The organism is Sutcliffiella rhizosphaerae (genome assembly GCF_917563925.1).
GTDB classification, from domain to species: Bacteria; Bacillota; Bacilli; order Bacillales; family Bacillaceae_I; genus Sutcliffiella_A; species Sutcliffiella_A rhizosphaerae.
This window is the reverse complement of the sequence record NZ_CAKJTJ010000007.1, coordinates 114,526-170,774: the sequence shown is the minus strand read 5'-3', so window position 1 is coordinate 170,774 and position 56,249 is coordinate 114,526. Positions and strand designations below refer to the sequence as shown.

Below are 56,249 nucleotides of genomic sequence, written 5' to 3'. Positions count from 1 at the left end.
AAGGGATGTCGCCATCACCATGATTGGTGAAGGAAAAACGACAGTCTGTGGATTTGCAGGGGAAGCGGTAATAAAAAATGGAAAAATGGTGGAACGATTAACGGAAGACGAAACGTTGCTTTACAATATATTTAATAAAGAAAGCTCGCACGGAAAAATTGAAGTATTAAATAATGCTACTGTTATGATCCTTAATAATTCCATGAATTATAATAGCCGCATGGAAAATGACATCCCGTTATTTGAAACGGTTATTGACCTTCAATTCGTTTTGTTAGAAACAAGAGGAGACCCCTCCAAAAAGATTATTAAAGAAAATCTTGAAGTGCTTTTAACAGAAAGGTAAGATAACATGTTTTCTAAACTTCAAGAAAGTGGAGCAGATATTTTAGGTTTAGGTCAATATTTTAGAAAAAGACTATCTAGACAAGAATGGAGAAAATGGCGTACAGATTTCTATCCTATACTCAAATATAAACAACAAGTCGTTGTTCATATTCAAAATGAAGGAAATCTGAAAATGATGGAGAATTGATCTGCGTAAGTTGAATAAATAACTATCTCTAATGGAAAATCTATTCCTTTTTTCATTAGAGATAGTATTAGATGATTTATCCCGCCACTGTCTCATTTGTATCAGCCTCTTTTTGTTTCAATCTCTCTAAGTAAACATTCGTTTTATACGAGCAATAGAAAAACGCTGCTGCAATAAGAAACCCAAAGACCCAACCATTGATTTTCATGAAAAATAGGATTCTATCATAGCCTCCAACACCATAAATATTTATTAAAAATTGTTTTAACCCTGCCCCCACAAAGCTTCGAAGTGCAAAGATGATTGTTAAAAGGTAAAAGGCGGGCAAAATCTCTTTTTGCTTGTACAAATTTAAACTATCATCCCGTTTGTATCCTTGTAGAAAAGCAATATCTGCCCCAAAATAAAGCGCAAGTGGTCTTCTAAAAAGTATGGTTCCTAGAAAAAAGCAGCCAAACAACACCGATACATATACCGAATTTTGTAACATAGCAAAGGCATTTCCAGATAGGATGTCAACCATTGTGCTAATTAACAGTGTTCCTAAAATAAACATACCTGTTACATTAAATTGCTTTTCTACAACAAAACGTACAATGGTATAAATAAAACCAGGGACAGTCGATAATAAAATGGCATAATAATCACCTAAAGGTTCTTGCCCAAACTTCCATATTACATAAGGTAGTGCTAAATAAAAGAGCAAATCACATACAACAGTTTTACTTTTCATCCTTCCACCAAACCTATCTTTTTCTCTTTATCATACCATTAAATGTAAAAAGTAGAATTGTATTTATGAGTTAAAAACTACTTGTATGTTAAAATGAAAAGAACGAGGTGAAGCGAATGATCTATGTTGGTGTAACGGGGTGGGGGGATCAAAATTCTTTATATACCTCAGGGATTTCCCCGCGAGATAAATTGAAAGAATATGGAGCTCACTTTCCAGTTGTAGAAGTGGATGCATCCTTTTATGCTATTCAGCCGAAACAGAATGTAGAAAAATGGGTGAAAGATACGCCAGAAGGCTTTCAGTTTGTTGTGAAAGCCTATCAGGGAATGACAGGTCATCAGAGGGGAGAAATACCCTTTGAATCAAAGGAGGAAATGTTTCTTGCCTTTAAAGAATCTATCATTCCTTATCAGGATGCTGGAAAGCTTTCGATGGTACTATTTCAATTTCCACCATGGTTCGAGTGCAAGAAAGAGAATGTGGATTATTTGCGCTGGTGTAAGATAAAGATGGGAGACACAAAAGTGGCTCTCGAATTTCGAAACCAAACATGGTTCCAACCAGAATATTATGGAAGGACCCTCGACTTTATGGAAAAAGAAGGGTGGATTCATAGCATATGTGACGAACCGCAAGCGGGAACAGGATCGATTCCAACAGTATTACATGCTACCACTAACGAAAATACCCTCGTACGACTCCATGGACGAAATGTGCATGGATGGACAAAGTCTGTTCCAGGTAAAGACTGGAGAGAAGTACGTTATTTGTATGATTATAACCACTCTGAATTACTAGAATGGAAGGCTAACTTGGAAACTCTTACGTTACAAAGTAAAGATATAATTGTATTGTTTAACAATAACTCTGGTGGACATGCTGCTGGAAATGCCAAACAATTGATAGAGCTACTAAATATCGAATATACAGGCTTGGCACCTAAACAGCTCGATTTATTTTAAGGGGAGAGAAGGAAGTTTGCGGCAAATCAGAATTTTACATACCAATGATATTCATAGTCATTTTGACGCTTATCCTAAATTGGCGACTTTTTTACAGAAAGAAAAGACTGATAACCCTACAGCATTGGTGGACATTGGTGATAATATGGACCGCTTTCATCCTATTACCGAGGCGACAAGAGGAAAAGGGAACACTAAATTACTACAATTGCTTCAATACGATTTTGTGACAATTGGAAACAATGAAGGAATAACTTTGGAATATAAAGAACTCTCGGAATTATACAAAGAAGCAAGATTTTCTATTCTAATTGCTAACCTTTATGAACAAGCAGGCAATAGACCAGTTTGGACAAAGCCCTATGAATTGAAAGATTATGATGGAATAACTGTTGCGTTTATTGGGTTAACTGTATTCTATGAACATTTTTATTCATTGCTAGGGTGGAAGATGGAAGATCCTTTTCTCTCACTTGAGAAGCATATACCTTCAATGAAACAGGAAGCAGATATTATTGTTGTCCTTTCTCATCTAGGTATTTCTGATGATGAAGAGATTGCAAGAAGGTTTCCTGATATTGATGTGATACTTGGAGGGCATACCCACCATGTTCTACCTGAGGGGAGATTTATTGGAAATACTCTTGTTTGTGGCGCGGGTAAGTACGGGCAATATATTGGTGAAGTGAATTTAACCTTTGATATGGATAGAAGCGAATTGGTTAAAAAACATGCAAAGCTACATAAGCTTGAATTTTTTGAACCTGATAAGCAAGTAGTAGAGACAATTAAAGAAATGCAAATAGAAGCAAATGAAACCTTAAATCAAAAGGTGGGTTTTTTAACAGAATCCCTTCCGGTTAAGTGGTTTTCTCGCTCCATTTTTCCAGATGTATTGGCGAACAAGTTGAAAGAATGGTGTGAGGCAGACGTTGGGATGGTTAACTCTGGGGTTCTACTTGATGGTTTACAAGAAGGAGAAGTTACACTTGGGATGTTGCACCGCATTTGTCCACATCCAATCAATCCTTGTCGAGTAGTTCTTACTGGTGAAGAATTTAGGGAAGTAGTCCAGCAAGCACTTGATCCAGAAATGGAGCAACTAAGAGTAAAGGGTTTTGGTTTTCGCGGGGAAGTAATGGGAAGAATGGCTTTTAGCGGGGTAAGATTTGACAAAGAACCGGTTGCAGATGGAACGTCAATTATAACTGCAATCTATGTGGGGGATAAATTCTTATCTTCTTCTGACAAGATTTCGATTGGAACCATTGATATGTTCACGTTTGGAAGAATGTATCCGTCGATTATCCGTGCAAAGGAGAAAAAGTTTTATCTTCCAGAATTACTAAGAGATGTACTTGCTCATACATTTTCATGTGAATAACCTATTTTTCACACCCTTTCTATTCCTAATCATAAATTGAAATAGGAAGGGAGCGTGACCATAAAATGATTGAAATGACACCAATCACTATTAATGGCCAAACGTTTACTGCAATCACTGTACGATTACCAAAGACCAACTTTCTAGCGGTTACAAGTGATAAAGGATATATCATGTGTGGAGCGCTTGATGTAGCCCTCTTAAATGAAAAGCTCAAGGACCGCAAAATTATTGCTGGAAGAGCTGTTGGAGTGCGTACGATCGAGCAGTTAATAGAGGCACCTTTAGAGTCGATAACATTGGAAGCAGAAAATATAGGTATTGTAGTCGGTATGTCTGGAAAAGAGGCATTATTAAAGATGTTGTAGCAAAAGCCGAATATTATAAGGGCTGTTTTCGAAGAACTTTGTTGCTTTTGCAAATTGGACTCATTTCCTGCTTATAGTTAATGTAAAGGGAAAGTTAAAAAGTCTAGAAACCGATTTTTTAGTAGTTAATAGCAACAATCATATAGAAAAAGCCCTAATCACAGAAGGGAAGTCACAAAGAGATTATTTATGGTGACTTCTTTTTTCACATTTTCTTCCTAAATATCTACCCTTTATCCAATAATTTCAACTATAATAGTAAGTATAGATTTTGTCGAATTATGAAGATAGGAGAAGTTATGAGACTATTACCTACAAATAAAATGAAGCCGGGGATGGTTTTGGCCAAGTCCATATTTAACGATACCGGCAGGGTGCTGCTAAGTGAAGGGGTATCTGTCACTTCCAACATGATAGCACGTCTCCTCCAATTGAATGTTACTTACGTCTACATAAAAGATAGCAGGATCGATGGCATGGAGATTCCTACCATCATTTCTGATAAAGTCCGCAAAGAAGCTATAAAAACAATTACATCAACGTTTCAAGCCATTGAAAATGAAAAAGAAATAAGTAAAAGATTTGTAATAGATAAATCATCGAAGAATCTTAAAGCACTAATAGAGAAATTGTTATCAGACATGAAATCGAATGAAGAAATTTCCACATTGCTTACGGATGTATATGTGCACGACAATTACGTGTTTACCCATTCCTTGAATGTTACTCTTTATTCATTGTCTATTGGCCTTAAGCTAGGTCTTTCTCGCAAAGACCTAGAAATACTAGGGTTAGGTGGCATCCTCCATGACATAGGAAAAATGCTCGTCCCAAATGAAATCTTGTTTAAGCCTGGCAAACTTTCAAGTGAAGAATTCAAAGAAATGAAAATGCATGCGACATACGGCTTTGATATTTTAAGAAATATGCAAACCATACCGCTATTAGTGGCTCATTGCGCATATCAGCATCATGAACGATTGAACGGCAGTGGATATCCACGGGGAATTAAATCAAATGATATCCATTTATTCGGGAAGATATTAGCGGTTGCAGATGTTTTTGATGCAGTGACATCACATAGAGTTTATCGAAGTGCTATGCTACCGCATGAAGGACTAGAGGTATTATATTCCGGATCAGGTACTTTATATGAACCAGTAATAATCGAAGCCTTCCGAAAATCAGTAGCCTTATATCCGTACGGATTGATGGTTACCTTGAATGATGGAAGAAAAGGGTTTGTTGTAGGTCAGAACAAAGAGTTAACAGAGCGTCCAATCATCCGAATAGTTGAACAAGAGGGTGAAGAATTGGAAAATACGTATGATATTAATCTTAAAGATCATTTGAATATAGCAATAGTAGATTGTGATTGTCAAACCAATGTAGCAGCTGTAAGCTAAATTCTGATGTCATGATATGAATGAGTGAAATATTTCCTTTGTTCAAAACTAGGAAATATGATATAGTATTCTAGTAAATAATATATACTTCCCTTATCATACGATGAGGTAGAGGCTGCATAGCATAAGAGTAGTACTACTGGAGGGTGACACCTAAGATAGTAGAAGAAAGGATGCTGTGCCGAAGCAATTCAAGCTGTCGAACTTGTATTGCTGGGGTTATCTTGAATAAGGATAACACTGCCATTATGACCGGTACGGACGGGTTTGTAATGGAGGGCTACTGATCGGATGGAGGATAACACATTACACGGTAATGATAGTTATTTTCTATCATTACTTTTTATTTTGTTTTCTTTCAGTGCCTTCCATTGATGTAATTCGTTTGAGCCGAGTCAAACATATTACAGCTTAATGGGGGTTTTTTTGTGGAAGGAACTATTTATTCGTTAATTCCTCCAGTGCTGGCAATCCTGATGGTTATCCTAACTAGAAGAGTATTGCTTTCACTTGGAGTAGGTATTTTAGCAGCCGCATTAATGTTGGCAAATTTCAACCCAGTAACAATGGTTACTTTGATTTGGGATGAAGCATTAGCAGTGTTTTACTCTGTAGGAGATAGCGAGTGGAATCTTTGGAATATTTATATTTTATTATTCCTTGTTACATTGGGTATCATTACTGCTTATATCTCCATTTCTGGAGGAAGCAGGGCATTTGCTGATTGGGCTCAAACAAAAATTAAATCAAGAAGAGGATCAAAGCTACTAACAAGCTTTTTAGGTATCATTATTTTTATCGATGATTATTTTAATGCACTGGCTGTTGGCCAAATTAGCAGACCAATTACTGACCGTTATAAGGTGTCTCGTGCTAAATTATCTTATTTAATTGATTCGACCTCTGCTCCAGTCTGTGTTATTGCACCAGTATCCAGCTGGGGAGCGGTAATAATCGGCATAATTGGAACAGAAGTTATTGCAAGACAAAATATCACAGATTTAACGGCTTTCAGTGCATTCATGCAACTTATCCCGATGAATCTGTATGTGTTTGCTGCACTTTTAATGGTATTCTTTGTTAGCTATTTTAATTTTAATATTGGACCGATGAAAAAACACGAAGAACGTGCAGTGGAATTAGGAGAACTGTATGACCCTGAAAAAGCAATTCCAGGTGAGCTTTCAGAAGAACTTCCAACAAGTAAGAAAGGTACTATCGGGAACTTAATTTGGCCGATCGTTGCTCTTTTTGTAGGAGTAATCGGTGCGATGATTTGGACAGGTGTTTCTGGAATAGATGGTACCATTACTGTCTTAGGAATTTTTGAGAATACAGATCCATCTGCTGCTTTATTTTATGGTGGTGTGTTTGCTTTAGTAGTATCACTAGTATTATTATTTGTCGAAATTTCTAAAGGTGGAGTTACTAATAGTGCGATTGGCAAAGGCTTTAAAGAAGGATCTAAATCCATGTTGCCGGCTATTTATATTCTACTTTTTGCATGGGTAATTGCCGGATTGATTGATGGTTTAGGAACTGGTACGTATGTTGCTGAGCTAGTACAAAATTCTAATATGAATATTGCATATCTTCCAGCAATCATATTTGTCATTGCCGGATTTACAGCATTGGCTACAGGAACTTCCTGGGGAACATTTACGCTATTACTACCAATAGCGGGACAGATTTCTGCAGCAACAGATATCTCGATCTTATTACCTGCATTAGCGGCAGTTCTTGCCGGTGCGGTGTTTGGAGACCACTGTTCACCGATTTCAGATACTACGATTCTCTCTGCAACCGGAGCGGGTTGTAACCATATTGATCACGTAATTACTCAAATGCCATATGCATTAATAAGTGCTGGTATGGCATTTGTTGGATTCCTTGTGCTTGGATTAACAGGAAGTACTTTGCTTGGACTTTTAGTTGTACTTGTTGCTTTTGTAATAATTGGTCTAAGTTTCAGAGTGATGAAAACAGCTAATTAAATACTATTCTAAAAAAATAAAACACCACCCTTTTTTACTTGGATTTTGTAGTATAAAGGGGCTGGTGTTTTTTTTGTTTAGGGAAAATATTGAATTAATAAGTTAAAAATAGTGCAAATAGGGAAATATAATTAGAAATGGTGAAAAATACCCATTATTTTTGTCGGATGTTGTCGTATTGGGTCGAAAAACATCTTTTTTTGACACATCCCAAAAGTCTCGTTATACTGTTCTCATAATTATATTAAAAACTCTGAAAATTCAAAATTTGAGACTCTTGAACTATTTCTTTTCTTTTATCAGAGTCATTTTACAAGGGGGAAAAATAATGGATAATAGACCGCAATGGGGTACTAGGGCAGGATTTGTACTTGCTGCAATGGGATCGGCCATTGGGCTCGGAAACATTTGGCGTTTTCCAGCAGTCGCATATGACAATGGTGGAGGAGCATTCCTAATTCCTTATCTGTTCGCACTATTAACCGCGGGTATTCCGCTATTAATTTTAGAATTTACCATCGGTCATAAGTACCGTGGCTCAGCACCACTTTCATTTGCAAGAATGAACAAAAAGTATGAATGGCTCGGTTGGTGGCAGGTTGCGATTTCATTTGTTATCTCAACTTATTACGCTGTTATAATTGCATGGGCAATTTCCTACTCGATATTCTCATTTAACTTAAGTTGGGGAAGCAATCCTGAGGCATTCTTAGTAAATGATTATTTAAAGGCAGCTGCTCCAGGCGAATTTGGAAGTTTGGTGCCATCTGTGCTTATTCCATTAGTCATTGTATGGATTATCACTCTTGGCGTCCTTTTTAAAGGAATTAAAAAGGGAATAGAAATTGCTAATAAAATTTTCATCCCAGCACTGGTAATCATTTTTTCCATCATTGTTATTCGTGCTTTGACTCTTGAAGGGGCTAATATTGGATTAAATGCATTTTTTAAACCTGATTGGGAGGCTCTTTCAAATGGACAAGTATGGGTTGCCGCATATGGACAGATTTTCTTTAGTTTATCCATCTGCTTTGCCATCATGGTGACCTATTCTAGTTACCTACCTAAAAAATCGGATATTACAAATAACGCTTTTATAACAGCATTTGGTAATTCTGGATTTGAATTATTAGCTGGTATTGGAGTATTCAGTGTACTTGGTTTTATGGCATTACAACAAGGTGTCGGTGTGGATGAAGTTGTTAAAGGCGGAATAGCACTTGCATTTATGGTGTTTCCACAGATTATTAATGAATTTCCCGCCTTTCCGCAGTTTTTTGGATTCTTATTCTTCGCATCACTTGTTTTAGCAGGACTCACATCGCTAATATCTATTGTTGAAACATTTGTTGCAGGTATTCAAGATAAGTTCAAAATTTCACGTAATAGAGCAGTTGCTTATGGTGGAGGACTCTCAGCCGTTATTTCCTTAGCCTTTGCTACACAGGGTGGATTAAATCTATTAGACGTTGCCGATTATTTCATCAATCAGTTTGGTATAGCCCTTGCTGGACTTGTTGAAATAGTTATCATTGTATGGATTTTAAAGCAATTAAAGCCACTACAGGAGCATGCAAATCTTTCTTCAGATATTAAATTAAAGGGTCTAATAGGTAATTGGTGGACAATCTCTCTATCTGTAGTTACACCACTTGTCCTTGGTTATATGATGTTTGATTTATTCAGAACAAACATAGCAGAAGTTTATGGTGCGGCAGATGGGTATACAAGAGCATTTGTCGTTCAATATGGGGTATCACTCGCAGTCGCTGCACTTGTTATCGGAATCCTATTCTCATTTATTAAATGGAAGAAGGGTGATTTAGATATTCCTGGTGCTATTTCGAAGGAGGACGATAAATAATGGAGACAAGTGCTATCATAATGATGATTGTAGGAATGGCAATTCTTTGGGGAGGCTTTGCTGGAAGCATCCTATGGGCTATAAAGAAGGGTAAAGAGGTTTAAAAGTGTAAAGCAGTTGGCTATTTGCCAACTGCTTTTACCGTTTTCTTCGATCTCCTCGTTCCCATAATTTTAAATGAGGAAAGGGATCAAATGACCATTCAGAGTATCCGTTATCTTTATACATTCCATAATGGAGGTGGGGAGGGAATTTTCCAGCGGTTCCTGGAGGTCCATATCCTGAGCTTCCCACTGATCCAATAATTTGACCAGGTTCAACGACTTGTCCTACTTCAAGATCTTTTGCAAAACCGTTCAAGTGGGCAAAATAATGGTACGTATTATTGATGTCTCTTATTCCAAGACGCCAACCGCCAAACTTGTTCCAGCCTTTAATTTCAATTATTCCATAACAAGTAGAGCGGACAGGGACCCCGTAACTGGCAAAGATATCTGTACCTTCATGCATTCTTCGGCCACCCCAGCCACGTGCATCACCCCAAGTGTTACGATAGCTAAAATTTGAGCGAATTGGAAGTGGGAAGGCGTGATTGTCTAGTTCTAATGTTTTGTAAGTACTGTATAACTTCAAGTGTCCCATAATTAGACCAACCGTTTTATCACGTTGATAGTAATCCCAAAGAGCAATCTTTAAATTCTCTTTATCAGTCCCATACGAACGAAGATAAGTTGCAAATGTGAATAAAACATCTTCATCATTGGTAGAATCTGCTTTTCCATCACCGTTGCCATCTAGCCCGACGCCATTGAAAAATTGAATATTTTCAGGGTCGGTATCTTTGGAGTTTGGGTTAAGGGGACCTGCCCATAATTCAGGTTTATAATAAATTCCAGTTACTCCTGTTGCTTTAGGGATGTCGTTTCTCACCCTTCGCACGTTCCGTTCATACTGATCGACTGCAGCAAAGTAATACCAAGGGATTTGAGTGATAGATTGCATTCTATCATATAGTTCTTGTCTTTTAGCGAAAATTTGTTCATCAGTCATTTGATCAATATCTGTAGCATTCACATAAGTAGGAAGATAACTGACTAACAGAATGATGCATAATAAAATACGTCTCAACTTCTCACTCCTTTCTGTTTTTAGTTTGTAGACTTTTCATTATTTCATTTATACTAATTCATGGAAGTGTATTTCAGGAAGGTTTTGGTCTTGTTTATTACTTAGATGTTTGGTAAAGTGACAGTGGAGTAACATGACATTTTCCATTCACAATATATAAGACAAGTTGGAGTTGATTGTATGGCTAAAAAAGAGGAGTACATACGTAAACCAGATTGGTTAAAAATCAAACTAAATACGAATGAAAATTATACGGGCTTAAAGAAATTAATGCGTGAAAATAATTTAAATACGGTTTGTGAAGAAGCTAAGTGCCCGAATATTCATGAATGCTGGGCAGTAAGAAGAACGGCAACTTTTATGATCCTTGGTGCAATATGTACGCGAGCATGTCGTTTCTGTGCAGTTAAGACAGGCTTACCTACTGAGCTTGATACGCAAGAACCAGAAAGAGTAGCAGAATCTGTTAAATTAATGAATCTTAAGCATGCAGTTATCACTGCTGTAGCGCGCGATGATTTAAAAGATGGCGGTGCTGGGATATTTGCCGAAACAATTAGAGCAGTAAGAAGAGAGAATCCATTTACAACAATTGAAGTATTGCCTTCAGATATGGGTGGAGTATTTGAAAACATCGAAACATTAATGGATGCAAGACCCGATATTTTGAATCATAATATTGAAACAGTGCGTGAATTAACTCCTAGAGTACGTGCTCGAGCAACATATGACCGTTCACTAGAACTTTTAAAACGTGCAAAAGAACTTCAACCTGATATCCCAACTAAATCAAGCATTATGATTGGGTTAGGTGAAACAAAAGAGCAAATCATCCAAACGATGGATGACCTGCGCGCAAATAACGTAGATATTATGGCAATTGGTCAATATTTACAACCATCTAAAAAACATCTTAAAGTTCAAAAATATTATCATCCAGATGAATTTGCAGAGCTGAAAGAAATTGCAATGACAAAAGGCTTTAGCCATTGTGAAGCAGGTCCGCTTGTGCGTTCTTCCTATCATGCGGATGAACAGGTTAATGAAGCATCAAAAGCTAGACAAGCTCAAGCATAAGAAGGTACAGTTTCCATTTTGGAAACTGTACCTTTTCTTAAGTTCTTGAAGATTGAGCGGGTCTAGCGCCTAGCCCTTCGAAGCCTTAAAGTGACGTGAATGAAGCAGCTTTGTCTTTATTTCTTGTTGGAACTGAACGAGGCTCTTTTTTTATTCATTCCTCATTTGTTTACCATAATCATCTTTCTCTGTTTCTTCATTACGTTCTCCTTCAGCCTCCCCATTGGCATTTTCACCATTGTTCAAACTTTTACCTTGAGGAGATTCGAGCATTTCATTAATTGTTGTTTCTAAAATTTGTTCCACTCTAGGACTGTTAGTACCTAAAGCACGAAAACGTTCTATTTCATGAATCATCTCCTGGTTATCGGAAATGTACACATGATAAAATCGAGGTACGATGGAGAGACCCGTTTTACTGACCTGATCTGCCACCATTTCACGGTCATCACTGCTTGTTTCGTAGGCAATTAAAACTTCCTGATCGGTAACAAGAGTAGCGGAATCCTGTATAGTAGGGAGTTGAATGACCATTTTGTTAATACTATTCGCAATTTCCCCATAATCAACAGTTGTAATATTTTGATTGTTTTGCGAGTTTCTCACAGGTGTAGCTTGATCTCTTTTATATCCAAACTGGGTTTGATCATGAGTGCCATCTCTAACATTATGCATATCATACCGGTGTCCAGTATTTGTGTTTTGTCCCATAAGTTCAGTTCTTGTTTGACGCTCTTCAGGAGTAGGATCAAAAGCACAAGCAGTAGAAAGGGCAGTTAATAAACTGCAGGCAGCAACTAACTTCATTGTTTTTCTCAATGGAAACACCTCCTTGCTATTAGGATGACCATAAGTTATAAATTTTGACTTAGAAATTGATGGAGAATGGTCTATAATGTAAATAAGAGTAGAAATGGAGGATTACACATGATTTGTATCGGAAATCATTGCTATGAATTGTTGGAAGAAAATCGAGATGGTTTCAATGAGGAGACATTTCGTGCCAGATATATTGATGTATTAAGTAAATACGATTATATTGTGGGGGATTGGGGTTACAATCAGTTGAGACTTCGTGGTTTTTTTGAAGACCAAAATAATAAATCAACCCATGATACAAAAATAAGCACACTTCCTGACTATATATACGAATACTGTAATTTCGGCTGTGCCTATTTTGTTTTAAAAAAGGTAAAGAAACCAGTAGAAACGAAATGAAATAAAGAGGGTACGGATCAAACTTGGTCCGTACCCATTTTATGATTATTGCATCCTCCACACTTTTTCACAAATAGTTTAAAGTAAAGAACCATAGCTTATAAACCGACTTTATACAGAATGGTTAATCCAAACTCATTTTAATGTCCAAGTGGTGGCTCTTCATTTTCTGATTTGTTATCATGTGTCGGGTGCGCACCTGGATGTTGCCTTGGAAGATCTTGATGAAGGTTTTTGTTTTCGTAATTAAAGGCACTGTAATATCGTTGACCTTCTCGCCATGGAGTACTCTTATTTTGAACAGGAGTATCTTTTCCTCTTGGAGAACCGTATGGCCCTTCCGGTAACGTTTCAGGGATTAAATAATCGTGCTGCGCTTCCACATTGGAAAAGTCAGAGTATTGTTCTTTTTGCTTATCTTTTTCTTGCTGGCTCATATTAACCATCCCTTCAAATTAAGATAATGCTTATTTTTCCCAGAATGAAGAGGGATATGAGTTTAGTTATTAGTTAAGGTAAAACAATTCATTAGACAACTTGGTATAAAAAGGAACGAAGCTCTTCTGCTTCTTCCTCATTAAGCTGGTAAGCATGTTCCAAATAACCAGGCTCGTCCAAATCATCACTGCCGATAATAGCAAAGCGATTTCCTTGAATATCTAGAACGAGGCTTTTCCCATAATAACGATCAGATTTAACTATTGCTAAATCAAAGCGATTATTATCTCCCATAAAGCTAACAAATCTTGTTTGAGTCTCTACTGTATCATCATATAAAAAGAATTTTTCTCCCATCTACTGTTCCTCCTCCAACCAATTCCAAACTTCTTCCCTTAGTATAGCAAAACCATCAGTTCGTATAAAACAGAATCTACATTTTTAGTATCTAGTCATAAAATGGGACAATTTTCTTATTTTTTGTGATAAAATAAAAGAAAAACTTTCTGTTTCCTGAGAGAAGGGAGCCATTGAATGGGGCGAAGCTGGAACCGCATAAAGAGAAACGTAAAAAAGAATGGCTCACATCTTGTTAAATTCATGCTTCCATCCAAATACTTACGTTACTACCCTCCTGTCTATATTGTGAGAAATCCTATTGAAGAACGTGTTTCACATACGTTGAAAAAAGGATTTCAAATTGCAGTAGTTTCTTTTTATTTCCCTGGTTTAGAAGGTATTATTAAAAGGTTGGGAAACCGTAAGTATATATCGTGCCGTGAAGTCGTCAAAGCTCAACTTAGAAAGGTCATTCAAGATACGTTTACAGATGAACAAGTTGTCTGTTTGCATGAACAGTATAGTGATGGTATATCATTACTTATTAAAGTCGATGCAAATGATTATCGTCAGACCGAATTGAATGATAAATTAATTGAAGTGAAGAATAGAATTGAAGCACCTACATACAAACACTTAGATGATGAGCATTTGACCATCCAGTTTGGCTATGTTTTTCTAGATTCCAGTCATTATTCTTTACCTGAATGTATGTTGAAGGCACATCTTCAAGCAATGGCAATGGCGGAGAAACAAAGTAAATTGCATTACCAGCATTTATTGTTTCAAATGAATCATATTATATCAACGAAGTCCATCACCCTTCTTGCTCAGCCCATTATGGATGTATCCAGAGGGGGAATTAAAGCCTGGGAGTTACTAACAAGAGGCCCTAAAGAGTCCGTTATGGAAAATCCTCTTCAATTGTTTTCCGTAGCTAAGCAAACGGGCAAATTATTTTTACTTGAACTGGTGATACTTGAAAAAGCTTTTCAACTTATTTACCAATGTAAAATGAAGGAAGCAGTTTTTATTAACTTTACACCAACAACCTTGAATGAAGTTGAGTTAATTGAGAAGGTGTTATTTCTTCTGAAAAAGTATCCGGCGATCATTCCTAAAAATATTGCCTTTGAAGTAACGGAACAAGATTCAACAGATGGATTAAGAAATTTTGAGCGAAATATACAAGCATTAAGAGAGCTAGGCTTTCAAATTGCGGTGGATGATACAGGAGCTGGCTATGCAAGCTTACATACCATCAGCAGAATAATGCCAGATATCATAAAAATAGATAGATCGGTTATTCAAGATATAGATAAAAGTCAAGTGAAAGAAAAGATGTTGCAAGGATTGCTATTAATAGCTAGTGAAACGGGCTCACTTGTGGTTGCTGAAGGAATAGAACGCCAAGAGGAAGAGCAAATTTTGTTTAAACACAAAGTAGATATGGCACAAGGGTATTTTTATGCAAAACCAAAGCTGTTACAGCCAATAAGCTGACACATGGACATAAAGGAGTTAACAAATAATGTATTTTGTTGATCGAGAAAAGATAGAGTTGACGCTTCGTTATATAGAAGAAAATATCGTTCTTTATAAGGAGAATACTTCCTGGGATACACCTTTAGAAAAAAAATCGTTAGAAAGAATTGCTGTCGGCATGATGGAAGGGATGCTTGATGTGGGAAATAGTATGATTGACGGATTTATCATGCGCGATCCCGGAAGCTACGAAGACATTATTGACATTTTAGAAGATGAAAAAGTGGTTACACAAGAGATGGCACAACAATTAAAGCATTTCATTCGTTTGCGTAAAAATTTGGTGCAAGAATACCTAGAAATAAATCATGAACAGCTTGAAAGTTCATTAAATCTGGTAATGGAGTCAGTTATAGCTTTCAGTACGCATGTTCGTAATTACTTGGAAAATGAACTTGGACCAGTATCAGCATTCAAGAATTAGATTGGGAAAGTGCTTTCGACATGAAAGCGCTTTTTTGTTTTCTCATAGCAAACTTGTTTCAATCCCATACTAATATGTGCTAACATAATTTCATTGCCTTTTTCTTAGAGTACAAATTGGAGTGTGACAATAGATGAAAAAATATCAAGGATATTTAATTGATTTGGACGGTACCATGTATCGTGGAAAAGAAAAAATTGAAGAAGCAGGTCATTTCGTAAAAACACTTTACGAGAATAACATCCCATACCTGTTTGTAACGAATAATTCTTCAAGAACTCCACAACAGGTAGCCCAAAAGCTACGTGATTTCGACATTCCCACTTTAGATGACCAAGTATTTACGACAAGTAATGCGACTGCAAATTATATTTATGAATATAAGCCTGATGCAAAAATATTTGTTATTGGAGAAGAAGGAATTAGAACAGCTTTAACGGATAAAGGGTTTCAACTAGTTGAGGAAAAAGCTGATGTAGTCGTGACAGGAATTGATCGTGGCATCAGCTATGAAAAGCTAGCTTTAGGAGCAATTCAAATCAGAAATGGTGCAAGATTTATTTCGACAAATGGAGATATTGCCATCCCAACTGAACGAGGACTTCTCCCAGGTAATGGTTCTCTTACCTCTGTGCTGACCGTTTCTACGGAAACCCAACCAACTTTTATTGGAAAACCGGAAAAGGTCATTATGGAACAAGCCTTAAAGGTGCTTGGAGTACCAAAGGAAGAAACATTAATGATCGGAGATAACTATCATACAGATATAATGGCTGGAATGAACGCTGGAATCGATACCCTTCTTGTTCATACTGGAGTAACGACAAAAGCCCATTTGGATACGTATGAAGAACAGCCAACCTACACAGTGGAATCATTGTCCTCTTGGATTCCGTATATTTAACAAAGTGCTGTTTTTAAATGAAATAGGGGCTGTCCAGATTCGTCTGGCAGTCCCTAAATTATGGATTCTTACTCTTATTCTGTATGAGCTGCTCGATGTGCTAGCCTGCTCGATGCGGCAGCCGCAATGGCCCCGACAATATCATCAAGGAAAGTATGAACTTTTCCAGAGTTTTTATCATTTAAACTTTCAAGAATACCTGGTTTTTGTTTGTCAATATAGCCGTAATTCGTAAAACCGATAGATCCATATACATTTACAATCGAAAGGGCAAGAACTTCATCTACTCCATATAGCCCTTCATCTTGCTGAAGTATCTTTAGCAGTGGCTCTTGAATTTTACCCTGTTCAGCGAGTATATCCAACTCTATGCCGGTTAGTATTGTGTTCTGAACTTCCCGTTTGGAAAGTACCCGATCCACGTTTTCAAGACATTCGGATCGTTCTAGGTTTGGATGATATTTTGATTGCAAAAAGTATACTAAATCCGCAATGTCATTTATGGTGACACCACGTTCTTCCAATAATCCCCTTGCCTTTTTTTCAACTTCGTCCATATTCTCGAAATTCTTCATATACTCACCCATCTTTTATAAAGTATTTGCTAATAGGGAAGATCCCTCTATCGCACAATTTGTACTATTGCTCCTTACACTTATTCCCTAAAATATAAGAAAAAATAGCTTTTTTCTTTACATGTGAAATATGCTTAATGGTTATGCATGTGTTTTTCTGCAAGTTTTATTCCCTTTGTTCATATAGTTGGTACTAGGAGAAGGAGGGAGAAACTTGAAACAGTTTATCTATGAGAATTATGATTTAAGGGTGGAAAGAAAACAAAAAGTCCGACATTATGAGGCTTTCTGGTCCAATCGTGTGCTATATATTATCGTACCTGTGGGTCACTTGGAGGAAGAAGAAATAAAGGAGTTGCAACAGGTAAGTGACTATATGATACGCACACACCAAGATATATATGTTTGTTCTTTTGTAAAAAATAAAAATGATTCCTATATAACAGAAATAGAAGGCAAGAAAGTTGCCATTTTTCGAATGCCTTATGATTACAGTTCACGCATGCTAGTAATTGGAAAGGACTTGGCGACCTTTCATAATCATGCAAGAAGCTATCCTGCAAAAGTAACATCAATTAATCGGATTGGGCAATGGAAAAATCTATGGGTGACAAGGATAGATCAAATGGAAAACTTTTTTAGAGAAAAGGTGAGAAGTAATCCTGTAGATTCGTTTGATTCCCAGTTCGTGGAATCATTTCCTTATTACTTAGGTTTAACGGAAAATGCCATACAATATTTAGTAGATACCGAACTTGATGACAGCCCGATGATGAACGATGCAGCAACCCTTTGCCACCATCGTTTTACGAATCTTACTTGGCAACAGGGGAACTGGATGAAACTACCCGTTGACTGGATTTTTGATCATGCCTGCAGAGATATTTCAGAATGGATTCGTTCAGAATGCCGTAAAGGGAACGAAATGAATCCAACAAAGATTCAAACTTTTCTTCAGGATTACGAGAGAATAGCACCACTCTCCAGCTTTTCCTGGCGACTTCTATATGCTCGTTTAATTTTCCCTATTCACTATTTTGAATGTGTGGAAGACTATTATACAAGTGGGCCTGGTACAGATAAAAAATGGCATGAAGATCGACTCCGAGGAATCCTGAAGTCCTCTTCTATTAATGAGCAATTTCTAGGGAATTTTTATGATCTTGCAGCTGTACCAGCAAAAACTTATGGAATACCCACCCTCGATTGGGCTAGTAAAAGGATGTAAGTGCAGTCATTTTCTCTATATAGGTATGTATCCCTGCAACAATGAGTGATAAAATAACAGGTAGACAAAGTACTAAATTACACAAAAGAGTAGCAGGGGGAGAAAGAGATGAGCAGGCCTTATGTTTTTGTTACTAGGAAAATTTCTGAAGAAGCTTTAGCACCGCTAAAAGATATTGCAGATGTACATTGTTGGAATAGTGAAAGTGAAGCAGTACCAGAAGAGGTGCTGGTAGAACATGCAAGGAAGGCAGATGCGCTTTTGACGATGCTTTCTGACAAAATAGATCAATCCTTGTTGAATATGGCACCAAACCTGAAAGTTATAACGAATCTAGCGGTAGGATATGACAATATTGATATAAAAGCAGCCGCTGAAAAAGGCATCGTCGTCTGTAATACACCGGATGTTTTGACGGAAACTACAGCAGACTTAACATTTGCCTTACTGCTTGCAACAGCAAGGAGAATTACTGAGTCCGAAAGGTATGTAAAAGAGGGGCTCTGGAAAAGTTGGAGTCCCTATTTATTAGCAGGATCAGATGTTCATCATAAAACACTTGGCATTGTAGGCATGGGGAACATTGGTCAAGCAGTTGCCAAAAGAGCAAATGGATTTGGAATGGACGTGCTATATCACAACCGGAGCCGTCATCAAGAGGCTGAACAGCAGCTGGGAGCAACATATGCTTCATTCACAGAACTTTTGAGAAAGTCAGACTTTGTAGTGTGTTTAACACCTTTGACAGAAAAAACTCGCCACCTTTTTAATAAACAAGCCTTTGAAGAAATGAAAAAATCCGCCTATTTTATTAATGTTGGTAGAGGACAAGTGGTGGATGAAAAAGCGCTCATAGAAGCACTTGAAAACAAGGAAATTGCTGGTGCGGGGCTTGATGTTTTTTATCAAGAACCAATTGAAGCAAATCATCCACTCTTGAAGTTTCCACAAGTGGTAGCCATTCCGCATATTGGAAGTGCAAGTGTAGAAACAAGAACTACCATGATGGAGCTGTGCTGTGCCAATATTATGGCGGTGCTAAAAGGAGAACAACCTAAAAATAAGCTTTAAGGTTAATGACCGTTTTGTAGTCTTCCAGTATTGGAGGAAAGACAAAGCGGTTTTTTATATGTTCTAAAAAAACTACTTTACTCTCCCAGTGCAGTAAACGCTTACAAGAGAATGAACAGAAATTTCCCCTTGTAAAAATGGTGATTACCACATATAATGTCCATTATATAAAAACAAATGTGCTTTACGAAAAGACAAATTACAATATTTTATTGGGGAGTGAAGCCGAATGAAGGGTATCTCAGTGGGTTTGTTAGGGATGGGAACTGTCGGATGTGGTGTCGTTAAAATTGTGGAAAATCATCAAGATAAACTAATACATCAAATTGGATGCCCTGTTAGTGTTAAAAAGGCACTCGTAAAGGATCTACATAAAGAGCGATCAGTTTCGCTGCAGCCTGATTTATTAACCTTACATTCAGAAGAAGTTTTGGATGATCCTGAAATTGACGTGGTAATAGAAGTAATGGGGGGAGTAGAGGATACTCGCCACTATATCTTAAGAGCGCTTCAAAATAAGAAGCATGTGGTAACCGCCAATAAAGATCTGATGGCGGTTTATGGATCTGAATTGCTGGCAGCTGCAGCAGAAAATAAATGCGATTTATTTTATGAAGCAAGTGTCGCAGGTGGTATTCCGATTTTGAGAAGTCTTGTGGATGGTCTTGCTTCAGATAGAATTACGAAGATGATGGGGATTGTGAACGGTACAACAAACTTCATTCTCACTAAAATGGATAATGAAGGCTCTCCCTATTTAGAAGTGCTTAAGGAAGCGCAACAACTCGGATTTGCAGAAGCAGATCCGACTGCAGATGTAGATGGTCTGGATGCTGCTAGAAAAATGGCTATCCTATCTACACTTGGATTTTCCATGAATATCGAACTGGATGATGTACATGTAAAAGGGATTAGTGCAATATCTTCAGAAGATCTTCAATATAGCAAAAAACTTGGGTATACGATGAAGCTAATTGGTATCGCACATCGCGAAAAAGAAAAAGTAGAAGTTAGTGTCCAACCGACTCTTCTCCCTAAAGAACATCCCCTTGCCAATGTGCAAAATGAATTTAACGCAGTGTATGTTTACGGAGAGGCCGTTGGAGAAACAATGTTTTATGGACCAGGTGCTGGAAGTCTTCCGACTGCAACAGCAATAGTTTCTGATCTTGTAGGGGTGATGAAGAATAAGCGCCTTGGCGTAAACGGAAAAAGCTGGGTGACCCCTCAGTTCCAAAAGAAGTTAAAAGAGAAAGAAGAGGTACAGGCAAAGCATTTTCTTCGTATTCACGTCAAAGATGAGGTAGGAGTGCTCTCCCAGATTACTAATATCTTCTCAAACAAAGGAGTAAGCTTTGAAAAGATATTACAGCTTCCATTAAAAGAAACTGCCCTATCAGAAGTAGTGGTAGTCACACACCATGCATCTTTACAACTGTACGAAAATCTCCTCGATGAACTGGAGAAATTGGATTACGTAGAAGAGATTAAAAGTAGCTATCGAGTCGAGGGGGAGGTGGCAGTATGAGGTGGAGAGGTCTGATACAAGAGTATCGAAACTACTTACCAGTAACTAAACATACTCCAGATGTCTCACTTCAGGAAGGCCAGACTCCTTTGTTGTTTTTAGAGAAGCTTTCAGACTCGTTAGGAATAGAACTATATGTGAAGGTTGAGGGTGCAAACCCGACTGGTTCTTTTAAAGATCGGGGAATGGCGCTTGCAGTTGCTAAGGCAAAAGAAGAAGGAAGTGAAACGGTCGTCTGTGCGTCAACTGGAAACACATCTGCTTCTGCAGCGGCATATGCAGCAAGGGCAGGAATGAAATGTATCGTAATCATTCCTGATGGAAAAATTGCACAAGGAAAGCTGGCACAGGCTGTCATGTATGGAGCGGAAATCTACTCATTGGATGGAAACTTTGATGATGCATTGCAGATGGTCCGGCGGCTTTCAGAAGAGTTGCCGGTAACTCTCGTAAATTCTCTAAATCCTTACCGAATTGAAGGACAGAAAACTGCTGCATTCGAAATATGTGATCAGCTAGGAAAAGCACCTGATATTCTATCGCTTCCTGTTGGAAATGCTGGAAATATAACAGCCTATTGGCGTGGATTTCAGGAATATCATGTGGAAAAAGGTACCGGCCTTCCACAAATGAGAGGTTTTGAAGCAGAGGGAGCGGCCGCGATTGTTCATAACAAAGTCATTGTTAATCCAGAGACAATTGCAACGGCAATCCGGATTGGCAACCCTGCAAGTTGGAAATATGCAGTGGATGCAGCAGAAGGGTCATTAGGTAAAATCGATTTTGTCACAGATGAAGAAATCATAATGGCTTATAAACTGCTTGCAAAAACAGAAGGTGTTTTTGCAGAGCCGGCATCAAGTGCATCTATTGCAGGTATTATAAAGCAGCTGAAGAGCGGGGAAGTGGAACAAGGAAAACAGGTGGTAGCAGTACTAACAGGTAATGGATTAAAAGACTCAGTTACCGCTACAGAGCATGCCAATGTCAAAGTAAAACAAATCAAAAATGACTACTCGGACTTAGTTCGTTCTTTTGAAGGTGTAACGGTATGAAAAAGCTTCAAGACGGATTCGTAATAAAAGTTCCTGGCAGTACTGCTAATCTCGGACCGGGATTTGATTCAATAGGAATGGCTGTTAGTAAGTATGTAACCATCTTTGTAAGCTTTGCGGAAGAATGGACATTTACTAATGTTCCTCCTCTAGTTATCAAGAAAGAGGAAAATATTTTATGGAAGGTATGTCAAGAACTTGAGAAGCTTTGGGGCGTAACCTCTCCACCTGCTCATGTATGGACGATGAGTGATATTCCCCTAGCCAGAGGCCTTGGGAGCAGTGCAGCTGCCATTGTCGGAGCAATCGAAATGATGTCCGTATTATGTAACAAACGCCTTTGTCCAGATGAAAAGCTACAATTGGCAGCCAAATTTGAAGGCCATGCTGATAATGTGGCAGCCTCCCTTTATGGAGGTCTCGTTATCTCGACATTAAAGGATGGAAACTGGGAGTATATTAAATTCCCAGTAGACGACATTGATTTAGTAGCTGTTGTACCAGATTATGAGGCAAAAACAAAAGATTCTCGTCAGTTACTTCCGAAAGTACTCAATTTTAGTGATGCTGTTAAAGGAAGTAGCAATGCCAATGTCATGCTGGGAGCATTTCTGCAAAAAAAATGGGACCTTGCCGGGAAAATGATGGAAAGCGATATTTTCCACGAACCCTATCGTCAAAAACTCTTTCCTAAGTTGATGGAATTAAAAAAAGCAGCAAAAAGCGCCGGAGCATTTGGAGTTACACTAAGTGGTGCTGGCCCCACAGCAATCTGCTTTTGTGAACGAGGAAAGAGTGGGAAGGTCATTCAAAAAGTTGGATCAGAGTTTCCAGAGCATAAAGTAGAACTACTTCAAGTAAGTAAAGTAGGAAGTGAAGTACATTCCAATTGCTTAAGTCATGTTGCCTCCATATGAAAAAACCGGAAAGCTGACAAATTGCCAGCTTTCCGGTTTTTACTTATTAAAATACTTGTTCTACTTCAACGATACCTGGAACTTCTTCAAGTAAAGCACGCTCAATACCTGCTTTTAGAGTAATAGTAGAACTTGGGCATGAACCACATGCACCAAGAAGACGCAATTTTACAATGCCGTCCTCCACATCTACAAGTTCGCAGTCCCCTCCATCACGTAAAAGAAACGGACGTAATTTATCTAGTACTTCCTGAACTTGCTCATTAATATCAGCCATAGTTATCGCTCCTTTCCTTACATAATTCTATTATAAAGAAAATAACTGAAAAAATCTATCGCTCTGCACTGGGTCTTTTTAGGAAACTTACTGTTTTCATTAACTTAATTGTGGTTATTTAATGTAAGTAAGTTGAATTCTAATTTTTACTAGGTGAGTGGTGCCTCCAAAGGTTTTCAAAAGAGCATTTCTTGGATTAGGTTTGGAGAATTGCATTAAAATTTTGCAAAAGATTACTTAAGGTTTCCCGAATACCTCGAAAGGTGACGGCGATTCAAAATTGCTTTCTGTTTGAAATCCTTTGACTAGTGGGATTTTTAAAGGTTTTCTAAACACCATCAAAGGTTCGTCGAACACCTCGAAAAGTTTAGGTAATAGCATCAAAGCTTTGCACAAGACCACCAAAGGTTTCTGAAAGAGCTCGAAAGGCGGCGACAGTTAATTTAAAAACAAACAAACTGGCTGAAAAACTTGAACTCCTTTAATTTAAATGCTTGAAAATCTTACATAAAGTAAAATATTTTATGAAAAGTAAGCGTTTTAAGGTAAAATGGAGAAAAACCTGTAGTAGTTGGGAGATGACATCTATGAAAAAAATCGTTGAAATTTGCGTATACGGTGCAGAGGTGCTATGTCCAAGCTGTGTGAACCTTCCATCAGCAAAGGAAACTTACGAATGGCTTGAAGCTGCGGTAGCAAGAAAGTTTCCTGGTCAAGATTTTTCCATCTCTTATATAGATATTTTTAATACAGAAAATTGTGAAGAGGCAAAAAAGGATTTTGCTAAAAGAGTAGTGGATGAGGATATGTTTTATCCGGTAGTTGTCATAGAAGGTGAGATTGTTGGGGAAGGCAATCCTAAACTAAAAACCGTTTATATGGAAATGGAGAAGTATGGCTATACTGCTTCATAACAAAGGGATAGAGGGCGAAATTGTTCGCTCTTTACCCATTTCTCCTCGATTTCAAAAATTTTATTATAGGCTTTTAGAACATTGGGTTAAAGGTAAGTATTTAAGGTAATTTAATCGTCTTTGGATTATAAGAAAGCAATGGGGTAGATTCAAATTCCAGAATACGAACTAGAAGTGGATGTGCATATTATTTCATAATCCATTATTAAAGCCCTTCTCAATTGAGAGAGGGGCTTTCCTTTTATACTAGTTCTTTATTAATTTTGCACCTTGTACTTTAACTGCAAAATCTGATTCACTTACATTAACATAGCCTTGTCCTTCAAAAATCTCATTTGCTATAATGTCTTCAAATCCCATTGAAACTCTACTTGCTCTTTCAACATACGCCATACCAGTAACTGTGTCTGTTACTTCTACTTTATATTGACCTGGTTCAATATCTATCCCAACAAGGTATATACCATCCTCTACCTCTGCTTGGATGTTCTTCTCTAATTCTTCATAAACTACTTTGGTTAACTCTGCACCTTGAATTTTAACTGCAACATCACCTTCTAAGATTTCAACGTAGCCATCGCCAGTCAAAACAATATTGGCAATGATATCATCAAATTCCATAGATACATCGCTAGCTCTTTCAACATAAGCCATACCTGCAAATCCAGTTGCTACTGCACGGTATAGACCAGCTTCAATATCTTCACCAACTAAGTAAGTTCCATTAGTAAATGTTTGCCCACTTGGTTCCTCAGTTGCCCCTTCTTCATTTGTATCTTCACCATCATCAGAAGAATCATTATTGTCGGATGAGTCATTTTGATTGTTTTGCGTGTCAGTGGATGCAGGCGTTGAACCGGATTCTGCTACAGGATCTTCAGTACCGCCAATTGCAATTCCTATCACTATAATGACAGCTATTAGCCAAACCCACCATTTTTTATAGAATGGTTTTTTAATTTTTTCTTTCTTCATAGTAAATCCCCGTATATAATATTATACTCTGTTTATTTTAACATAATATTCCCAATGAAGTGTAAAAAAGGTAAATTTAAATAGACTAAATTTAATAGTTAAAGAAAACAACCCTTCTTGACAGTCAAGAAGGGTGTAATAACTAATTCAATTAGATTTTTGTAGGTAAATGAAAAAGTGAAAATAAATAGTTAATGTTTATAGACTTATGAACATTACCCATTATGATACTTATACATCCACAATATCCCTGACTTTAACAACCTGGCAACCCTTCCAGTTAAAGGACGTTCATTAACTAGTCCAAAACCGTGCTTTTTACCAAGTGAACCTAAAACGCCTTTAAGCTTGATTGCAGGGAATTCTTCTGGAGGAGCTTCACCGTTCCAACGTTTTTGTAAAACTTGAACGATTTGTTCTGCTTGTCCCTCTGCAAGCTGGGCACTTGGAGCGTGAGGTAAGCTTGCACAATCACCTACAACATAGACATTCTCAAAACCAGGAATGTTATGTTGTTTTGTTAAGACAACACGACCTTGATTATCTTTTTCGACATCAAGCTCCCGTACCACTTTGTTCGGCTGGATACCTGCTGTCCATACAATAACATCACAATGAACAGGCTCACCATGGTTAAATAATGTGTTTTCCTCGACACAGGTAATATTGGAGCTATTCACCACTTCTACACCATGTGTTTCAAACCAATTTTGAACATACTTGCTAAGTCTTTCTGGAAAGCTGGATAAGATGATATTTCCACGATCGAATAGTTTAACGGTTAAATCGGGACGGCTCTCGTGTAGCTCACTAGCAATCTCTACTCCACTTAACCCTCCGCCAACTATTGCTACTACTTTGTTTGCAGGAAGATCATTTAGTGCTTGATAAGCCTTGCGGGATTTATTAATGGTTTGGATACTATAGGTATGCTCTTCTGCACCTGGAATATTGTGATACTTATCCTCACAGCCAAGACCAATCACTAAATCATCAAAGTTAAGAGTACTACCGTCTTCAAAATGTATTGTTTTTCCCTCTATATCAACTTTTGTCACTTCTCCGTATTTTACAGAAAGCCTTTCATGTTCAGGGAAAGATACCCGTACATGGTGGTCTGAAATCGTTCCCGCAGCAAGTGCATAAAATTCTGTTTTTAAACTATGGTATGGTGCGCGATCTACTAATACAACCTCAACATCAGCAGGTAATTGATTGGGAAGCAAGCGATGTAATATTCGCATTCCACCGTATCCAGCACCGAGCACAACAAGTTTTTTCATAGCAGCCAAAACCCCTTTTCAAGCTAGTAAAGATCTCTAAAGTGTCATTATTTTTTTACTAATCTAGTATTCTAAGTAAACCTATATGTGAAAAAGCAAACATAATATGATAAAATTGCGCTTTCATTCAATAAAATGTATAACACGATTAAATAAAATAACATTAAAAGTATATCGAAATTATGACAAAATAACAACATTCTTTCCAAAAATGTTTTGTGAAAACAAGTCTTCATTATTGACGTTGACAGGGAAAAAAGGTAGCATGAAAGTGCAATAGAGAGGTGAAAATATTGAAGCCAATCATCGAATTTTGTATAAGTAATCTGGCCAGTGGATCACAAAAAGCTAGAGAAGAGTTGGAAAAGGACCCAAACCTTGATATAGTCGAATACGGCTGTTTAGGATATTGTGGCAAATGCTTTGATCAACTTTTTGCTCTTGTCAACGGTGATGTTGTGGCAGGTGAGACACCTGAACAGCTGGTGGATAACATATATATTTATTTGGAAGAAAATCCTATGTTTTAAGAACAGCCCTTCGTTTAAGGGGCTGTTCTTTTTTATATGCCGAAATAGGTACTAAAGAACCATTAGTATTCCCGATTTGGAAATAAATAAGTGTAAAAGACCTATAAAACAATTGCGGAATTTCATGAATCCGTACATTAATTTCTAAAAGTTGGGGAATTTATTTAAAAGGAGCACTATAAATTCGTATTGTTACATATTTACAAAAAAAAGTTCTTTCAAACGCTTTCATTTCGTAGTAAAGTGTAGTGGTGATGGTTAGATGTCAGACGACAAACAACTTGCAGAAATTTCTAATAGAGGTGAATTTTATGAATAATTTCCTTTGGGGATTAATGGGGATTGCAGTTGTATTTGCAATTGCATTTCTTTTATCTGAAAACAAGAGAAAGATCAAAGTCCGTACTATTTTGGGTGGATTAGCCATTCAATTATTATTTGCATTTATTGTTTTAAAATGGGAAGCAGGAAGAGCTGTTTTCTTAAAAATAACAAACCTTGTACAAAATATCATTAACTATGCTAATGAAGGAATAGGGTTTTTATTTGGCCCAGTATTAGGTAATCCAGGAGAGGCAACAGGATTTGTATTTGCGTTCCATGTCTTGACTATCATCATTTTCTTCTCTGCCTTAATTTCCGTACTTTATTATATTGGTGTCATGCAAATCGTCATTAATTTAATTGGTGGTGGACTTGCAAAGCTTTTAGGGACAAGCAAAGCAGAATCACTTTCCGCTTCTGCGAATATTTTCGTTGGACAAACGGAAGCGCCGTTAGTAATTCGTCCATACCTTGCAGGCATGACTAAATCCGAGCTTTTTGCCGTTATGACAGGTGGACTAGCATCTGTGGCTGGTTCTGTTCTATTCGGTTATGCAGCGCTAGGTGTACCATTGGAGTATTTACTCGCTGCAAGCTTTATGGCAGCACCTGGTGGTTTAATCATGGCAAAAATGCTTGTACCAGAAACGAAAGATCCTGCAACTTCAGAAAATGCTTCTGTTGTAGACACTGAAGACGAAAAACCTACAAACGTAATAGATGCTGCGGCAAGAGGTGCATCTGATGGCTTAAAGCTTGCTTTAAATGTAGGAGCAATGTTACTAGCCTTCATTGCAATCATCGCATTGATTAACGGTATTATGGGGGGAATTGGTAGCTGGTTTGGTGTTCCACAGCTTACTCTTGATTTTATTTTAGGATATATATTTGCACCATTTGCCTTTGTTATCGGTATTCCTTGGAGTGAAGCAGTAGCTGCTGGTAACTTAATTGGACAAAAACTTGTGTTAAATGAATTTGTCGCTTATACCACTTTTTCCGGTCAGTTTGACATGTTCAGTGATAAATCCATCGCTGTTATTTCCTTTGCACTTTGTGGATTTGCCAACCTTTCTTCTCTTGGTATCCTATTAGGGGGATTAGGGAATTTAGCACCAAGTCGTCGTCCTGACATTGCAAAATTAGGTATACGTGCCATCATCGCAGGTACTCTTTCTAATTTCTTAAGTGCTGCAATTGCAGGTATGTTCTTGTTCTAATATTTTAACCCTTCATTAAAACTAGAAAAACCCATGTTATCCTGTTTCGAATTGAAACATTGGATACATGGGTTTTTCATATAAAACGGGGGATATTTCTATTGTGTTCAATCTTCTATGTATTTATACTTGAAGAAATAGAAATTATTATTTGGAGGAATAAGTATATATGCGCTCCTTTCAATTCACTAAGATGCACGGATTAGGAAACAATTATATATATGTAAATATGTTTGAAGAAAGCTTGGAGGAGAACGAATTATCCCAACTTTCCGTTCAAGTGTCTGATATTCATACTGGAATTGGATCAGATGGAATGATTCTTATTTGTCCTTCTGATATTGCCCCAGTTAAAATGAGAATATTTAATAATGATGGTTCTGAAGGAAAAAACTGTGGAAATGGCCTTCGCTGTGTAGCAAAGTATGCATATGAACACGGTCTAGTTCAAGAGACTACTTTTCAAATTGAGACATTATCTGGATGTGTGGAAGCAGAAGTAGAAGTCGAAAATGGCAAAGTATTCAATGTTACTGTTGATATGGGACAGCCAAGATTATCATCAAAAGACATTCCAATTATAATGGAAGAAAAAGAGATGATAGTGGCAGAACCATTTGAAGTTGAAGGAGAAAAATACTCTATCACAACAGTATCTATGGGGAATCCACATGTCATTTTTTATGTAGACGATATTTCAAAAGCTCCACTCACGACATTAGGACCTGTAGTGGAAAAAGATCCACGTTTTCCAGAAGGAGTAAATGTAGAGTTTATAGAAATAGTGTCAAATACAGAGCTGCATTTTCGTGTGTGGGAAAGAGGTTCAGGAATTACACAAGCATGTGGTACTGGAGCATGTGCCGCAGTAGTGGCTTCTGTTCTTAATGGTAAAACACATAAAAACGAAGAAACCGTTGTACATCTTGCCGGTGGTGATCTATTCATAACTTGGACAGAAGATGGGACAGTCAAAATGCGTGGTCCAGCAGCAACAATCTGCACCGGAACTTTCTTTTATTAAGGCTCTTTTCTGAAAGATTGCTGCTACTTCCTATAAAAAGTCGACTTCTTGACTTTTTATCTGCATGTTGCTTGAAAACTTGACCTTTAATTTATACTAAATGGAAGGAAAAGAGCACGACAGCAGCTATTATTATGATTTTTTATTAAAATTCGATAAAGCAACAAAGTTTGCGAAAACAGCCTTTATTAAAGTTGTACACAGCATTTGAATAATGGCACACCACTGCTTGCCCTACTTGCATATACTATGGAAAGCAGTAAAATTGAGAACCTCTCCATTAAAAGTTATAATAGAACAAAGGATTTGGAAATTCTTTAGGAGGTGTTATTTATGACTCAAGTAGTTACAATTACGGAAGCGGCAGCTTTTCAAATAAAAGATATGATGAAAGAACACGGCAACGAAAATGTTTTTCTTCGTGTAGGAGTTAAAGGCGGAGGATGTAGCGGCCTATCCTATGGAATGGGCTTTGAAGAAGAAAAAGGCGACAAAGACCTAGAATATGAACAACACGGCATAAAAATTCTAATCGATGATGAAAGCAAGCCAATTCTTCAAGACGTTAAAATTGACTTTAAACAGTCGATGATGGGCGGCGGCTTCACCATCGATAACCCGAATGCGATTGCGAATTGTGGGTGTGGTTCTTCCTTCAGAACGGCGACGGAAGCTGGGAAGCCGGAAGAGTGTTAAGGAATTTAAGTTATTTAAAAAGCCTTCTCAATAGTTTAATGTACAATTACATTACTATATGAGAAGGTTTTTTTATGTCTCAGAAAAGGTAGAAAAAAAATCATGCCTCTTTTAAGGAGTTTGTTTCACTACGGATAATATTCTAACGGGTCGAGTTATGTAAGGAAAAGATAATACACAGAATAAAAAACACTTTATTTACACAAGAAGTAGGGTGTTATTCCCAGTTGTTATTTACTCTAATAAACTTCTCTTGTTGAACTATCGCACCAGTTAGATTTAAAGCTATCTTAATGGTTCTCCAGAAACTATATGCCAATGAAGATGTTTGGAGTCCTGATAATCCCCCAAGTTGGTAATTACTCTACAAGCTTCGTTTTCCTCAGTAACCATAGTCGCAACCTTTTTAATTACTTCCATTAGCTCTAACAATAATTCGTTATCACTTTCTTCCAATGCTATTAAAGATGGGATATGTATCTTAGGAATTGCAACAATATGGACTGGATAAAAAGGTCTTGTATGATAGTATGCTAGTACATTATCTGTTTCAAAAACTTTATTTACTTGTGTTTTACCACTTAATACTTCATCACAATAAAAATCTTCAGTCATCTTATTCCTCCTAAATATCATTTGATTTTCTTATAAATTGTTCTTTTCCTTTGTTAAACAAACCTGATTTGTTAGTCGAACAAAGAATTTACTTATACTTATATTAACATTAAATTCCAGTGTTTTTGTATTGATTTTGAAAAGATAAATAAAGCTTTATTCGCCTGGTTTATTTTGGAATATGATGTTGTTCAGCAAAAATTAGCTTTCTGTACCAACAATCAATAATAAAGAATCATCGTACCAAAAGGGATTTTCTCTCCCAAAACTTAACCTATTAATTGTATTCAATGTATTTATTTTTGTTTGGACAGCACCATATTCAATAGTATGATAAGAATTGGAAGTGAAAAAATGCGGAATGGGGTAAAATTTTGAGAATCGATCTTTATTTCCATGATTACAAGGATAAAAGTGAAACGAATCGTACAATAGAAGTTCTGAATATATTCTTAAATCAACAGATTGTTATGAATAACTACAGCAGTGTTTACAATAGTATTTCATTTAAGTTTTTGAACAATCCTTCGAAGAAACGAGAAGCTAAAGTACGGCTGCCATATGGGGTTCATCCCGAAGTAGAGATTCTGTCAACCTTTAATGAAAATGAAGTTTTGTCAGTTGAGACATTTCAACATGCTTTGCAGATGATTCAAGAGGCAGTAGTTAGAATTCCTGAAGCTCCATCTAAAGAAGAATTTGATTTTGATGTAGAAGGGCTTATTAAAGATATAATGGTAGCTACCAAAAATGCACCTAGTTCAGTGGAGGCTCTAAAATATTTAGAGAATAACCAAAAGAAACTCACTCTACAAAATAGGACGAATTTCAGATTAAGAGTAGTAGAGAATTTTAGAAAAGATCCAAGACCTTTAGATACAGAGCTTATAGGAGTACGGATTGCGGATGATTTTTTCTATAAAGATGAAGAGGTTGGTTACTACAAGAATATGCTTGAAATAATCATATCTGATGTACTTCGTAGGTACGATATTTTATTGCCTCGTTATCAGGAAATCTTTTTGGAGTTAGTTGGATCACTGGAGGAATCTACTGAAATTAACTTTCAAAAGGATGATTGGTTTCAATATACCCCTGCCATCTTTGATTATGAAAAATTTAAACAATCGTCTAAACCTGAAAAAGAACAAATATTTATAGATAGTTTAATATATGGGTTAAGATATATTACAGATTTTGACCATTTAGAAAAAGAGAAAATGGAATCTGCCATAGGATACATACAGAAGCATAAACTGCAAACACCACTAATTTATATGACGAAAGAAAATGAAGAATATGAGGTGAATATCCAATATAAGGTGACTAGCATCGTTGGAAACCTAATTAAAGCGAATTATGACTTGTATATTCGCCAAAAAGCATCTGGAGAAGAACGTGTGCTATCACTTGGAACATTTCAGCCATTTTTTGTGCCATATGCATTGGGGACGATTCGCTTAACTAAAAAACAAGTCACCATCAAAGGTAGATCTGGATTAAGAGCAGAAATTTATCGTATGAGTGAAAAGGCACCAAGTGAGCACAAGTTCCAATTTCAAGAATTGTTTGGAAAATAAGAGTAATTCATTTCACAATCTCCATCACAATGTTGTACATTCAATCATCGTGATGGAGGTTTTTTTATTTATTATTCTGAATATTTGTAGTATTTAGTAGTATCTTGTAGGGACAATTATAAGATGAAATGAAGGCAGTCCCAAAGGTTTACTTTGGACTTTTTAATTTAAAGCAACAGGAGGGGTAAATTTGATCCTTTTTCGTAATGTGAACAAGCATTTTGGGGATTTTCACGTATTGAAAGATATTAATCTAACAATAAATCGAGGGGAAGTTGTGGTCGTTATTGGTCCTTCAGGATCTGGAAAAAGCACGTTATTACGATGTATTAACCGCCTTGAGGGGATTACTGATGGTGAGCTTTTTGTAAATGAAACACCAATCCATCACAAGAAGACAAATATAAATAAAGTACGGCGCGATATAGGTATGGTTTTTCAGCATTTTAATCTTTATCCACATAGAAAAGTAATTGATAATATTACGTTGGCTCCTAAAAAAGTTGTTAAAGTAACGGATGAAGAAGCAAAAGAAACAGCGATGCGATATTTACATAAGGTTGGAATTCCAGACAAAGCAAATTCGTTTCCAGCACAATTATCAGGTGGTCAACAGCAACGTGTAGCTATTGCAAGAGGTCTTGCGATGAAGCCTACCGTAATGCTTTTTGACGAACCTACATCCGCACTCGATCCAGAAATGATTGGAGAAGTTTTGGATGTTATGAAAACACTTGCCCGCGAAGGTATGACGATGGTTGTTGTGACACATGAAATGGGTTTTGCAAAAGAAGTGGCAGACCGAATCATCTTTATGGATGAAGGTCAAATTGTAGAAGAAGCAATTCCTGCCGAATTCTTTTCTAACCCGAAAGAAGAGCGAACTCGTACGTTCCTCAGCCGTTTATTACATTAAATAATAGAAATGAAGGCGCCGGCATTGCGACGTATAAATGGGAGCGCTTTGATAGGAATGGAATAGTAGGGGTAGAAGCAAATCTATTACTTTCGTGGTAAAAGCGTGTAGTTTACTAGTAGCAGGCGCCTAAAATTAATAAATGTACAATTATTAAAGGGAAGGGGTAATTATGATGAAAAGAAAATTATTCTTGGGTGTATTATCATTTGCAATTGTCTTAGTTTTAGCAGCCTGTGGTGGAGGGACTACTTCAGGGGATGGAGATGGTTCCACATTGGATGCAATTAAAGAAAGAGATGAATTTGTAGTTGGTGTTAAATTTGATACAAAGTTATTTGGTTTACAAGATCCTGGAACAAAAGAAATTGAAGGTTTTGATATTGATATCGCAAAAGAAATTGCCAAAGATATTCTAGGTGATGAGAAAAAAATCAAATTAGTAGAAGTAACATCTAAAACGCGTATTCCTATGCTAAATAATGGGGAAATTGACGCTATTATTGCAACGATGACCATTACGGAAGAGCGTAAAAATGAGGTTGGTTTCTCTGATGTATATTTTAATGCGGGTCAATCATTATTAGTGGAAAAAGGAAGTCCTATTCAAAGTATTGAGGATGTAACAGAAGGAGTGACTGTTCTTGCTGTAAAAGGTTCCACTTCGGCAGTTAATATCCGTGAACAAGCTCCAGATGCAACAGTACTTGAATTTGAAAACTACCAAGACGCATTCTTAGCTCTAAAAGCTGGTCAAGGTGACACCCTAACAACAGATAATGCTATTCTTTATGGGATGGCACAACAAGACCCTAACTATGAAGTAGTTGGTGGCACGTTCACAGATGAGCCTTATGGTATTGCTGTGAAAAAGGGTGACGATGAGTTTGTTAATAAAATCAATGAAATTTTAGCAAGTCTGAAAGAAAGTGGAGAATATGACAAGCTCTATGAAAAGTGGATTGGTGAGACTCCAGAAGATTAATTAATAGAAAAGGATAGGAGAATATAAGCTCCTATCCTTTTCAAAAACCATTGTATCCAATTTTCAAACAGGAGGATCCTTTCGTGATTAACATTGAAATTTTAGTCAACTATTGGGATATGTTTTTTGAAGGGTTTCGAAATACCCTTGTTGCCAGTATGATAGCTCTTGTTGGCAGTTTTGTGCTCGGCACTATTATTGCTGTTTTTCGGATTGCCCCTATCAGACCTCTAAATTGGTTGGGAACAGCATATGTTGAGTTTATCCGTAATATCCCACTGCTGCTTATTGTGTTTTTATTTTATTTAGGATTCCAATTAGGTGGATTTACAGCTGGGACTTTAGGGTTAATAGTTTATACTGCAGCATTTATCGCAGAATCAATCCGTGCCGGAATCCTCTCTATTCCAAAAGGACAAACTGAGGCAGCACGTTCCTCTGGTTTAACCTATATTCAAACTATGCGCTATATTATTTTACCTCAGGCTTTTAAGATTGTTATTCCTCCACTTGGAAATCAATCAATAAATCTAGTGAAAAACTCTTCAATACTTGGGGTCGTCGCTGGTTTAGATCTCATGTATTATGCGGATCTCGTATCGTCGCAGACTTATGTAGTGTTTAGTGTTTATATTTTCGTTGCACTATTCTATCTAGTTATTACTATACCACTGAGCTTTATAGTCGAATATTTAGAACGTCGACTTTCAGCCAGTCATTAAGGAGGGAAAGCAATGGATTTTATAGGTGCTTATTCTTCCGCCAATATATCTTTTCTATTGTCTGGGTTTTGGATGACATTGAAGGTCGCTGGTATTGCCATCGTACTTAGCTTTACATTAGGTACTCTTATTGCCATTATCCGCTATGCAAAAGTGCCGATTCTTTCACAGTTTCTGGCATTTGCAGTAAATATTATTCGGAATTTACCACTGCTGTTAATCATTTTCTTTATGCGCTTCGCACTTCCAGAGGTTGGAATAAAAATGGATACTTTTACAGCAGCAATTGCTGGTTTAACCATTTTTGAGGCAGCGTTAATTTCTGAACTAATTCGAAGTGGTTTAAATTCTATCGATAAAGGGCAGATTGAAGCAGCAAGATCGTCCGGTTTAAATTATATTCAAACACTTAGATATATAACCTTACCGCAAGCTATACAACGAATGGTTCCACCAACGGTAAGCCAATTTATTGCTCTATTAAAAGATACTTCATTAGCAGTTGTAATAGCCTTACCAGAATTAATGCATCATGCCCGTATTATTAATGGCGGAGGTAATCAAGACCAAGTTATCCCGATTTTAATATTAGTCGCATTAATGTATTTTACTGTAAACTATCTGCTCTCGCTTTCTGCTAGACGATTTGAAGCGAAGCATTTGTAGCTACCTATAAAGTAAAGTGAGGCGGCAGCTATTCGCCTCTCACTTTATTTTTTCTAATGTCTCCAAATAAAGAACTTGCAAGAACTTCTTAACGTTTACCTTAGTAGTTGTGTTTTTCTGATTACTTTCCATGGCCTTCATCTTATTTCGGACATCCTGAAATTCAAAAAATAGGGAGGCGTATTGCTCAAATTTTGGATGTGTATAATCTGTCAGTCCAATAGAAGCAATATTTTTTAAAGCAACACCAATCGTTCTACGCACTCGTTGCTCAATGGCTTTTTTTTCTTTAATTATATTTTTTTCTCCTACGAAACGTTGCGCAACCAGTTTATATAATTCGTTTAATGGCGGTAGTTCTCTTTCATAATCCTTTTGGATGAGAAGTTCCATTGCAATAATAATATCTTTGCTACCTTTTTCAGCTAGCACACCAAGATCCTTCAGGATGTGTTGTACAGCTTCCATTACGGATAGTTTAGACGAATTATGGTTGAGAGCGGGCTGCATAGATTCTATACTTGCTAATGATGCCTTTATCGCAACAATCGATTGATCTAGAGATAATTGCTTATTAATTTTTTTTAAGACAGCTTCAACTTCAATACTGTTAATAGGTTTATGAATAAAAAATTCAATTCCGACCTTATATGCCTCTCCAACCATTTCTTTATTATTTATCTGTGAAATCATAATGAATTTTCCATTATAACCATGTGTTTTCAACTCTTTTATCATTTCTATTCCATCTAGTTCAGGCATTAGTAAATCTATTAATATCACATTGGGCTTTGAGGATAAGATTATATCAATTGCTTCTCTCCCCCCAATAGTACTGCCGATTACCTTACCTAGGGCACAATCTTCTATTATATTTTCAATCATTCTTCTACTTGCTGCATTATCATCCACAATACAATAGGAAATCATCTCCATCTACTCCCTAAATTTTAGTTTCACCGTTGAAAGTTTCATGACAAATTTAGTCCCTTCCCCTTCAGAAGAAAAGACGTCAATTTCTCCATCAAATAATTCAATAATATTTTTAACATGAGACAACCCAATTCCAGTTGCTGCGATACCTTCTTGATTGTATTTTGTCGTATATCCTGGTTCGAAAATGTACGGTAGATCTTGTTTTTTAATCCCATTTCCTACATCTTGTACAATAAAAATAGTAGAGTCGATGTCTTCATATAAACTTATATGTATGATCCCTGTATCCTCTGTAGCTTCAATTGCATTAGCAACAAGATTATTTAGGACAATCAGAAGCGGTAGGTGTTGTGAGGTAACATAATTTACTTTTAGACTATGTTCAATGGAAAGGTTCTTTCCGAACCACTCACTGTATTGTAAGTTAGCTTTTATAACAAAATCTAATATCTCCGCCAAACTCATGTCTACTTTCGTTTCCGTTTGCTTATTTAATTTTTGCAGCCCAGCCCTTATTCGCTGCGCATCCTTTTTTATTTCGTGGACCCCTTCAGCAATGGTAAGGGCATGTTTACTATATTCTTGTAGTTGATTTTGCAATAGACGACGATAAAGTTCGTAGCTACTAAGGGTGAGATCTTCAATTGATTCGAGCATTTTCTTCATGTAAAAACTCTCACTATAAAGACTAGATCCTACTTTAAGCATCTGTTCAAATCTCTTTTGTTGTTCTAGGTGTAATACTTGCAATTGTTTTAAAATGAAATTTGCATATAAGCCAATAATAAAAAAGACTCGGACAATTGCTACTACTAATAATGTAAGCCATTCTGACCATAATAGAGGGGTCGTGATAGTAAGTAGCTTCCGACACCATATCTCCACTATGTTAGAACCAAAATCTACTAAAACCACAACCACACCTAGCAATAGTAGACGTGATTTGAATAACTCTTTCGGTATTAAACTTAATCCGAGTGCAAAGGCAATATAATAAAACATTGCTGGAATATGGGTCAGAAGAACATCGAAAAACATAGTTGGATTTACCGTAAAAGTACTACTAGTTAAAGTACGAAAAACGACTACCACTATCCCAGTGAAAATTCCTGTTCGAATCATCGGAACGTGATTCATTAACAACAAAAGCAGAAAAAAAATACTGCTGCCTAACCCGAATCGGAATTCCCATCCAAATGGAGCTATCCGTAGCTCTCCGGATATAGCAGTAGCTAAAGCAATAAAGAGAATCTGTATACTAATATATTTCTTCATATAATCTGTCATCAAAAAAATGATACCCCTTTATTTCTTTTACTTCTTTTTAATTTAATCCATACTATCTGAATAGTCTTTCTTTTGATTATAGCATAATTAATGTTAAGACAAATGCAATCAAAATATGAATTGTAAAAAAATATAATTATTAGTATTTTGTGTAATTTTTTATGTTTGATGGGTTAATTACAACAAAAGTAGGATTGAATTCATTAATCATACGGAGGGCTTTCCCTTCCATTTTTAATATAATGATGGTAGTGGAGGGGGGTGAGAATGGAAAATCAATGGTCAAAAGCAATGAACGTAGCGCAGATTCGAGTAGCGCGTCCTACTAATCAACTTAAAGTAATAGAACACTTCTATTGTAAGGGAATATGCTTAATGAAAGTGGGTTCATTTAGAGCACATAATGGGTATAATCATTGGGCTTCTTGATTGCAACTATCATTTAGAGTTTACCCAATATAAAGAGGGGAGCCCCTGTCCTGCTCCGACAAAGGATTATCTCCTTGTATTTTATATTCCTAATAGTAAAACCATACAAGAAATCACAAATAGATTAAAAGCTATGGGGTATGATTCGGTGCCACCAGAAAATCCGTATTGGGAGAAAGCTGGTGTTACAGTGGAAGATTCCGATGGTTGGAGAATTGTATTGATGAACTCATCGGGCATAGTAAATATGGCAGCAACAAAATAAGTAAAAACCACCCCCGAACAAATCGAGGGTGGTTGCACACTAAACTGAGTTTTAGAATAAACTAGTACTATGAAGCGGTTGAACTTTCGCTTTTGGATCAATATAGGATTTTGCATTGTTCACGGCAGTTGGTGCTTCACCGAAACCGCATGCAATCAGTTTCACTTTACCTTCATACGTACAAATATCTCCTGCTGCATAGATTCCAGGAATGTTCGTTTCCATTTTAGAGTTAACGACAATAGAGTTCTTTTCAATCTCAAGACCCCAATCTTTAATTGGACCAAGAGAAGAAACGAAGCCGTAATTTACTATGACATCGTCAACCTCTAGTACTTCCTTATCCTCTGATTTTACTTTTTCCAACACCACTTGCTTAATGGCATGTTCATCACCAATCAGTTCAGCAGGAACATAAGGGGTTTTTATATCCACCTTTGAATTCATCAAATTATCTACACTGTGCTCATGTGCACGGAACTTGTCACGGCGGTGAACAAGTGTTACTTTTTCTGCGATTGGTTCTAGCATCAGTGCCCAATCCACTGCGGAATCGCCACCACCAAAAACCACTACTTTCTTGCCTGAGAACTTGTTCATATCGTCCACAAAATAATGAATGTTTTTATTCTCATAGTCTGTGGCATTATCCAGCTCTAGACGTCGGGGTTGGAACGCTCCATTACCTGCAGTAATGATGACAGCTTTGGAATAATGGATTTCTTTATCTGTACCGATTTTGAACGTGCCATCGCCCATTTTTTCAAGTGTTTGAACAGATTGCTCTAGTGCAACAGTGGGCTCAAACTTGGACATTTGTTCTTTTAAGTTATCGATTAATTCTTGGGCACGAACTTTTGGAAATCCTGCAATATCGTATATGTACTTTTCAGGATACAACGCGGATAATTGCCCACCTAACTGTGGTAAGCTTTCAATAATTTTAACGCTAGCCTGTCTCATTCCACCATAGAAAGCAGTAAATAATCCAGTTGGTCCCCCACCTATGATGGTGATGTCATAAACTTTTTGTTCTTCGCTCATCGATTCCTATCCCCCTAAAAAATTTAAGTTCTTCCATTATCATAGCACAATTTTCTAATGATTTCTGTTTTCAATAGATGAAAAAAGGGAACATATACTTGAAATAGGTGAAATTTTCGGAAAACAATATAAGTATTTCCTTATTGTTTAACTTCCTTTTTCGGAATATTTCCAAACTAAGATTTTGTCTTGAAAAGTAGAAGGAAAAAGCATATGATGTTAGGTAGGTAATTAATATTTTTTGACAGATTTCGCACTTTTTTGCCGTCTGTATTCGTGAAGTGTTTCACAATCAGTTGTTTTCATAAATTTTTCATTTTAGCGGATAGTAAGAATGGGTAAGTGAAATTTGTTGCAGTGTCCTTATTTTTATATTTTATAAAATCGAATAAAAAGGTGGATGTGATTCATTTGAAAAAGCCAAGTATTGTTATTCTAGGTGCCGGTTACGGTGGATTAGTTACAGCTGTACGTCTTCAAAAATTGATTGGTGTGAACGAAGCTGAAATCACGCTTGTCAACAAAAACGATTATCACTATGAGTCAACATGGCTACATGAAGCATCAGCTGGAACATTGCCTGCTGATCGTACAAGATACAAAATTACGGATGTTATTGACCGCAGTAAAGTTAACTTCTTAGTTGATACTGTAACTGGAATCAACAAAGAAGAAAAAACTGTTGCACTTGCAAAAGGCGGTAACATCTCCTATGACTACCTAGTAGTTGGTCTAGGATATGAAGCAGAAACTTTTGGAATTAAAGGTTTGAAAGAGCATGCCTTCTCGATTGCGAACTTAAATGTTGCACGTAAAATCCGTGAACATATTGAGTATCAGTTTGCTACTTACAATACAGAAGCACATCGCCGTGACGATCGTTTAACTATTATTGTTGGTGGTGCAGGGTTTACAGGTATTGAATTCCTTGGAGAACTAGTAAATCGTGTTCCAGAACTTTGTCAAGAATTTGATATTCCAAAAGACAGAGTACGCATTGTATGTGTAGAAGCTGCACCAACTGTGCTTCCAGGATTTGATCCAGAACTTGTAGAATACGCTGTAAATACGCTTGAACGTAAAGGCGTAGAATTCAAAATTGGTACTGCGATTAAAGAAGCAACAGAAGAGGGAATTATCGTAGCAAAAGACGAAGAAGTGGAAGAAATCAAAGCAGGTACAGTAGTTTGGGCTGCTGGGGTCCGTGGAAACCACTTAGTGGAAGATTCCGGATTCGAAAACATGCGTGGTCGTGTGAAAGTAGATTCTTACTTACGTGCTCCAGGTCATGATGATGTATTCATCGTTGGTGACTGTTCTTTAATTATCAATGAAGAAATTAACCGTCCATATCCACCAACTGCACAAATCGCTATGCAACAAGGTGAAGTATGTGCGAAGAACCTAGCAGTATTGGTTCGTGAACAGGGAGAATTACAAACATTCACTCCTGATTTAAAAGGTACAGTTTGCTCCTTAGGAGATGACGACGCAATTGGTGTTGTGTTCGGTCGAAAAATTTGGGGATCAAAGGCTTCCTTCATGAAGAAAATGGTTGATAACCGTGCACTTTACATGATAGGTGGAGCTGGACTTGTCATGAAAAAAGGGAAATTTAACGTTCTATAACATAGATGAAAAAAGGCTGCTCTTTTAAAAGAGTGGCTTTTCTTTTTGCATTTTTTCTTGTTAACATATAAGGAAACAAAAGGGGGAGTTTATATGGCAAAAAGAGAAAATGTTTGGCTTGCAGTTGCAGGAATAGTCATTTCAGAAGATGGTAGATGGCTTGTAGTAAAAAAACGCTACGGTGGTCTGAAAGGAAAATGGTCATTTCCAGCAGGATTTGTAGAGAAAAATGAGACGGTAGATGAAGCTGTTAAAAGAGAGATCATGGAGGAAACAGGAATAGAAGTCAAAGTGGAAGGACTTATTGGAGTCCGTTCAGGTGTTATAATGGAAAAAATAAGTGATAATATGCTTCTGTTTTTATGTACGCCCCATCATACTAATGTTGTTTTTCAAGAAAGTGAGTTGTATGATGCAGCCTTCATAACACTAGATGATCTACAAAATAGTCCAGATTCTTCTCTATTAATTCACTATTGCACAAAACTTCCTAACCTTCATTTATTAAAAGAGACTCCACCGATGAATCCAGGAAATATATTTAATTATAGTGCATATAAATTATTTTTCTAATTATTCTGTAAATTTAAGAGAAAGCTAGTTTTTTTTAGTTTACATGTGATGTATTCGCTTACATAAAGCATTTTGGTCAAAATTGTCCCTTTGCAAAAAAGTAAAACGATGGTATATTATCAGAAAATTAAGTTAAATAATATTTCTGTTTAATAAAATCATCTGGAGGGATAAGGCATGAAAAAACAACTGCAACCAGAGAAAAATGATTGCCCATATTGTTCAGGTAAAGGCTACTTTCAATTATTGTTAGGTGGATCAGAAACCTGCTCTTGCTGTGAAGGTAGTGGAAGAAAATAAAGGAATAAACCACACAATCGAGATTCTATTTCCGTCATTTTTGACGTATTTAGGACAATTACGGTTGTGTTCTTGTTTGTACCCGAAAAGTAATTGACTCCAAACAGTGCTTTCAGTACACTTAGGAAAGATGTGTAATGGAGGTGCTTGGTATTGAATATACCAATTCTACTTATATCGGTTGTCCTGTTTTTTGTACTTTTCTTTGGAATAGGATTCCTTTTAAATATGTTGCTACGTATGTCTTGGATTATGGCGATCATATACCCGCTAGTTTGTATTTGGATAATTGCTCAAGATGACATAAGGCTTATCGATTATTTCAGACAACCAAGTACAGCGTTCACTTCGCTCGGTTCAGAAATAGCATCACTACAAGTGGCTGATATTACTATCCTTCTAAGTGGGTTTTTAGGTGCTATTACTTCAGGAATCGTTATAAGAATGCTAAGAAAAAGTGGATATCAAATGTTCTAAAGAATCGATAATATATCGGTTCTTTTTTACTTATCAGTCGTGTAAAGAGAAAATGCGTTGCTGAGAAGGGGGAATCTCCAAGTCTCAGTCACGCAACATCTGCTGTCTTAATATTTTGTACTTTTTGGGTTCGAAAACACCGCTCAATTAGCTTTTCTCAAAAAAAAGGAATAATTTCTTCCTAAAGCGGGAAGGAATATCTTGTGAGAGGAGTGTGAGTCAATCACATGAAAAAAATAAAAACGATTAGCAGAAGGGCTGTTACAGCATTTTTGTTCTTGGTGGCCTTATCTGTAACGTTCCAATCCATTTCAGGTGTAGAAGCATCTACCATTCATAATTGGCTAAAAGAAAACAACATATATGCCACGAATGAAAATGATGACAAAAATGAAAGTCTTATAAAAAAAATAGGGTTGAGTTTCAAAAACTTAAACTTCCAGTCAGCAACTCAGACACTGGTATCTGCAGAAGAGGCAGTTGAAAAACCTTTGTCGCTTGAGGAATTAGACTGGGAACAATATGAAGCACATACAGTTCATGCAACAGGATATACAGCTGGATATGAGTCAACAGGCAAGCATCCTGGGGATCCAAGTTATGGGATTACATACTCTGGTCTTAAAGTAAAAAGAGATTTATATTCGACCATTGCAGCGGATATCAGCGTCTTTCCTATTGGAACCATACTTTTCATTCCAGGTTATGGATATGGCGTTGTAGCAGATATTGGGGGGGCAATTAAAGGAAATAAGATAGATCTATATTTTGATACAGTGGATGAAGTTTTTAAGGATTGGGGCAAAAGAACTATAGATGTCTATCTAGTAAAAAAAGGTGACGGTACATTGTCTGAGGAAGAATTAACGTCGTTAAATGAAGACAAAAGTATGCAAGTTTTCCGCCAAAAATATCTGGGTAAAAAGCAATAGCAAAGGTATTACTTGCGTGTAATTTGTATTTGAATTAAATTGTGGGTTTTAATTAATAGAGGTTTTAGGCTGTCTAAATAGTCATGATTAATGGCTTCCTAGCAGCCTTTTTTTATTGGCTTTTTAAAATAAGATTTTAAACCGTAAATACAGGACTGAAAAAGAGAGAATAGCCAAACTGAGTCCAGCAACCCGCCAATGTAGGACACAAAACTTGGAAGAGAAGCTGATGACTAAAGCCTTCTAATAACGTCATTCAAGTTGTTAAGCATATAAAGATTTAGCCAAGTTTTGCTACGGTGGGTTTTCCTAAAAAAAGCCGAAGTGAAAGTAGTTTTCATTTCGGCTTTTCAAGTGGATCTACTCCAGGATATATAGGATATTGTTCAGGATGGAGAATGCTGCCGAGTTTTTGAAGACCCATTATTAATCTTGGAGATGGTCGGCAGTACAGGCTTTCTTCTAGTACGTAAATATGATTATGTTGGATCGCTTTTAAAAGCTCTGCTTGCTCTCTTTTCTTTACATGGTCAGGGTTCATTTTTGATTCCTTCACACCTACCCAAATCATACAAACTACGTCAGGATTTTTCTCAACTACTTCTGACCATTCTGTCTGATAACTGGCAACTTCTTTATCGCCGAAAATATTATTAGCTCCGGCAAGAAGGCTCAGTTCTGTTAACCAATTTATTTTGCCGGGTGTGAAAATAGGTTTTGGCCACCATTCCCAATATAACTTAGGTTTCATAGCTACAGAAGTGGCAAGCTGCTTATATGTATTGATAATTTCTGTCATGATTCCAGTAACTTCTGTTGCTCTATTGCTGGAACCAGTCAATTTCCCTACATCCAGAAGATTCTCCATAATATCTTCTAATGATTGAGGATTTAAGGTAATGTGAGGAATACCTCTTTTCTCTAGCTCCGCTACATTTCTCTCCATTCCAGGAACACTTAGGCTTGCGAGCACTAGGTCAGGCTTAAGTGCTTCAAGCTTATCCATATTAATGTTTAGATCTGGTCCTAGCTTTGGAAGACTAGTGATTACTTGTGGCCAATCGGAGTAATTATCCACTCCAACAAGTTTATCAGTTAAATCGAGATAATGTAGAAGTTCGGTATTGCTCGGACATATAGATACTAACCGCATATTATTTTCTCCTTACTTACCATACATGAATGAAATAATGAAGTACAAGGGAGAGCATAATTCCTGTAATTGCCCCAAAAAACACTTCAATTGGCTGATGACCTAATAGCTCCTTTAAATCCTTTACTTTTTCTTTCTCATCCATGTTTGGCCATTTTTTTGTTTCTTCCACAAAACGGTTGAAATCTCCTACTAGCTTATTCAATACAGTTGCTTGTTCCCCTGCATGTCTTCTAACCCCTGTGGCATCAAACATCACGATAATAGCAAACACAGCGGCAACCGCAAATACAGGAGAATCTAAACCTGTCTCAAGTGCAACTCCCGTCGCAAGAGCAGTTACAGCAGCAGAGTGAGAGCTTGGCATTCCACCAGTACTTGTTAAAAGAGACCAATCGATTCGTCTTGTAGCTATAAATTGAATCGGTACTTTAATAAATTGTGCAAATCCGATAGCTGCTAATGCAGCCCATAATGGAAAATTTGAAAATAACTCCATCTTGTTGAATCGCCCCCCAGCTTTGGCTGTTGTTTTTATTACTATACCCTATCCGTGATTGGATAGCACATGAAACAATATGTAAACAATTTTCTTATTATTATGAAGGATTATATGTCTTTTGTTAAGATATAAGCAGGACATTTTTATTAAAGGGGCAAAAAAGAATGGATGTATACCCGGAAGAATACTATGAATTCTTTATTTGTTTTAATGAAGGTGATTATTATACATGTCATGACTTATTAGAAGAGATATGGATGACAGATAAGGAGAACTATTTTTTAAAGGGTTTACTGCAAATGACAGTCGCTATCTACCACTACGAGTATGGAAATGTAAAAGGAGCTAGAATGATGATGGAAGCCGGTTCCCGCTATATTCAAAAGTATCGTCCAATGTACTGGGGAATTGACTTGGAAAAAGTTCATTCTTTTATTGAACAGTGTTTAGGAATACTTCCTATAGACATAGATAAAGTCCCTTTTGAAAAAGTGGATACCTTACCGAAGTTACCTGTGCTTGTTTTATATTTAGAAGATGATTAGATACTCGAAATAATAAATGAAACCAGATATAATAGATGTAAATGATGCTGGAGGTGCATAGGAATGTTTATAGTTCATAATGATAAAAGTACGTTGGAGCAACAGGAAGTGTTAGTTGTTGCCCTATCGGAGAAAAATAGTAAATTAGCTGGTTTGCTTGCTGAGTTGGACGATCAGCTTGATGGTCACTTAACACACTTATTGAAAGATGGAGATATTTCACCGAAAAAAGGAAAGTTAGTAAAAATACATACATTTGGTAAATCAAGCTTTAAAAGAATTCTGGCAGTGGGAATTGGCAGAGAAGAAAAACTTTCTTTTGAAGAACTTCGAAAAGTGTTTGGTAAGGTAGGCAAATCGCTGCAGGAGTCCAAACTAAAAACATCTGTTATTGCTATTGATACTTTCGTAACAGAAGAGTTGGACGTTCTGGATGTTGCACATGCGATAGGTGAATCCATTCCACTTGCAACCTACCAATTTGAAGGATATAAACAAAAATCTAATGAACCTGAATCTAATCTTGAAGGAGTTGTCCTATTAACAGATAGTGATAAATCAGAAGTGGAAGCAAGTGTTCAAGTTGGTCATATTTACGCAAAAGCGACTAACAGTGCTCGTACACTTGTTAATTTGCCAGGAAACATGTTGACAGCTACTGATCTTGCGAATCATGCATCCACCCTTGCTGAGAAGTATGGTTTTGAACTAGAAATACTTGAAAAAGAACAGATGGAAAAGCTAGGTATGGGAGCGTTACTAGCGGTTAATAAAGGGTCTGTTGAACCACCAAAAATGATAGTTTTAAAGTATCAAGGAAAAGAAGACTGGTCTGATGTGATTGGATTAGTTGGAAAAGGAATTACATTTGATACTGGAGGGTATTCCATCAAACCGAAAGATGGGATTGTCGGAATGAAAATGGATATGGGAGGAGCTGCATCCGTTCTTGGAGCAATGGAAGCGATCGGCGAGCTAAAGCCTGAGCAAAATGTTATTGCAGTAGTTGCATCTACAGATAATATGATCAGTGGTGATGCGTTCAAACCTGATGATGTCATTACATCATTGAGTGGGAAAACGATTGAAGTATTAAATACAGACGCAGAAGGCAGACTTGTGCTAGCTGATGCAGTAACGTATGCAAAACAGCATGGAGCAAACTATCTTGTTGATGTAGCAACTCTTACAGGAGGTGTTATCATTGCGCTTGGACATCATACCACTGGAGCAATGACGAATAATGAATCGTGGTTTGAACAAGTATTGGAGGCTTCTTACGAGGCTGGAGAAGAATTGTGGAGACTTCCGATTTTTGATCATGCTAAGGAACGAGTGCGCAGTAGTAAAGTGGCTGATTTAAATAACTCACCTGGTCGAGACGGTCATGCCATATTTGCAGGAACATTTATCGGAGAGTTTGCAGAGGATACGCCATGGGTACACTTGGATATCGCTGGGACGGCTACTGCCAAATCGGCACATGAATTAGGACCAAGCGGGGGAACTGGGGCAATGGTTCGTACCCTGGTAACATTAGTAGAACGTTTTGGACAGAAAGAACAATAAGTTAGCGTGAAAAAAGCACCTTTTTTAGAGGACACTGCAAAACACTTACATTTTTTAGAAGAAACGCCCTTCGGGGCGTTTTTTTGTTAGAATAGAGTTATATCAAAGTGTATCGGGGTTTTTGTAATGTTACTAAATCACAATCAATCAAGCCTATCTTTTCATTCGGAACTTTACTCTTTTGTGCCAGAAGATCACCTTTTGAGAAGAGTTCATGAACTAGTTGATTTTCCCTTTATAAATGAGTTAGTTGAAGAATCGTATTGTAAGTATTACGGTAGACCTGCCAAGGAGCCTGAACTGTTGTTCCGTCTCCTTTTCTGCAATTTCTGTACAATTTGTCTGACGAAAGAGTGATTGAGGATTCACCATACAATTTAGCTTATAAATGGTTTTTAGGTTTAAATCCAGAAGACACTTTACCAAATTCTTCACAGCTTAGTCGATTTCGTGTACATAGACTAGGTGCAAACCGAGTAGAAAAGGTATTGGAACATGTTGTAAAACAATGTGTAGAAAAAGGATTGATTCAGTCTAAAGCTCTCATCATTGATTCAACGCATACTATCGCAAATGCAGCTAAGGATAAGCCATTAAATGTTCTTAAAAAGGCTGCTAATCGACTACTAAAAGCTGTAAAAAAACAATATTCCAGTCTTTATAAGAAGCTCCCTACGTTTCCAAAATTAGAGGGAACCGATGAAGAAAAGACGAAACAACTTTTACAATATTTAGTGGAGCTGAATAATCTATTAGGAGACAAACTCCCAGATGCCGAAGGCAGCTTGCTTGAGAGAATAAACATCGTAAAACAAATAATTGAGGATGAGAGACTCTTAACTAATAAAGGGATTTCATCTGCCGTTGACCCAGATGCAAGATTTGGAAGAAAATCAAAGTCTAGAACTTTTTATGGATATAAAAACCATATCGCCATGACTGAAGAAGAAATTATTACAGCTATTCATGTGACATCTGGAAATGAAGACGATGGGAAGCAACTTCAAACTTTAGTAATCAAAACGATTGAACAACAAATCTCAATTAATGAAGTGCATGCAGATACAGCATATTCTGGTAAAGATAATCTTAGCTTCCTTCAAACAGGAGAGATTAAAGCTTCGATTCCGTTAAACCCTGCAGTATATGGAACACGTGAAGAAGATAAATTTCAATATGATAAGGAAAATGATGAGGTATTGTGCCCTGCAGGGCATACTAATATCAGAAAAGCTAAAACAGGAAAAACTGGAACGGGTACTAATTCAAGTCTAACCTTTTATTTTGATACGAACATTTGTAAGTAATGTCCTTTATAGAGAAGGATGCTATAACAATACCAAAAAAAACATACTCAATTAGCATTAAATCTGAAGAGCATAGTCAACAAATGGCTTACCTAGAATCGGATGAATATCTTCAAAGAAAAGGTATTCGTTCCCATATTGAGCATAAAAATGCCGAATTAAAGAATGCACATAGAATGACCAGGGCTAAATACCGTGGTCAGTTTGGCATGCGAATACAAGCATTTCTAACTGCTTTTGCTGTTAACATAAAGAGGATGGTTAAGCTACACAAAGCCCTATCCCAGTAGGGATAGGAGGAGTAGATAAACTCAAAACAAAAAAGCTCCTAGTTTATGTAAATTCATAAACTAGGAGCTTTTTTACTTAAAAGTGCGTAGTAATTATGCTCTTTTTGCAGTGTCCTCTTTTTAGGGTGCTTTTTTTGTTTTCTAGCAAAAATCTATCATAATATCCAGTATCATCCTCAAGTCTTCAATGTCGATTGACTACTAGTTTTTCAATGAACACCAACTTCCAAACAATTCCGTTGACAGTGTCATTAACCTATGTTAATTTAATTTCATGCTTTTTTACTCTAATTCACTAATTGTTTAATTAACTAAAGTGAAGAAGAAAGGAAGTCTTCATTATGAACGCAGTCATCATTTCAGTTTTTGTGATGCTAGTACTGAGTCTACTTAGAATAAATGTAGTATTAGCCCTTGTTACAGGTGCTTTCATCGGAGGGATGGTAGGAGGGCTTGGTCTTGAGTCGACCATTAATACGTTTACGGAAGGACTTGGAGGAAATGCTACAGTAGCACTAAGTTACGCATTGCTCGGAGCATTTGCTGTCGGCCTTTCCAAAACGGGTCTGCCGGATGCTCTTGTAGAAACGGCAATAAAACTTGTAGGGACAAAAGAAGATACACGTAAGAAAGCACTATCAAAAGTACTTTTACTTCTCATTATTTTAGCGGTCTCTATCATGTCACAAAACGTCATACCAGTGCATATCGCCTTTATTCCAATTTTAATTCCGCCGTTACTTAAAATTCTTAATGAATTACACATCGATCGGAGACTAACTGCTTCTATCATCACGTTTGGTTTAATAGCACCTTATGCTTTGATGCCAGTTGGCTTCGGAGGGATTTTTCATGACATCCTTAGAACGAACATGGCAGAAAGTGGACAGGATATAAGCACTTATTCGATTCCAACAGCGATGTTAATTCCAGTTTTTGGGATGGTTATCGGACTATTGATTGCTATTTTCTTCAGTTACCGGAAACCAAAAAAATATGAACAAAGAGATATCTCTGTCCATGAATCTATAACCTATTCCAAAAAATCAATCACATTTGCGATTCTTGCAGTTGTAATATCTCTTATTACACAAATTTATTTAACAGAGGTTATCGGTGTCCAAGGGATGATATATGGTTCACTAGTGGGAATCGTCATCCTTTATATTGGTGGGGCGATGAAGTTTACTGAGTCGGATGTCATTTTAACTTCAGGTATGAAGATGATGGCATTCATCGGTTTTGTAATGATAGCAGCCTCTGGATTTACGAGTGTATTGAGAGAAACGGGGCACATTGAATCAATGGTTTCCACTTCTGCAGAGTGGATTGGAACTAATCAATTACTTGGGGTTTTTGCCATGTTGACAGTGGGATTACTAATTACCATGGGAATAGGTTCTGCTTTTTCAACGGTTCCAATTATTACAGCAATATTTGTCCCACTTTGTGGAGAACTAGGATTTAGTACAATGGCGACTATTTCAATTATTGGAACCGCTGGTGTTCTAGGAGATGCAGGTTCCCCAGCATCAGATAGTACACTTGGACCAACTTCTGGTTTAAATGCAGATGGCCAGCATAATCACATTTGGGACACATGTGTACCTACATTTATTCACTACAATATCCCACTCATTATTTTCGGGTGTATTGCTGCTATGATTCTATAAAATAGATGTATGTGCCTCCCCTCTTTGCTTTGACACCGAGGGGTGGTATATTTCGGGTCCTTAAATGGAAAAGCAATGACTGAAAAAAGCAAAATGAAAAATTTGGTCACTCAAAAGGAAAAGCAATGACCGAAAAATAGCAAAATGAAAAGATCGGGCACTCAAACGGAAAGGCTGTGCCCGTAAAATAGCAGAATGAAAAATACGGGAACTCAAATGACTAATGCTAATTTAGCCATGTGCAAAATGATTATTTACACCCGCCAAAGTATTCATATTGTCTTAGAACAACTTTACATGGAGAGGCGGGCATGATGCTTCGTTTGGCCAGGTATGCTATTGATGTTGCTGGCTTCATGGCACATTAGTCATACCTGTGGAGGCTCCGTGTCATGTTATTTCGGTTTAACGAAAATGTAAATCTTAACCACAAAATTATTTTATACAATCAAAAATGTACATTCTTGTTTTGACATTTATAATAACCAACCTAAAAAGCCAAGCTGATCAGTTTCTAGCTTGGCTTTTTTGGTTCTTATGCAATTTTACGAGAATAGTTAGATCTTGCTGTTTTATTTACCACGTAATATAAACGGGTAGCTAATAATCCGCAGAAAATAGTAAACACAAAGTCTTTGAAAGAGAACCAGCCCATCGTAATCCAGACGGCAATATAGGACGTTTTAATTTCAAGTACATAATTTAATATCACATACATATAGTTTGTGCCGATTAAATATATAAGAATGATACCGATAAATGAGGAAAGCATGAATGTTCCCATGTGAGGGTGTGCTTTCTTTTCTACGATTAAACCTGAGAGATAAGCAGTAAATACGTAGGACAGTAAGAAGCCGCCTGTAGGCCCAATGATTGGTGCCAAACCTGATCCAAAGCCCGCGTAAACTGGTGCACCAACCATGCCTACCAATAGATAGACAATCATGGAAATAGCCCCAAGACGTGAACCGAGAATAATGCCGGCTAAAACGCAGAAAAATGGTTGCATAGATAATGGAACATGACCAATTTGTAAAAAAGGTATCCAGGACACGATATTTGCTCCAATAGCCATTAATGCTACAAACATCGCGACGTATGTAATATCTAATGCTGAAAATGAACGTTTCATAATGTAAACTCCTTTGTCGTATTTAGTTAACAATAAAATCATAATCTATTAACTTGAAATATGTCAACAAAATTTCAAAATAAGTTAACATAAGAGTTCTTGTATAAATGTAGTTCCGTGGCTACAATATTAATAGCATGAAAAGGAGGAGCATTTTAATATGAAAATAAGAAAAGCGAATTTACAAGTGAGTACATTTAGCGTATACATACATGAAAATAAAAAGGAAGAACAAACACTAGTCGCTATACCTTATATCAAGTGGTCTACTATAATTCCTTACGAGGAGAACAATACAACATTGACCAATCGTATGGAAGAAGATTTCGGAGCATTATTAGTGGAAGAAGATGCAACCCACCTTGCTTTAAAAATTGCCCAATGGGTCCGTGAAATGTAGGCTCAAACTAATTGTAAGAAAAAAAGAAGCTCTCCCATTTAGTTTGGGAGCGCTTTTTTTATTTCGTTCAAAAATATATTCCACACGAGGAATCAATTTCTAATTTCATAGGGAATCTGACCCTTTTTCTAAAAAATTGTTTAGAGCTTTGGTTTAGCGTGAATATAATTTGAAACAGAATCAATTGGCTTATTTCACTTACTTTGCAGTTTTAGTGAATGCATAATTTCACATGAAGTTTTGTTAAAGTAAATGACAATCGAAAGCCAGTAATAAATTTTAACCGAGAAGGAGTGGAAGTCGATGAATGTCAAAGACAGCGCATTACAGCTTGGTAAAAATAAATGGGTAACAGGTGCTTTAGTAGGGAGTGTTGCTGCTAGTTCGGCACTTCTATTAAAAAAAGAACGCAGAAATAAGGTGATGAAATTTTTTCGGCGAAATGAAAGGGACCAATCTGAAGGATCTGAAGGAAAAGTGGACAAAGAAAGCTAAAAAAGAGGCAACCAAAACATATATCAACTATAAAAAAGATCGTACAAAGAAAAAAATACAGAAAAAAGCGGATAGGTTATCAGAAAACCTAGATGATTCAACTGATAATTTAGCAGACAAAGTACACGACAAGGCAGAAAGTGTTCAAGAAAAAGTCCAAGATACATTATTAAAAGCAAGGGACCGCTTGAAAAGTGTAAAAGAGGCAGGAGAGTCATTTCAAAACAAGATTGGAAAAAAGAGTGGATCTAAAGGGATTAAATCATATTCCGAAGTAAAACGGGCAGACAATCTGAATGGGATTGACTCTGTAAAACGATTGGACCAAATTCCAAATGTAAATGATATTAAAGGAGTGAAGTAAAATGGCAGCTATTCAAAAAAGCACAGATGGGTCAAGTCTAGCAGAAGTAATCGATAGAATACTAGATAAGGGTGTCGTCATTGACGTTTATGCTCGAGTTTCACTAGTAGGAATTGAACTTGTCACAGTAGAGGCAAGAGTAGTCATAGCGAGTGTGGATACTTGGTTACGATATGCAGAAGCTGTGGGATTACTCAGAGATGATTTAATGGACGGAGAATTTCATTTGTCAGGGCAATCAACAGAACGCCAAAATGCATAGAAGTCAATTGGAATAGTGGAGGAAAAAGGCACATAAATGCATGTGCCTTTGTTCCATTTTAACAAAAAAGGTGGGGATTCATTTGAGCATGAAAAAGGTATTAAAAGAAGTGACAGAGTTCTTTACAGAATTCGTAAAACCTCCTTATAAAATAACGGCGGTCCAGCCAACAGAGCAAGGATGGGAAGTTGAGGTGGAGGTTATTGAAGAAAAAGAATATATGAAAGCATATGCGAAGGATCAAATGATAGGGGTCTATCATGCAAAGCTCAATAAAGAAATGGAAGTGGAATCGTTTAACCGGAGGGACTTGCGCTCAAGAAGCTCAGTGGAATTGAATAATGAGTAATGGTTATTGGCAATGGAGGCGAAGGACATGAACAAACAGCTTGAAAAGGAAATCGTTGCACACTCCAAAGTGGAGGCTCTCACATCACGTACACTGGAGTATTTAAAAAATGGATTCCCGGTTCACTTTACAGGACCTACTGGTGTTGGAAAAACATCTAATGCTTTTTATGTTGCAAAGTGTTTAGAGAGACCTGTGGTTGTTTTGCAAGGACATGAGGAAATGACCAATGCTGATTTGCTTGGGGACTTCAATGGGTACACGAAAAAGCTTTTAGTAGATAACTATATTCGATCAGTGGTAAAGAAGGAAGAAACGATGAAGGAGTCATTTCAAGAAGGAGTACTTTTTGAAGCTGTAAAAAATGGATATACCCTCATTTATGACGAATTTACAAGATCTAAGCCAGAAACAAATAATCTATTTCTATCAGTAATCGAAGAAAGAATTCTTCCACTCTATGGATCCAAGCATGAAGAAAAATGGGTGAAGGTTCATGAGGATTTTTCTATTATTTTTACGAGCAACCCTGCAGAGTATGCTGGCGTTCATAAAACACAAGATGCCTTAATGGACAGAATGATCACATTAGAACTGGACTATATGGAAAAGAATGCAGAAACGGCAATCTTAACACAAAAGACAGACATATCGGATGAGGATGCTGAAAAAATCATTCATTTCGTTGCTGCTCTTCGAGATAAATGTTTAAGTAAAGGCAAACAGGCACCTGGAATACGAGCAGCGATTATGATTGCGACCCTTTACAAGCAAAAAGATATGACACTTAGTGCAGAGGATGAGGAATTTAAGCAACTTTGTATAGATATCTTATTGCATCCTGTCCATAAGGGTATGGAATACAAAGATAAGTCACGGACTTTGTCTTTAATTACGCAGGAACATAAAAAAGCATTTGGAGGGAATACAAGTGGAAAATAACTTAGGATTCTACACATTTTGTGTGATACCAAACAACCAGAATCACACTTTAGGAGAAATAGAATTAGAAGGTAGAATTACACCTTTGCAATTATTAGATCACAACGAATTTTCCATGGTAGTAACAAAAGCGCCAATTAAAATCTACCACCCGAATAAAGAGAATTTATTAGCTCATCAATCTGTTGTATCAGAATTAATGAAAAAAACGACAGTGATCCCGATGAGTTTCGGGAATGTATATGAAACAGAGGCAGATATCGAATTTCTGATGAAATCACTTTATTCTGACCTCAAAGAAGTCTATCAAAAAGTAGAAAATAAAATAGAAGTAGGTTTGAAGGTTATCGGCGATGAAGAGTGGCTAAAAGCGGAGATGAATAAAAATCAAAAAGCGATGAAACTAAAAGAAAAAATAAAAGGGAAATCGGAAGCTGCATCCTATTATGAAAGGATTGAACTGGGAGATATAGCGCAAACATTCATGAAGGAAAAAATGCAAGTCTGCTTGCAGGAAATCTTTCTTCCATTAGCTGAACAATCAGAATCTGCTAAGCAGAACGAGACGATTGGTGGAAAAATGCTCTTGAATGCTAGTTTTTTAATAGACCGTGACAAGGAAGCTTCTTTTGATGAACTTGTTAATACAATTTATCAGAAATGGCAAAGTAAAGTTGATTTTAATTATTCAGGCCCATGGCCAGCATACAACTTCATTGACATTAAATTGAAAGCGATGGAAGCATAATGCTTCATAAGCTATTCACAGCTCCTATTGGAATGGTAGTTAAACTCGGGGAGAAAATAAAAGAAGAAGTGGATAAGGAGATTTATGATATCGATCATATTCAAAGGCAATTAGTTCAACTTGAGATGCTGGCAGAAATGAATGAGATTACAGAAGAGGAGTACAACAAAAAAGAAATTGAATTGCTACAAAGATATGAGCATGCGAAATTACGAGAACAAAAAATGTTTGAAGAGATGAAAAGAAAGGAATAGGGGAAGCAATGGAAATTACGAAAACAAAGAACTCATTATTTTACTTATATGGATTGATTCCAACTGCAGAATTGGGGAAAAAGAAGCTTGGATCCTTAGTTGGGATTGATAATCGTCATGAAATTTATTTATTGAAAATAGCCAATGTTACAGCACTAATATGTGAATTGGATGAGGAAGAGTTTTCAGAGAAGATAATCGAGGAAAAAGTAAAACATGATATGGCGTGGTTAGAGGAAAAAGCCTTTCACCATCACCAAATATTAGAAAAAATCCATCAACATTTTACATTAATTCCATTGAAATTTTGCACCATTTATAAAAATGAAGAGAATATTATTCAATCAATTAAAAATGAGAATAAGAGATTTGAAAAATTATTTGAAACAATCTCAAATAAAGAAGAATGGAACGTAAAAGTATATTGTGATGATCCTAAAGTTAAAAAAGAAATAGTAGAAAATTCCTCTACTATTAAAAAGGAAGAGGAGTCTCTTCAAGATTTGTCGCCAGGAAAGCAATTTTTCGCCAAGAAAAAGTTACAACAAAAAATGGATGAAATGATTGTAACTGCAAAAAGAGAATATTGTGAGGACATTCATCAACAAATAGTAGTATTCTGCGACGATTCAGAGATTAAGAGAAATTGGAATCAGGAAATGTCCGGAAGAAAACAGGATATGAATTGGAATGCGGTTTATCTTGTTAACAAAGATGATCAAGAGCTGTTTATGAAGAGGTTAAAAGAGCTTCACAACAGGTACATAGGTTTTGGTTTTACAATTGAATGGACTGGACCATGGCCTTGTTATCACTTTGCTAACCTTTAGGAGGTACGGATAAAATGCCGTCAGCATACGGAGTGGACAAAAATCAAGATGTTTCTCTTTTGGATATTTTGGATGTCATTTTAGATAAAGGTATTGCATTAAGGGGAGAGCTAATTATTTCAATAGCTGACATTGACCT

General features: G+C 36.8%; 62 protein-coding genes, 3 pseudogenes and 1 riboswitch (2 of these 66 only partly in view). Of the genes and pseudogenes, 49 read left to right on the top strand and 16 right to left on the bottom strand.

The genetic code is table 11. The features are described 5' to 3' along the window. A pseudogene (locus LRP81_RS09235) lies at positions 1-535 on the top strand (Ger(x)C family spore germination C-terminal domain-containing protein); it begins 71 nt to the left of the window's first position. A 76-nt stretch (positions 536-611) separates the two neighbouring features. Here LRP81_RS09235 and LRP81_RS09230 read toward each other — a convergent pair. Next, positions 612-1,268: a VC0807 family protein gene (locus LRP81_RS09230; RefSeq protein ID WP_230500974.1), complete on the bottom strand. Its 657-nt coding sequence runs from the start codon at positions 1,266-1,268 to the stop codon at positions 612-614. Positions 1,269-1,384: 116 nt separating this feature from the next. Between LRP81_RS09230 and LRP81_RS09225 the strand changes: the two genes are divergently transcribed. From LRP81_RS09225 to LRP81_RS09195, 7 genes are all read left to right on the top strand, one after another. Next, the gene (locus tag LRP81_RS09225) at positions 1,385-2,233 is read left to right on the top strand and encodes a DUF72 domain-containing protein (protein WP_230500973.1); all 849 of its coding nucleotides are present in this window, start codon (positions 1,385-1,387) and stop codon (positions 2,231-2,233) included. 16 nt (positions 2,234-2,249) lie between these two features. Further along, positions 2,250-3,617 (top strand): bifunctional metallophosphatase/5'-nucleotidase, encoded by a 1,368-nt coding sequence (locus LRP81_RS09220; RefSeq protein WP_230500972.1) that lies wholly within the window; start codon positions 2,250-2,252, stop codon positions 3,615-3,617. 65 nt (positions 3,618-3,682) lie between these two features. Further along, positions 3,683-3,985 carry a YunC family protein gene (locus LRP81_RS09215; protein ID WP_230500971.1) on the top strand — a complete coding sequence of 101 codons (303 nt, stop codon included), beginning with the start codon at positions 3,683-3,685 and terminating at the stop codon, positions 3,983-3,985. Positions 3,986-4,284: 299 nt separating this feature from the next. Then, on the top strand, positions 4,285-5,391 hold the full coding sequence (locus tag LRP81_RS09210) for an HD-GYP domain-containing protein (protein WP_230500970.1): 1,107 nt from the start codon (positions 4,285-4,287) through the stop codon (positions 5,389-5,391). Positions 5,392-5,492: 101 nt separating this feature from the next. Next, positions 5,493-5,682, top strand: a riboswitch (Lysine riboswitch). Positions 5,683-5,819: 137 nt separating this feature from the next. Then, a complete protein-coding gene (locus tag LRP81_RS09205) occupies positions 5,820-7,385 on the top strand; it encodes a Na+/H+ antiporter NhaC family protein (RefSeq protein ID WP_230500969.1) in 1,566 nt (521 codons plus the stop codon). Positions 7,386-7,713: 328 nt separating this feature from the next. Further along, a complete protein-coding gene (locus LRP81_RS09200) occupies positions 7,714-9,249 on the top strand; it encodes a sodium-dependent transporter (protein WP_230500968.1) in 1,536 nt (511 codons plus the stop codon). Further along, positions 9,249-9,353, top strand: coding sequence for a methionine/alanine import family NSS transporter small subunit (locus LRP81_RS09195; RefSeq protein WP_230500967.1), 105 nt, complete (start codon positions 9,249-9,251; stop codon positions 9,351-9,353). Before LRP81_RS09200 ends, LRP81_RS09195 begins: the two co-directional genes overlap by 1 nt. A gap of 34 nt (positions 9,354-9,387) precedes the next feature. Here the strand turns inward: LRP81_RS09195 and LRP81_RS09190 are convergent, their stop codons facing one another. Continuing rightward, the gene (locus tag LRP81_RS09190) at positions 9,388-10,299 is read right to left on the bottom strand and encodes a M23 family metallopeptidase (RefSeq protein ID WP_399207408.1); all 912 of its coding nucleotides are present in this window, start codon (positions 10,297-10,299) and stop codon (positions 9,388-9,390) included. Positions 10,300-10,557: 258 nt separating this feature from the next. Between LRP81_RS09190 and lipA the strand changes: the two genes are divergently transcribed. Next, entirely contained in the window at positions 10,558-11,454 is an 897-nt protein-coding gene (gene lipA, locus LRP81_RS09185; RefSeq protein WP_230500966.1) for a lipoyl synthase, read from the top strand. Between the two features lie 150 nt (positions 11,455-11,604). Here the strand turns inward: lipA and LRP81_RS09180 are convergent, their stop codons facing one another. Further along, the gene (locus tag LRP81_RS09180; protein ID WP_230500965.1) at positions 11,605-12,273 is read right to left on the bottom strand and encodes a YhcN/YlaJ family sporulation lipoprotein; all 669 of its coding nucleotides are present in this window, start codon (positions 12,271-12,273) and stop codon (positions 11,605-11,607) included. 108 nt (positions 12,274-12,381) lie between these two features. On the opposite strand from LRP81_RS09180, the gene LRP81_RS09175 reads away from it, so the two are divergent. Beyond that, on the top strand, positions 12,382-12,672 hold the full coding sequence (locus tag LRP81_RS09175; protein ID WP_230500964.1) for a YutD family protein: 291 nt from the start codon (positions 12,382-12,384) through the stop codon (positions 12,670-12,672). 140 nt (positions 12,673-12,812) lie between these two features. Here LRP81_RS09175 and LRP81_RS09170 read toward each other — a convergent pair whose 3' ends face one another. Beyond that, positions 12,813-13,109 (bottom strand): cytosolic protein, encoded by a 297-nt coding sequence (locus LRP81_RS09170; protein WP_230500963.1) that lies wholly within the window; start codon positions 13,107-13,109, stop codon positions 12,813-12,815. Between the two features lie 91 nt (positions 13,110-13,200). Then, the gene (locus LRP81_RS09165) at positions 13,201-13,467 is read right to left on the bottom strand and encodes a DUF3055 domain-containing protein (RefSeq protein WP_230500962.1); all 267 of its coding nucleotides are present in this window, start codon (positions 13,465-13,467) and stop codon (positions 13,201-13,203) included. A 177-nt stretch (positions 13,468-13,644) separates the two neighbouring features. Between LRP81_RS09165 and LRP81_RS09160 the strand changes: the two genes are divergently transcribed. The 3 genes from LRP81_RS09160 to LRP81_RS09150 all read left to right on the top strand — a co-directional run bounded on the left by LRP81_RS09160 (position 13,645) and on the right by LRP81_RS09150 (position 16,322). Beyond that, entirely contained in the window at positions 13,645-14,952 is a 1,308-nt protein-coding gene (locus LRP81_RS09160; RefSeq protein ID WP_230500961.1) for an EAL domain-containing protein, read from the top strand. Between the two features lie 28 nt (positions 14,953-14,980). Then, positions 14,981-15,418, top strand: coding sequence for a DUF86 domain-containing protein (locus tag LRP81_RS09155; RefSeq protein ID WP_230500960.1), 438 nt, complete (start codon positions 14,981-14,983; stop codon positions 15,416-15,418). 133 nt (positions 15,419-15,551) lie between these two features. Continuing rightward, positions 15,552-16,322 carry a TIGR01457 family HAD-type hydrolase gene (locus LRP81_RS09150; RefSeq protein ID WP_230500959.1) on the top strand — a complete coding sequence of 257 codons (771 nt, stop codon included), beginning with the start codon at positions 15,552-15,554 and terminating at the stop codon, positions 16,320-16,322. Positions 16,323-16,396: 74 nt separating this feature from the next. Here LRP81_RS09150 and LRP81_RS09145 read toward each other — a convergent pair whose 3' ends face one another. Continuing rightward, positions 16,397-16,879 (bottom strand): phosphatidylglycerophosphatase A family protein, encoded by a 483-nt coding sequence (locus LRP81_RS09145; RefSeq protein ID WP_230501001.1) that lies wholly within the window; start codon positions 16,877-16,879, stop codon positions 16,397-16,399. Positions 16,880-17,111: 232 nt separating this feature from the next. On the opposite strand from LRP81_RS09145, the gene yutH reads away from it, so the two are divergent. From yutH to thrB, 5 genes are all read left to right on the top strand, one after another. Beyond that, positions 17,112-18,125, top strand: a complete 1,014-nt coding sequence (yutH, locus tag LRP81_RS09140; RefSeq protein ID WP_230500958.1) for a spore coat putative kinase YutH — start codon at positions 17,112-17,114, stop codon at positions 18,123-18,125. Between the two features lie 108 nt (positions 18,126-18,233). Then, positions 18,234-19,196: a 2-hydroxyacid dehydrogenase gene (locus LRP81_RS09135; RefSeq protein ID WP_230500957.1), complete on the top strand. Its 963-nt coding sequence runs from the start codon at positions 18,234-18,236 to the stop codon at positions 19,194-19,196. 229 nt (positions 19,197-19,425) lie between these two features. Next, positions 19,426-20,724: a homoserine dehydrogenase gene (locus LRP81_RS09130; RefSeq protein WP_230500956.1), complete on the top strand. Its 1,299-nt coding sequence runs from the start codon at positions 19,426-19,428 to the stop codon at positions 20,722-20,724. Further along, complete coding sequence (thrC, locus tag LRP81_RS09125; protein WP_230500955.1) at positions 20,721-21,779, top strand: threonine synthase; 1,059 nt, start codon at positions 20,721-20,723, stop codon at positions 21,777-21,779. Before LRP81_RS09130 ends, thrC begins: the two co-directional genes overlap by 4 nt. Then, positions 21,776-22,696: a homoserine kinase gene (gene thrB / locus LRP81_RS09120; RefSeq protein WP_230500954.1), complete on the top strand. Its 921-nt coding sequence runs from the start codon at positions 21,776-21,778 to the stop codon at positions 22,694-22,696. The genes thrC and thrB overlap by 4 nt, the downstream gene beginning before the upstream one ends. 46 nt (positions 22,697-22,742) lie before the next feature. On the opposite strand, the pseudogene LRP81_RS09115 reads toward thrB, so the two are convergent. Further along, positions 22,743-23,032 (bottom strand): annotated as a pseudogene (locus LRP81_RS09115) (NifU family protein). A 528-nt stretch (positions 23,033-23,560) separates the two neighbouring features. Between LRP81_RS09115 and LRP81_RS09110 the strand changes: the two are divergent. Then, positions 23,561-23,887, top strand: a complete 327-nt coding sequence (locus tag LRP81_RS09110) for a YuzD family protein (protein ID WP_230500953.1) — start codon at positions 23,561-23,563, stop codon at positions 23,885-23,887. Positions 23,888-24,133: 246 nt separating this feature from the next. On the opposite strand, the gene LRP81_RS09105 is transcribed toward LRP81_RS09110, so the two are convergent. Further along, the gene (locus LRP81_RS09105) at positions 24,134-24,862 is read right to left on the bottom strand and encodes a hypothetical protein (protein ID WP_230500952.1); all 729 of its coding nucleotides are present in this window, start codon (positions 24,860-24,862) and stop codon (positions 24,134-24,136) included. A 215-nt stretch (positions 24,863-25,077) separates the two neighbouring features. Beyond that, the gene (locus LRP81_RS09100; protein ID WP_230500951.1) at positions 25,078-26,145 is read right to left on the bottom strand and encodes an NAD(P)/FAD-dependent oxidoreductase; all 1,068 of its coding nucleotides are present in this window, start codon (positions 26,143-26,145) and stop codon (positions 25,078-25,080) included. Positions 26,146-26,435: 290 nt separating this feature from the next. Here LRP81_RS09100 and LRP81_RS09095 point away from each other — a divergent pair, with 290 nt between their 5' ends. The 4 genes from LRP81_RS09095 to LRP81_RS09080 all read left to right on the top strand — a co-directional run bounded on the left by LRP81_RS09095 (position 26,436) and on the right by LRP81_RS09080 (position 29,939). Further along, positions 26,436-26,675, top strand: coding sequence for a YuzB family protein (locus LRP81_RS09095; protein ID WP_230501000.1), 240 nt, complete (start codon positions 26,436-26,438; stop codon positions 26,673-26,675). A 311-nt stretch (positions 26,676-26,986) separates the two neighbouring features. Next, positions 26,987-28,219 carry a NupC/NupG family nucleoside CNT transporter gene (locus LRP81_RS09090; RefSeq protein ID WP_230500950.1) on the top strand — a complete coding sequence of 411 codons (1,233 nt, stop codon included), beginning with the start codon at positions 26,987-26,989 and terminating at the stop codon, positions 28,217-28,219. Positions 28,220-28,388: 169 nt separating this feature from the next. Next, on the top strand, positions 28,389-29,243 hold the full coding sequence (dapF, locus tag LRP81_RS09085; protein WP_230500949.1) for a diaminopimelate epimerase: 855 nt from the start codon (positions 28,389-28,391) through the stop codon (positions 29,241-29,243). A 333-nt stretch (positions 29,244-29,576) separates the two neighbouring features. After that, positions 29,577-29,939, top strand: a complete 363-nt coding sequence (locus tag LRP81_RS09080) for a HesB/IscA family protein (RefSeq protein WP_230500948.1) — start codon at positions 29,577-29,579, stop codon at positions 29,937-29,939. Between the two features lie 285 nt (positions 29,940-30,224). On the opposite strand, the gene LRP81_RS09075 is transcribed toward LRP81_RS09080, so the two are convergent. Continuing rightward, a complete protein-coding gene (locus LRP81_RS09075) occupies positions 30,225-30,554 on the bottom strand; it encodes an HIT domain-containing protein (RefSeq protein WP_230500947.1) in 330 nt (109 codons plus the stop codon). Between the two features lie 374 nt (positions 30,555-30,928). Between LRP81_RS09075 and LRP81_RS09070 the strand changes: the two genes are divergently transcribed. From LRP81_RS09070 to LRP81_RS09050, 5 genes are all read left to right on the top strand, one after another. Then, entirely contained in the window at positions 30,929-32,134 is a 1,206-nt protein-coding gene (locus LRP81_RS09070; protein ID WP_230500946.1) for a hypothetical protein, read from the top strand. Positions 32,135-32,324: 190 nt separating this feature from the next. Then, the gene (locus LRP81_RS09065; RefSeq protein WP_230500945.1) at positions 32,325-33,050 is read left to right on the top strand and encodes an amino acid ABC transporter ATP-binding protein; all 726 of its coding nucleotides are present in this window, start codon (positions 32,325-32,327) and stop codon (positions 33,048-33,050) included. 175 nt (positions 33,051-33,225) lie between these two features. After that, on the top strand, positions 33,226-34,035 hold the full coding sequence (locus LRP81_RS09060) for a transporter substrate-binding domain-containing protein (RefSeq protein ID WP_230500944.1): 810 nt from the start codon (positions 33,226-33,228) through the stop codon (positions 34,033-34,035). Positions 34,036-34,118: 83 nt separating this feature from the next. Then, positions 34,119-34,757 carry an amino acid ABC transporter permease gene (locus LRP81_RS09055; RefSeq protein ID WP_230500943.1) on the top strand — a complete coding sequence of 213 codons (639 nt, stop codon included), beginning with the start codon at positions 34,119-34,121 and terminating at the stop codon, positions 34,755-34,757. A gap of 12 nt (positions 34,758-34,769) precedes the next feature. Continuing rightward, complete coding sequence (locus tag LRP81_RS09050; RefSeq protein ID WP_230500942.1) at positions 34,770-35,423, top strand: amino acid ABC transporter permease; 654 nt, start codon at positions 34,770-34,772, stop codon at positions 35,421-35,423. 39 nt (positions 35,424-35,462) lie between these two features. On the opposite strand, the gene LRP81_RS09045 is transcribed toward LRP81_RS09050, so the two are convergent. Then, positions 35,463-36,353, bottom strand: a complete 891-nt coding sequence (locus tag LRP81_RS09045; protein ID WP_317987052.1) for a response regulator — start codon at positions 36,351-36,353, stop codon at positions 35,463-35,465. 6 nt (positions 36,354-36,359) lie between these two features. Then, positions 36,360-37,634: an ATP-binding protein gene (locus LRP81_RS09040; protein WP_230500941.1), complete on the bottom strand. Its 1,275-nt coding sequence runs from the start codon at positions 37,632-37,634 to the stop codon at positions 36,360-36,362. Between the two features lie 279 nt (positions 37,635-37,913). On the opposite strand from LRP81_RS09040, the pseudogene LRP81_RS09035 reads away from it, so the two are divergent. Then, a pseudogene (locus tag LRP81_RS09035) lies at positions 37,914-38,340 on the top strand (VOC family protein). A gap of 51 nt (positions 38,341-38,391) precedes the next feature. Here the strand turns inward: LRP81_RS09035 and LRP81_RS09030 are convergent. Next, positions 38,392-39,384 (bottom strand): NAD(P)/FAD-dependent oxidoreductase, encoded by a 993-nt coding sequence (locus tag LRP81_RS09030; protein WP_230500940.1) that lies wholly within the window; start codon positions 39,382-39,384, stop codon positions 38,392-38,394. A 411-nt stretch (positions 39,385-39,795) separates the two neighbouring features. Here LRP81_RS09030 and LRP81_RS09025 point away from each other — a divergent pair, with 411 nt between their 5' ends. The 5 genes from LRP81_RS09025 (at position 39,796) to LRP81_RS09005 (ending at position 43,295) form a co-directional block, all read left to right on the top strand. Further along, a complete protein-coding gene (locus tag LRP81_RS09025; RefSeq protein WP_399207384.1) occupies positions 39,796-41,013 on the top strand; it encodes an NAD(P)/FAD-dependent oxidoreductase in 1,218 nt (405 codons plus the stop codon). A gap of 93 nt (positions 41,014-41,106) precedes the next feature. Next, positions 41,107-41,586, top strand: a complete 480-nt coding sequence (locus LRP81_RS09020) for an NUDIX domain-containing protein (RefSeq protein ID WP_230500939.1) — start codon at positions 41,107-41,109, stop codon at positions 41,584-41,586. Between the two features lie 177 nt (positions 41,587-41,763). Continuing rightward, the gene (locus tag LRP81_RS09015) at positions 41,764-41,886 is read left to right on the top strand and encodes a YuiA family protein (RefSeq protein ID WP_230500938.1); all 123 of its coding nucleotides are present in this window, start codon (positions 41,764-41,766) and stop codon (positions 41,884-41,886) included. Positions 41,887-42,033: 147 nt separating this feature from the next. Next, positions 42,034-42,363 (top strand): YuiB family protein, encoded by a 330-nt coding sequence (locus LRP81_RS09010; RefSeq protein WP_230500937.1) that lies wholly within the window; start codon positions 42,034-42,036, stop codon positions 42,361-42,363. Positions 42,364-42,590: 227 nt separating this feature from the next. Next, positions 42,591-43,295, top strand: a complete 705-nt coding sequence (locus tag LRP81_RS09005; protein WP_230500936.1) for a 3D domain-containing protein — start codon at positions 42,591-42,593, stop codon at positions 43,293-43,295. Positions 43,296-43,632: 337 nt separating this feature from the next. Here the strand turns inward: LRP81_RS09005 and LRP81_RS09000 are convergent, their stop codons facing one another. Together LRP81_RS09000 and LRP81_RS08995 are read right to left on the bottom strand one after the other, a co-directional pair. Next, on the bottom strand, positions 43,633-44,448 hold the full coding sequence (locus LRP81_RS09000; protein ID WP_230500935.1) for a cobalamin-binding protein: 816 nt from the start codon (positions 44,446-44,448) through the stop codon (positions 43,633-43,635). Between the two features lie 16 nt (positions 44,449-44,464). Continuing rightward, on the bottom strand, positions 44,465-44,947 hold the full coding sequence (locus tag LRP81_RS08995) for a divergent PAP2 family protein (RefSeq protein WP_230500934.1): 483 nt from the start codon (positions 44,945-44,947) through the stop codon (positions 44,465-44,467). 167 nt (positions 44,948-45,114) lie between these two features. On the opposite strand from LRP81_RS08995, the gene LRP81_RS08990 reads away from it, so the two are divergent. The 5 genes from LRP81_RS08990 to LRP81_RS08975 all read left to right on the top strand — a co-directional run bounded on the left by LRP81_RS08990 (position 45,115) and on the right by LRP81_RS08975 (position 50,334). Further along, complete coding sequence (locus LRP81_RS08990; protein WP_230500933.1) at positions 45,115-45,495, top strand: DUF309 domain-containing protein; 381 nt, start codon at positions 45,115-45,117, stop codon at positions 45,493-45,495. 63 nt (positions 45,496-45,558) lie between these two features. Next, on the top strand, positions 45,559-47,064 hold the full coding sequence (locus tag LRP81_RS08985) for a leucyl aminopeptidase (RefSeq protein WP_230500932.1): 1,506 nt from the start codon (positions 45,559-45,561) through the stop codon (positions 47,062-47,064). 338 nt (positions 47,065-47,402) lie between these two features. Beyond that, positions 47,403-48,371 carry a transposase gene (locus LRP81_RS08980; protein WP_451923572.1) on the top strand — a complete coding sequence of 323 codons (969 nt, stop codon included), beginning with the start codon at positions 47,403-47,405 and terminating at the stop codon, positions 48,369-48,371. A gap of 83 nt (positions 48,372-48,454) precedes the next feature. Beyond that, on the top strand, positions 48,455-48,661 hold the full coding sequence (locus tag LRP81_RS23570; protein ID WP_451923571.1) for a transposase: 207 nt from the start codon (positions 48,455-48,457) through the stop codon (positions 48,659-48,661). Between the two features lie 341 nt (positions 48,662-49,002). Then, positions 49,003-50,334, top strand: coding sequence for a Na+/H+ antiporter family protein (locus LRP81_RS08975; protein ID WP_230500931.1), 1,332 nt, complete (start codon positions 49,003-49,005; stop codon positions 50,332-50,334). Positions 50,335-50,869: 535 nt separating this feature from the next. Here the strand turns inward: LRP81_RS08975 and LRP81_RS08970 are convergent. Continuing rightward, positions 50,870-51,466 carry a biotin transporter BioY gene (locus LRP81_RS08970; RefSeq protein ID WP_230500930.1) on the bottom strand — a complete coding sequence of 199 codons (597 nt, stop codon included), beginning with the start codon at positions 51,464-51,466 and terminating at the stop codon, positions 50,870-50,872. A 160-nt stretch (positions 51,467-51,626) separates the two neighbouring features. On the opposite strand from LRP81_RS08970, the gene LRP81_RS08965 reads away from it, so the two are divergent. From LRP81_RS08965 to LRP81_RS08920, 10 genes are all read left to right on the top strand, one after another. Continuing rightward, positions 51,627-51,866 (top strand): YueH family protein, encoded by a 240-nt coding sequence (locus tag LRP81_RS08965; RefSeq protein ID WP_230500929.1) that lies wholly within the window; start codon positions 51,627-51,629, stop codon positions 51,864-51,866. Between the two features lie 303 nt (positions 51,867-52,169). Further along, positions 52,170-52,361 (top strand): hypothetical protein, encoded by a 192-nt coding sequence (locus tag LRP81_RS08960; protein WP_230500928.1) that lies wholly within the window; start codon positions 52,170-52,172, stop codon positions 52,359-52,361. Continuing rightward, positions 52,309-52,725: a hypothetical protein gene (locus tag LRP81_RS08955; protein ID WP_230500927.1), complete on the top strand. Its 417-nt coding sequence runs from the start codon at positions 52,309-52,311 to the stop codon at positions 52,723-52,725. Before LRP81_RS08960 ends, LRP81_RS08955 begins: the two co-directional genes overlap by 53 nt. A gap of 1 nt (position 52,726) precedes the next feature. Beyond that, on the top strand, positions 52,727-52,987 hold the full coding sequence (gvpA, locus tag LRP81_RS08950; RefSeq protein ID WP_230500926.1) for a gas vesicle structural protein GvpA: 261 nt from the start codon (positions 52,727-52,729) through the stop codon (positions 52,985-52,987). Positions 52,988-53,075: 88 nt separating this feature from the next. Beyond that, positions 53,076-53,336, top strand: coding sequence for a gas vesicle protein GvpO (gene gvpO, locus LRP81_RS08945; protein WP_317987055.1), 261 nt, complete (start codon positions 53,076-53,078; stop codon positions 53,334-53,336). A 27-nt stretch (positions 53,337-53,363) separates the two neighbouring features. Then, positions 53,364-54,278, top strand: coding sequence for a gas vesicle protein GvpN (gene gvpN / locus LRP81_RS08940; RefSeq protein ID WP_230500924.1), 915 nt, complete (start codon positions 53,364-53,366; stop codon positions 54,276-54,278). Further along, positions 54,268-55,026 (top strand): GvpL/GvpF family gas vesicle protein, encoded by a 759-nt coding sequence (locus tag LRP81_RS08935; RefSeq protein WP_230500923.1) that lies wholly within the window; start codon positions 54,268-54,270, stop codon positions 55,024-55,026. The genes gvpN and LRP81_RS08935 overlap by 11 nt, the downstream gene beginning before the upstream one ends. After that, the gene (locus LRP81_RS08930; protein ID WP_230500922.1) at positions 55,026-55,280 is read left to right on the top strand and encodes a gas vesicle protein GvpG; all 255 of its coding nucleotides are present in this window, start codon (positions 55,026-55,028) and stop codon (positions 55,278-55,280) included. Before LRP81_RS08935 ends, LRP81_RS08930 begins: the two co-directional genes overlap by 1 nt. 8 nt (positions 55,281-55,288) lie before the next feature. Then, entirely contained in the window at positions 55,289-56,110 is an 822-nt protein-coding gene (locus tag LRP81_RS08925) for a GvpL/GvpF family gas vesicle protein (RefSeq protein ID WP_230500921.1), read from the top strand. A 14-nt stretch (positions 56,111-56,124) separates the two neighbouring features. Then, positions 56,125-56,249, top strand: the beginning of a protein-coding gene (locus LRP81_RS08920; RefSeq protein WP_230500920.1) for a gas vesicle protein. It continues 130 nt past the right edge of the window; only the first 125 of its 255 coding nucleotides appear in the window; it begins with the start codon at positions 56,125-56,127; its stop codon lies beyond the right edge, outside the window.

What these genes read in the sequence shown, in the direction of transcription:
- LRP81_RS08970 (WP_230500930.1), bottom strand. Translation starts at nt 51,466, where the DNA reads ATGAAACGTTCATTTTCAGCATTAGATATTACATACGTCGCGATGTTT.
- LRP81_RS08960 (WP_230500928.1), top strand. Translation starts at nt 52,170, where the DNA reads ATGAATGTCAAAGACAGCGCATTACAGCTTGGTAAAAATAAATGGGTA.
- LRP81_RS08930 (WP_230500922.1), top strand. Translation starts at nt 55,026, where the DNA reads ATGCTTCATAAGCTATTCACAGCTCCTATTGGAATGGTAGTTAAACTC.
- LRP81_RS08985 (WP_230500932.1), top strand. Translation starts at nt 45,559, where the DNA reads ATGTTTATAGTTCATAATGATAAAAGTACGTTGGAGCAACAGGAAGTG.
- thrC (WP_230500955.1), top strand. Translation starts at nt 20,721, where the DNA reads ATGAGGTGGAGAGGTCTGATACAAGAGTATCGAAACTACTTACCAGTA.
- gvpO (WP_317987055.1), top strand. Translation starts at nt 53,076, where the DNA reads ATGAAAAAGGTATTAAAAGAAGTGACAGAGTTCTTTACAGAATTCGTA.
- LRP81_RS09230 (WP_230500974.1), bottom strand. Translation starts at nt 1,268, where the DNA reads ATGAAAAGTAAAACTGTTGTATGTGATTTGCTCTTTTATTTAGCACTA.
- LRP81_RS09190 (WP_399207408.1), bottom strand. Translation starts at nt 10,299, where the DNA reads ATGACTGATGAACAAATTTTCGCTAAAAGACAAGAACTATATGATAGA.
- dapF (WP_230500949.1), top strand. Translation starts at nt 28,389, where the DNA reads ATGCGCTCCTTTCAATTCACTAAGATGCACGGATTAGGAAACAATTAT.
- LRP81_RS09040 (WP_230500941.1), bottom strand. Translation starts at nt 37,634, where the DNA reads ATGAAGAAATATATTAGTATACAGATTCTCTTTATTGCTTTAGCTACT.
- LRP81_RS08925 (WP_230500921.1), top strand. Translation starts at nt 55,289, where the DNA reads ATGGAAATTACGAAAACAAAGAACTCATTATTTTACTTATATGGATTG.
- LRP81_RS09170 (WP_230500963.1), bottom strand. Translation starts at nt 13,109, where the DNA reads ATGAGCCAGCAAGAAAAAGATAAGCAAAAAGAACAATACTCTGACTTT.
- LRP81_RS09200 (WP_230500968.1), top strand. Translation starts at nt 7,714, where the DNA reads ATGGATAATAGACCGCAATGGGGTACTAGGGCAGGATTTGTACTTGCT.
- LRP81_RS09110 (WP_230500953.1), top strand. Translation starts at nt 23,561, where the DNA reads ATGAAAAAAATCGTTGAAATTTGCGTATACGGTGCAGAGGTGCTATGT.
- LRP81_RS09000 (WP_230500935.1), bottom strand. Translation starts at nt 44,448, where the DNA reads ATGCGGTTAGTATCTATATGTCCGAGCAATACCGAACTTCTACATTAT.
- LRP81_RS09045 (WP_317987052.1), bottom strand. Translation starts at nt 36,353, where the DNA reads ATGATTTCCTATTGTATTGTGGATGATAATGCAGCAAGTAGAAGAATG.
- LRP81_RS09015 (WP_230500938.1), top strand. Translation starts at nt 41,764, where the DNA reads ATGAAAAAACAACTGCAACCAGAGAAAAATGATTGCCCATATTGTTCA.
- LRP81_RS09060 (WP_230500944.1), top strand. Translation starts at nt 33,226, where the DNA reads ATGAAAAGAAAATTATTCTTGGGTGTATTATCATTTGCAATTGTCTTA.
- LRP81_RS09130 (WP_230500956.1), top strand. Translation starts at nt 19,426, where the DNA reads ATGAAGGGTATCTCAGTGGGTTTGTTAGGGATGGGAACTGTCGGATGT.
- LRP81_RS09050 (WP_230500942.1), top strand. Translation starts at nt 34,770, where the DNA reads ATGGATTTTATAGGTGCTTATTCTTCCGCCAATATATCTTTTCTATTG.
- lipA (WP_230500966.1), top strand. Translation starts at nt 10,558, where the DNA reads ATGGCTAAAAAAGAGGAGTACATACGTAAACCAGATTGGTTAAAAATC.
- thrB (WP_230500954.1), top strand. Translation starts at nt 21,776, where the DNA reads ATGAAAAAGCTTCAAGACGGATTCGTAATAAAAGTTCCTGGCAGTACT.
- LRP81_RS09005 (WP_230500936.1), top strand. Translation starts at nt 42,591, where the DNA reads ATGAAAAAAATAAAAACGATTAGCAGAAGGGCTGTTACAGCATTTTTG.
- LRP81_RS08995 (WP_230500934.1), bottom strand. Translation starts at nt 44,947, where the DNA reads ATGGAGTTATTTTCAAATTTTCCATTATGGGCTGCATTAGCAGCTATC.
- LRP81_RS09075 (WP_230500947.1), bottom strand. Translation starts at nt 30,554, where the DNA reads ATGACTGAAGATTTTTATTGTGATGAAGTATTAAGTGGTAAAACACAA.
- LRP81_RS09080 (WP_230500948.1), top strand. Translation starts at nt 29,577, where the DNA reads ATGACTCAAGTAGTTACAATTACGGAAGCGGCAGCTTTTCAAATAAAA.
- LRP81_RS08955 (WP_230500927.1), top strand. Translation starts at nt 52,309, where the DNA reads ATGAAAGGGACCAATCTGAAGGATCTGAAGGAAAAGTGGACAAAGAAA.
- LRP81_RS09145 (WP_230501001.1), bottom strand. Translation starts at nt 16,879, where the DNA reads ATGGACGAAGTTGAAAAAAAGGCAAGGGGATTATTGGAAGAACGTGGT.
- LRP81_RS09175 (WP_230500964.1), top strand. Translation starts at nt 12,382, where the DNA reads ATGATTTGTATCGGAAATCATTGCTATGAATTGTTGGAAGAAAATCGA.
- LRP81_RS09155 (WP_230500960.1), top strand. Translation starts at nt 14,981, where the DNA reads ATGTATTTTGTTGATCGAGAAAAGATAGAGTTGACGCTTCGTTATATA.
- gvpN (WP_230500924.1), top strand. Translation starts at nt 53,364, where the DNA reads ATGAACAAACAGCTTGAAAAGGAAATCGTTGCACACTCCAAAGTGGAG.
- LRP81_RS09165 (WP_230500962.1), bottom strand. Translation starts at nt 13,467, where the DNA reads ATGGGAGAAAAATTCTTTTTATATGATGATACAGTAGAGACTCAAACA.
- LRP81_RS09160 (WP_230500961.1), top strand. Translation starts at nt 13,645, where the DNA reads ATGGGGCGAAGCTGGAACCGCATAAAGAGAAACGTAAAAAAGAATGGC.
- LRP81_RS08990 (WP_230500933.1), top strand. Translation starts at nt 45,115, where the DNA reads ATGGATGTATACCCGGAAGAATACTATGAATTCTTTATTTGTTTTAAT.
- LRP81_RS09210 (WP_230500970.1), top strand. Translation starts at nt 4,285, where the DNA reads ATGAGACTATTACCTACAAATAAAATGAAGCCGGGGATGGTTTTGGCC.
- LRP81_RS08965 (WP_230500929.1), top strand. Translation starts at nt 51,627, where the DNA reads ATGAAAATAAGAAAAGCGAATTTACAAGTGAGTACATTTAGCGTATAC.
- LRP81_RS09195 (WP_230500967.1), top strand. Translation starts at nt 9,249, where the DNA reads ATGGAGACAAGTGCTATCATAATGATGATTGTAGGAATGGCAATTCTT.
- LRP81_RS09135 (WP_230500957.1), top strand. Translation starts at nt 18,234, where the DNA reads ATGAGCAGGCCTTATGTTTTTGTTACTAGGAAAATTTCTGAAGAAGCT.
- gvpA (WP_230500926.1), top strand. Translation starts at nt 52,727, where the DNA reads ATGGCAGCTATTCAAAAAAGCACAGATGGGTCAAGTCTAGCAGAAGTA.
- LRP81_RS09100 (WP_230500951.1), bottom strand. Translation starts at nt 26,145, where the DNA reads ATGAAAAAACTTGTTGTGCTCGGTGCTGGATACGGTGGAATGCGAATA.
- LRP81_RS09150 (WP_230500959.1), top strand. Translation starts at nt 15,552, where the DNA reads ATGAAAAAATATCAAGGATATTTAATTGATTTGGACGGTACCATGTAT.
- LRP81_RS09215 (WP_230500971.1), top strand. Translation starts at nt 3,683, where the DNA reads ATGATTGAAATGACACCAATCACTATTAATGGCCAAACGTTTACTGCA.
- LRP81_RS09225 (WP_230500973.1), top strand. Translation starts at nt 1,385, where the DNA reads ATGATCTATGTTGGTGTAACGGGGTGGGGGGATCAAAATTCTTTATAT.
- LRP81_RS09020 (WP_230500939.1), top strand. Translation starts at nt 41,107, where the DNA reads ATGGCAAAAAGAGAAAATGTTTGGCTTGCAGTTGCAGGAATAGTCATT.
- LRP81_RS09105 (WP_230500952.1), bottom strand. Translation starts at nt 24,862, where the DNA reads ATGAAGAAAGAAAAAATTAAAAAACCATTCTATAAAAAATGGTGGGTT.
- LRP81_RS09090 (WP_230500950.1), top strand. Translation starts at nt 26,987, where the DNA reads ATGAATAATTTCCTTTGGGGATTAATGGGGATTGCAGTTGTATTTGCA.
- LRP81_RS09030 (WP_230500940.1), bottom strand. Translation starts at nt 39,384, where the DNA reads ATGAGCGAAGAACAAAAAGTTTATGACATCACCATCATAGGTGGGGGA.
- LRP81_RS23570 (WP_451923571.1), top strand. Translation starts at nt 48,455, where the DNA reads ATGGCTTACCTAGAATCGGATGAATATCTTCAAAGAAAAGGTATTCGT.
- LRP81_RS08975 (WP_230500931.1), top strand. Translation starts at nt 49,003, where the DNA reads ATGAACGCAGTCATCATTTCAGTTTTTGTGATGCTAGTACTGAGTCTA.